This window comes from Pseudomonas sp. Fl4BN1 (assembly GCF_009908285.1).
Classification (GTDB): domain Bacteria; phylum Pseudomonadota; class Gammaproteobacteria; order Pseudomonadales; family Pseudomonadaceae; genus Aquipseudomonas.
On record NZ_JAAARM010000002.1, the window covers coordinates 57,672 to 112,629 of the forward strand.

Below are 54,958 nucleotides of genomic sequence, written 5' to 3' on the forward strand. Positions count from 1 at the left end.
GTTGGTGGTGCCCGCGGTGGTCACCACGTTCTTGCCCCGCAGGTCGGCGAAGCTCTTGATCCCGCTGTCCTTGGCGGTCAGCAACTGGCCTTTGACGTAGATGAAACCGTAGGAGAACGCCACCTGCTTCTGCCGCTCGGCGGTGACCCCGGTCGAGCCGCACTCCAGGTCCACGGTACCGTTCTGCACCAGGGGAATGCGGGTCTGGGAGGTCACCAGGTTGTACTTCAGCGCCAGCTTGGGCAGTTGCAACTGCTGCTGGATGCGCTCCACCACCTTGTTCGCCAATTCCACCGAATACCCCATGGGCTGGCCGCTGTTGTCACCCACATAGGAGAACGGCACCGAGGCATCGCGATAACCCAAGGTAATACTCGCGCTGTTGGCGATCTTCGCCAGGGTGCCGTCCAGGGGCGCCTCGTTGGCCTGTGATGTGGCACTGAACAACAGCCCCAGGGTGCAGCCGAGCAACGTGATCTTATGCATTGTTATTCTCCGTTGTGGGTAAAGGCGGTTCAGCGGCGAACGGCGATGACGCTGATTTCAACCAGGATTTGCGGACGTGCCAGGGCCGCTTGCAGGGTGGTGCGGGCCGGCGCCTGTCCGGGGGACAGCCAGGCCGACCAGACCTCGTTCATGGCGGCGAAATCCGCCTGGATGTCCTTGAGGTAGAGCGTCGCGCTGAGCAGTTGGTCCTTGTCGCTGCCGGCCTCGGCCAGCAAGGCGTCGATCTTCTCCAGGACTTCGCGGGTCTGGCCAGCGATATCGCTGCTGGAGCCCGGCACCTGGCCAGAAAGGAACACCAGTTCGGCAAAGGTCACGGCGCCGCTGAGGCGATTGTTGCTGTGGATACGCTGGATGGTCATCAAAAAGCTCCTGTTGCAAGGGAAGGCTCAGGCAGCACGGGGCGTCAGGCCCTGCATGTCGATACTGGTGGGACGCTGGCCGATCAGTTCGCCCAGCAACCGGCCGCTGCCACAGGCCAGGGTAAAACCCAGGGCGCCATGGCCGAGGTTGAGCCACAGGTTGCGATAGGCGGTGGCACCGATCAGCGGCACGCCGCTGGGGGTTGCCGGACGCATGCCGGCCCATTCCACGGCGGCTTCAAAGTCGCCTGCGCCGGCAAAGGTTTCGGCCGCCTGACGGCGCATCAGGGCCATCCGCCCAGGGTCCGGGGACGGGTCGAAGCCGACGATGTCGACCATGGCCGCCACCCGCAACTGCTGGCCGATCCGGGCGTAGACGATCTTGCGGTTGTAGTCGGTGATGCTGATATCCGGCGCACGGTGCTGTGGGCCGATAGGCACGCTGAGGCTGTAGCCCTTGAGCGGATACAGCGGCAACTTGAGCCCGGGCAGGCGCAGCTCGGCGCTGCGATGACCGGCCGCCAGCACCAGGTGCTCCACCGCTAGCTGCCGCTCCCCCAGATCGATGGCCTGCACCCGGTCGCCTTGGTGATGAATGGCCTGGACTCGCTGGCCCAGGAGAATCTCGCAACGCCCGGAAGCTTGCAGTCGCGCCGCCAATTGCTGACAGAAGGCATGACAGTCGGCCACTTCCTCGTCGGCGGTATGGATGCCGCCGACAAAGGGCGTGTCGCCCAGGGCCGGCTCCAGCGCCGCGCATTCGGCGGCCGACAGCACCTGCTGCTGGCGGCTGTCTGCGAGGTTGTGCCGGGCATGCTCGAAGCTGCCACGCTCACGAAAGGTCACCAGCTTGCCATTGCGCCGCCAGTCGAAGCCCTGCAGGCCATCCTCCTCGCGCCAGCTCTGCAAGGTGCTCTGGCTAAGCAGCGCCAGGCGCAGCAGATGAGCAGCATTGCGCTGGTTCACCGAGTGCCGGCAGGCCCCGAGAAAGCCCGCCAGCCAGCGCCATTGCGCCGGGTCCAGGCGTGGTCGCAGCTTGAGCGGCGAGTCACCCTTGAGCATCCAGCCCAGGGCCTGCCAGGGCACGCCGGCATCGGCCAGGGGCGCCACATAGCGATAGGACAACTGACCGCCATTGGCGAAGCTGGTCTGGCTGCCCAGGGACTCCTGGGCTTCCACCAGGGTCACCTCGAACCCCTGGCGAACCAGGGCGTAGGCACTGGCCAAGCCGATGACGCCGCCTCCGATGATGCAAACCCGCTGACTCATGACTGCCCCTGACCGGTTGTTGAACGGCCTCAGGTTAGGGGCAGGTGACAGGCATCGAACAATGAATAAAGATGGACCTCCCATAAACAAAGGTTATGGACTGCCCATGCGACTGCGTCACATCGAAATCTTCCAGGCCATCCGCCAGGCCGGTTCCATCAGCGGCGCCGCGCAGTTGCTGCACGTCTCGCAACCGGCGGTGACCAAGGTCCTGCAGCACGCCGAACTGCAGCTGGGCTTCCCGCTGTTCCTGCGGGTGCGGGGCAAGTTGCAGCCGACCCCGGAAGCCCTGGAACTGGAGCGGGAAGTGGACAAGGTCAGCGAGAGCCTGCAAGGGGTGCGACGCCTGGCCCAGAACCTACGCCGGGCTCCGGGCCAGAGCCTGCGCATCGGCGCCACCCCGGCTCTGGCCCTGGCCTTGCTGCCACCGGCCATCAGCGAGTGGACCCGACGTTACCCGGACAGCCTGTGCGAACTGTCCAGCGCCCATAGCCGCGAGTTGGTGCAGAACCTGCTGATGCGCGAGGTCGATGTGACCCTGACCCTGCAGCGCCCGGATCACCCCGGGTTGAACGCACAAGCCCTGGCCCAGGGCGTGCTGGTGGCCCTGGCCCCATTGGGCTATTGGCCGGAGGAAGCCCGGGGCCGACCGCTGGCACTGATGGAGTTGGCCGATGCGCCGCTGATCGGCCTGAGCAGCGCCGATCCGCTGTCGGCCAGGCTCGACAGCTACCTCAAGACGGTGGAGCCGCCACCACGGGTGAGCATCGCCGTGCAGACCTACTCCCTGGCCCGGGCCATGGTGGAATCCGGCGCCGGAGTGGCACTGATCGACCCGTTCACTGCCCTGGGCGCCTCAACGGCCAACACTGCCATCCGGCCCCTGAGCCCGGCGCTGCCGATCACCCTGTACGCCGTGACCCGTGCTGCCGAACCGCCGCCCCACACCCTGGCCAGCCTACTGGACATCTTCGCCCGCCAGGCCCAGGCCCAACTCGACCACCCCTTGTAGGAGCTGGCTTGCCAGCGAAAGCGTCCGAAAGCACGGCGCAATCTCCAAGGGACCCTTCGCCGGCAAGCCGGCTCCTACAACAGCCCGCAGCATCCCGCCCGTAGGAGCTGGCTTGCCAGCGAAAGCGTCCGAAAGCCCGGCGCAAATCCCCAAGGGACCCTTCGCCGGCAAGCCGGCTCCTACAACAACCCGCAGCATCCCGCCCCGTAGGAGCTGGCTTGCCAGCGAAAGCGTCCGAAAGCCCGGCGCAATCTCCAAGGGCCCCTTCGCCGGCAAGCCGGCTCCTACAACAACCCGCAGCATCCCGCCCCGTAGGAGCTGGCTTGCCAGCGAAAGCGTCCGAATGCCCAGCGCAAATCCCCAAGGGACCCTTCGCCGGCAAGCCGGCTCCTACAACAACCCGCAGCGTCCCGCCCGTAGGAGCTGGCTTGCCAGCGAAGGCGCCCGAAAGCACGGCGCAAATCCCTAAGGGACCCTTCGCCGGCAAGCCGGCTCCTACAACAACCCGCAGCGTCCCGCCCCGTAGGAGCTGGCTTGCCAGCGAAAGCGTCCGAATGCCCAGCGCAAATATCCAAGGGCCCCTTCGCCGGCAAGCCGGCTCCTACAGGACGTAGAACAGGATGGCGATGAAGTGCAGCAGGCTGCCGGCGATCACGAACAGGTGCCAGATGCCGTGGGCATGGCGCAGACGGCTATCGAGGGCAAAGAAGATGATGCCCACGGTGTACAACACTCCGCCCGAAGCCAGCCAGGCAAACCCGGCGGGGCCCAGGGCTGCCAGCAACGGTTTCACCGCCACCAGCACGATCCAGCCCATGACCGCGTAGATCACGATGGAGAGGATCCGCGCCTCGGAACGCGGCTTGATCTCCTGGAGGATGCCGATCAACGCCAGCCCCCAGACAATCCCGAACAGTGTCCAGCCCCAGGGGCCACGCAGGGTCACCAGGCAGAACGGCGTGTAACTGCCGGCAATCAGCAGGTAGATCGAAAAGTGATCGACCTTCTGCATGATGCTCTTCGCCCGCCCACGCACGCTGTGATAGACCGTGGACACGCTATAGAGCACCAGCAAAGTGAAAGAATAGATCGCCACGCTGACGATCTTCCACGCGCTGCCATCGAGGCTGGCCAGGACCACCAGCCAGATGCCGCCGATAAACGCCGCGATGGCCCCCAGCAGGTGGGTCCAGGCGTTGAATCTTTCTCCGTGATACATCTGTCGTCCGCTCTGAAAACATGAAAAAACACGCAAGGCTCGGGCCTGCAGCTTGAAAGCGCAATATGTCTATGGGGGCGCGGCCGACAAAAAACCAGCGGTCAGTCCTCGACTCATCGGGCATCATCAGCCCCTTCTCACCAGAGTCCGGACCATGCTCATCGACGAAGAGTTGACCCTGAAAAAGCTCGAAGTGTTTCTGGCGTTCATGCGTACCGGCAATCTGGCCCGCGCCGCCAGCGAGCTGCAGACCAGCAATGTCAGCGTGCACCGGGCCATCCATTCCCTGGAAAGCGCCCTGCGCTGCCCACTGTTCAAGCATGAAGGACGCAACCTGACACCGCTGGAAAGCGCCTTCGTGCTGGAGGAGCGGGCCCAGAAGCTGGTCCAGGACGTGGTCGAGAGCGTGCGCCTGACCCGCGAAGCCGCGGGCTTCTCGGCAGAACGTTTCAAACTCGGTGCGCTTTACTCATTGACGGTGAAAACCGTACCGCAGTTGATCATGGGCCTGAAGCTGCGCCGCAGCGAGCTGAACATCGACCTGATCCTGGGCTCCAACATCGACCTGCTGTACAAGCTCAAGAACATGGAAGTAGACGCCATCCTGATTTCCCTGGATGACCGGGTCAACGAACCGGACTGCGAGCAACTGCCGCTGTTTTCCGACGACATCTTCCTCGCCACTCCCGCCGACTCACCCTTCGCCCAGCAGAGCGAAGTCGACCTGGCCGACGTGCGTGACGCCACCTTCATTACCCTGACCCAGGGCTTTGCCACTCACCAGGATGGGGTGCGGGTGTTCAAGCAAGCGGGCTTCGAACCCAAGGTGGCGATGCAGGTCAACGATATCTTCACCTTGCTGAGCATGGTCAGCTCAGGGGTGGGTTACGCCTTGCTGCCGGGAAGGATCGCGGCGGTGTATGAGAACCGCGTGAAACTGATACCGCTGCAGGCGCGCTACCGCCTGCAGCAGCATATCGGCGTGGTCTTCCTCAAGGCCAAGGAGCGCGACCCGAACCTGCTGGCGCTGCTGGCCGAGTGTCGGATGTACGCCAACCGCCAAAGCACGTAGGAGCTGGCTTGCCAGCGAAAGCGCCCGCAAGACCTCAAGAACCTCTTCGCCGGCAAGCCGGCTCCTACACAGGTGTCGGGCTAGCCCACCAGGCCGCGGACGATGAAGAACAACAGCGACGGCCCCAACAGGCAACCCAGCCCGGTGTGGAAGGTCGCGGTCAAGGCGCCGTAAGGCACCAGCCGCCGGTCGGTGGCTGCCAGGCCTGCGGTCACGCCGCTGACGGTTCCGGCCAACCCGCCGAAGACCATCGCCGAACGCGGATTGTCCAGGCCCATCCAGCGCGCCGCCATGGGCGTACCCACCATCACCAGGATCGCCTTGATCAAGCCCGTGGCAATCGACAAGGCCACCACATCGGAACTGGCCCCGATGGCCGCACCGGTCACCGGACCCACGATGTAGGTCACAGCACCGGCGCCAATGGTGGTCATGCTCACTGCATCCCGATAACCAAAGGCCCAGGCAATGCTCGCACCGACCATGAACGGCAGCAGCGTCCCCAGGAGCAGGGCTACTGCGCCGATCATCCCGGCCTTGCGCGCCTCGGTGGCCTGCACTTCAAAGGCGGTGGCGACGATAGCAAAGTCGCGCAGCATGGCGCCGCCCATCAGGCCGATGCCGGAGAACAGCGCCAGGTCCGCCAGGCCCTTCTGCCCACCGGTCAAGGTACCGCCGACCCAGGCCAGCACCAGGCCGATGACGATAGCGATCGCCGAACCGTGGATCCGGCCAAACGTCAGGCGCTTGGACAACAGCACCGAGATCCACATGATCACCCCGACGAAAGCGAAGGCGGTGACCAGACCGTTGTGCTCCAGACCTTTCTCGATCAGATCCCACATCTCAGCGCCCTCCCGCCGGTGTCACTTGCGCAGCCGGCTCGGCCGGCAGAGGTTCGCCCTTGTGGGTCCGGCTGATCAGGGCAATGGTGCAACCACAGAGCAGCACCGAGCCTATCGCCGCCAGCACCGCCACCGGCCCGCCGTGCAGCGCCGTCACCACGTTCTGCTGGGCAGCCATGGCCACCACCACCGGAATGTACATGGCACCCCAGAAGCCGACGCCCATCTCGCAATCCTTGGTCATGCCCCCGTGCTTGTGCATCCACAAGCGGGCGCAGATCAGCAGGATCATGGCGATACCGACCCCGCCGACATTGGATTTCACGCCCAGTAACACACCGAGCATGTCACCGACAATCACGCCCGCCAGCGTACAGATCGCCAGCAATGCCACACCGTAGATAATCATTGTTGTTGTCCTCAAAGTGCATCGTCGAAGTTGTTGTTCTTGTGCTTCGTCAGCCTGAGTCGGTGCTCTATCGGTCGCGGCTTTCCTCCTCACGCAACAGCGCCTGCAAGGTGTCCAGGCGCGCACCGTCGAAGGCGATCACCGAACCCTGCTCGAATACTCGCCGCGCCAGCCCGGTCAGCACTGCGCCAGGCGGCAGTTCGATCTGCAGGCGCACCCCACGTTCGTAGGCGCTTTGCACGGTGCCGCGCCAGTCCACTACCCGGCACATGTTGAAGGCCAGGTCGTCGCGCAGTGGTTCCACCCCGCGAATCGGCCGCGCCCGGCTGCCGCTCAGGTAACCCAGCCTGGGCACCTGCAAGGTCACCCCGGCAAACGCTGCGGCCAGGGTCTGTGCCGGTTGCTCCAGCAGCGGACAGTGGGACGGCACACTGACCGCCAGGCGCCTGGCCACGCCGACGCCGGAACCTCGGGCCAATTCGGCCACGGCTTGCATGGCAGCGTCGCTGCCGGCAATCACCACCTGGTTGTCGGCATTGATATTGGCCAGGTACACCGGCATCCGCGGGCTGTGGACCTGGGCCAGGAGTCCTTCCACCGCCCCCAGGTCGAGGCCGATCAACGCGGTCATGCCGTAGCCCTGTGGATAAGCCTGCTGCATCAGTTCGCCGCGCAGGCTCACCAGCCGCAAGGCATCGGCAAACCCCAGGGCACCCGCCACCACCGCCGCTGGATAGGCACCGATGGACAGCCCCGCCACATAATTCACCGTGGCACCCGCTTGCAGCAGGGAACGGGCACAAGCCACCCCGGCAATCAGCAGGCACAGTTGCACCGCTCGCGTGGCTGCCAGGGCCTCGGCCGAGTCCAGCGTCAGCACGTCCTGGCCCAGCACCTCGCCGGCCTCCTGCAGGCAGGCCTGCACTTCGGGAGTCTGCGGCAAGCGCCGGAGCATCCCCGGCTGCTGCGCGCCCTGGCCCGGAAACACCAGCAAGCTGCTCACGCTGCCTGCTCCCGAGCACCCCAGGGATCACTCACCAGCCTTGCGCCACTGGCGCTCTTGAGCAGCACCCGTTGCGCCGGGCCGGCCCATTCACGCAGGGCCAGCGCGCCGCCTGGAACCTGCAACTGCATGTCCACCGGGCAACCAGCGCTGTCCAGCAGCGCCAGCAGCTCCCGCGCCTGCACCCGGGAAAAAAGCTCGGGAGTACGCAGGATCAGATCCAGATCGCTTTGTTGATGCAGCGCGGCAACCCCTGAGGCCAATTCGAATCCGGCACTGCCACTGACGCCCCAGACCAGCCCCAGAGCGTCCAGCTCGCCGCGCAATTGCTGCAACGCCTGGAGCGCCGGCCATGGCCGTCGCAACTGCACATGGCACAGTTGCTCGGGGCGCACTGCGCGCTGCACCGTGTCCAATGCCAGCAGCGCCGGATACCGCTGTTCCCGGGAAGAACCTCGCAGTCCTACGGCGATTTGTCCGGGCGCCGTCACTGCGCGACGCACCACCACCGGCTGCCCCGCCTCCAGTGCCGCAAAGGCCCAGTCCGGCGCATCGGCTACCAACTGCTCCGGGGTCATGCCCCAGAGCAAGTCGTGGGGCAGCCAGGGACCGAGCCCGTTCACCACTGCTCCCGCAGCAGTTGTCGAACCCGGCTCGACGCCACTCGGTTCGCGGCTCCAAGGCGACTGCCGAGGTCGACGCCCTTGGCTCGCACATCGCCAATCGCCTCCAGCAGGCATTCATTGACCCGTGCCAGGTCCTCCATTGTCGGCTGTTCGATCTGGCGCACCGAGAGGGTTTGCCAGAGCAGTCCCAGGCCGGCATAGCTGTCGATGTCATAGGCCATGGGCGGCACGCTGGCGGCCAAGGCCTCCAGTTCCTCGACGCTGCGCAGGGTGACCCGCGCCGCCGAAGCCTTGCCCATGGCATGCACCATCACCCCGGGGTCACGCAGGGCAATCAGGCGATTAGCCTGATAACCGTGAGCCAGAAAGGCTCCGGACATGGCCTTGCCCACCAGTAGCGCGATCACCGGATGCCCTGCCAGCCGCGCCCGGGCATAGCTGTCGGCGGCACCGGCCAGGGCCTGATGAATACCCAGGGCCTCTTCACGCCGGCCATAGGCCTGGCTCGGTACATCGACAATCGCAATCAGCGCACGCTTGTGGGCCTGCTCACGGTCGGCGCTGATCACTTCATCCACTGCCTTGGCCAGCCCCCAGCCTTCGAGCAAGCCGACTTCTCCGTTACGGGCACGGACAAAGCGGTTCTCGGGATCGACCACCACGGCAATAAAACGCGCCGGCTGGCCGCCCAACTCGCCGTCGGCGACCTTCAACGATGGTGGCAATCCGGCAACAGCCACCGCACCACCACTCAAGGCGTTGAACCAGTTCAGCCCTCTCAGGGAACAAGCACTCATGAGCGGTCTCCTTGATACAGATCGCGAACCGTTGCCGCATCGATCTGCGGCACTGTGTCCAGCCGGGCCAGGCGTTGCAGATAGAGATCGGCCTCGCGGCTGCGTTGCCGTTGCGGCAGGCCGAGGGCCAGTAGCTCGCGGACCTGGGCCTGGATCTGCGCCACATCGTCGGCCACATAACGGTCCACCAGGCCACTGGCGAAACGCTGCTCGCCACCGGTCAGGCTCCAGATGAAAGGCCGGTCCCGGGAGTCGTATTCCTCAAGCCCGGCTTCCTGCTCGATCACCTGCGGGCCGTTCAGGCCCAAGCGCGCTTCCTGGGTGACCAGGAGATAGCTGCACAGCCCGGCGGCAATCGACATACCGCCAAAACAGCCAACGCTGCCGGCCACCACGCCGATCACCGGCTGGTACTGGCGCAGATCGACAATCGCCGCGTGGATATCGGCAATCGCCGCCAGCCCCAGGTTGGCTTCCTGCAAGCGCACGCCACCGGTCTCCAGCAGCAACACGGCACGGGTAGCAATGCCGTTGCGGTTGTCCTCGGCGGCCAGCTCCAGGGCTCCGGCAATCTTCGCCCCGCCCACTTCTCCGAGGCTGCCGCCCTGGAAAGCGCCTTCGATGGCGGCGATCACCACCGGCAAACCGGCGATGCTGCCCTTGGCGATCACCACCCCGTCATCGGCCTGGGGCACCACGCCCTGACGCTCCAGCCAGGACGACATGACCCGCTGGAACGGGTCCAGCAGCTCACGAAAACTGCCGGCATCCAGCAGGGCCCGGGCCCGTTGCCGGGCGCCCAGTTCGACGAAGCTGTGTTTGTTCAACAAGCGTGCGCTATCAGTCATGGCCGATCTCCTCGAAACCCTGCTCCAGGCGCAGCCGCACTACCCCGGGGGTGGCGCCGAAATCATGGATGTCGATCAGCAGCGCCGGCGGCGTCTGGCCGTCGAACATGCGCTCGAACAGGTGCTGCCAGCGCGAGGCGCTGCCATTCACCGAGGTCTGTACCTGGATCATCAACTTGCCGGCCTGCCCCGGCTCCAGCAGCACTTCCAGGTCTCCGGAGCCGACACAGCCCACCAGGGCGCGGCCACGACCGGGCTGGCCGGCGGGGAATTCAAAATTCAAGGTTTCCATTACAGCGCTCCCTGGATAAAGGTCTCGGCGGATTCGATCCGGTCCAGCAGCAGGCACGCAGCCAACAGGTCCGCAGCGCCGCCGGGCGAGGCATTCAAGGTCAGTAGTTGCAGGTCCAGCTCATGCAAGCGGCGGCGGCCGGCCAGGCTCGCGCTGCCGCCGGCGTCGAGTACCGCCTGGGCGCCGCTCTGCATGGCCTGCAGGCCCTCTTCACCAGCGCGATAGAGCACGCAGGTGTCCGCCAGCCGGCTCATGATCGCCAGCAAGGCATCAAGCCGGGCGTTCTGCTCGCCATGGCCTTGAGCCCGACTGCGCTTGAGTTGTGGCAGCCCCAGTTGCAGCACCGCGGGAAAGCCCTGCTGCGCTTCTTCCCGAGCGCCGCGCACACCGTAGCGCAGCGCTACCTGGGCACCGTGACTCAGAGGCCGGGGGGCATGCCGGTCGTCCAGCAGCGCCAACCCGGCGGCTCGCAGCGCGACACTGCTGGCCTCTTTAGATTCGGGTTCCAGGGCGGCAGCGGCCACCAACAGGCCCAATGCCCAGATCGCCCCGCGATGGGTATTCACCCCGCCCGTGGTAGCGAGCATGGCCTGCTCGCCTTCACGGCCGATGCGCCCCAGGGCTTCACGCAGGGGCAGGCCAACCGCCCCCAACGCCAGCGCGGCCTCGGCCATTTGCTTGAAGGCCGGCCACAAGGCCAGGGCCGAGGCGTGCATCAGCCCCAAGTGCAAGTCGGTATGAGCGCCATTGCCGCGGCGGTCCACCAGTGCCGGCTTGGGCGACAGATCGGCTTCGTCGATCAATGCGTCCACCGCCAGGTCCGCCAGGTGCTCGGCCAGGCTCAGGGGCTGTGATTGCAGGTTGAATGCGTGCATTACCAGCTCCTGAATTTGGCGGGCGGGTTGTACAGGCCACCGGACCACTCCACCAGATCGGCGACGCTCTTCGCCGCCAGCAGTTCACGACTGGCGTCGGTACGGCGGATGCCGAGGTCTTCCGGCAGCGCGATCAGGCCTTCACGGCGCATGCGCGCGGTGTCCTTGGGGTTGTGCCGCAAGCCGATGGCGGTAACCCCGGCCACCGCGGCGATCATCGCCTGGCGCTCCTCCAGGGAGCGGGCCTTGTACAGGTAGGCGATGCCTTCCTCGGTCAGCAGATGGGTCACGTCGTCGCCGTAGATCATGATCGGCGCCAAGGGCATGCCGCTCTTGCGCGCCACTTCCACCGCATCGAGGGTTTCGACAAAGGTCGGCTTGCCGCCTTCCTGGAAGGTTTCGACCATCTGCACCACCAGTTTCCTGCCCCGTTCGAGCATCGCTTGGGGCGCGTCGCTCTGGTCCTGGCGCATGTCCAGCCAGGCCGGGGTGCCGTGACGACGGCCACGCGGGTCGTGGCCCATGTTCGGCGCCCCGCCGAAACCGGCCAGGCGGCCACGGGTCACGGTGGAGGAATGGCCATCCCCGTCGACCTGCAAAGTGGCGCCGATAAACAGGTCCACCGCGTACTGCCCGGCCAATTGGCAGAACATCCGGTTGGAGCGCAGGGAGCCATCGCGACCGGTAAAAAACACGTCCGGACGTGCGGCGATGTAGTTTTCCATGCCCAGTTCGGTGCCGAAGCAATGCACGCTTTCCACCCAACCGCTTTCAATCGCCGGGATCAGGGTTGGATGCGGGTTGAGGGTCCAGTTGCGGCAGATCTTGCCCCTGAGCCCCAGGGATTCACCGTAAGTCGGCAGGATCAGCTCGATCGCCGCAGTGTTGAAACCAATGCCGTGGTTCAACGACTGCACATTGTGCTTTTCGTAGATGCCGCGGATCGCCATCATCGCCATCAGCACGTGCACCGGCTTGATATGCCGCGGGTCACGGGTGAACAGCGGCTCGATGTAGAACGGCTTGTCGGCCACCACCACGAAGTCCACCCAGGACGCCGGGATATCCACCCGCGGCAGCTCGCTGACATCGTCCACCAACTGGTTGACCTGGACGATAACGATACCGTCGCTGAAAGCCGCCGGCTCGATCAGCGCGGGCGTGTCCTCAGTACTGGGGCCGGTGTAGATATTGCCGGCGCGGTCGGCCATGAAACCGGCCGAGAGCACCACATTGGGGATCAGGTCCACCACCAGCCGCGCATAGAGCTCGATGTAGGTATGGATCGCGCCGACTTCCAGTAGCCCGTCTTCCAGCAACTGGCTGATGCGCAGGCTCTGGGTACCGGCGAACGAGAAATCGAGCTTGCGGGCGATGCCGCGTTCGAACAGGTCCAGGTGCTCGGAGCGGCCGACGCTGGGCATGATCATGTGCAGGTCATGCAGCTTGGCCGGGTCGACCTTGGCCAGGGAGCGGGAGAGAAAATCCGCCTGCTTCTGGTTGTTGCCCTCCAGCACCACCCGGTCGCCGGGCAGGATCAGGGCTTCCAGCGCCGCGACAATCTTGTCGGTCGGCAACACCACGCCATCGGCGATGGCCCGCACCTGCTCGAGGCGCCGCTGCTTTTCGCTGCGCCGCCGCGACCAACGCGCGTCGGGGGATATTGTTGTTGTCATGCTCACTCCACGGGTTCGCTGTCGTGGCAGTCACCATAGGAGTGAAACCCAAGGGCATCAATCAAGCCCGATGCCGGATAGTTACGCTGAGCGTAACGATTGCCACCCCCATGGCTTCCTGCCTCGCTCTGGGTACACAATGCACGCCGGACCGGCCAATGAATGGCCCAAGCAGACAACGATGAGAGTCATCATGGACACACCGATTCGCTCAAACCAGGTACTGCTGGAGCAGATCAAGCACGGTCTGAAGCCCGACTACCTGATGTTCTGGGGGCACCAGCCGACTCGGGACGGACGCGTCAGCCAGAGCTGCTTCAGCCAGTGGTTCGCCACCGGCTTCGAGATCGAGGGTATTCACTACCCCAGCGCCGAGCACTTCATGATGGCCGGCAAGGCCCGGCTGTTCGACGACGAAGACACTCACGCCCGTATCCTCAAGGCCGTCACTCCCGCCGACGTCAAGCAACTGGGCCGGGAAGTACGCGGCTTCGATGACGCACGCTGGACCGAGGCGCGCTTCGACATCGTGGTACGCGGCAACCTGGCGAAGTTCAGCCAGCATCCGGCCCTTGGCGAGTACCTGCTGTCCACCCGCGACCAGGTGCTGGTGGAAGCCAGCCCGGTGGATCGGATCTGGGGCATTGGCCTGGCGGCCGACGATGCCAAGGCCAGCCGAGCGGAACAATGGCGCGGCCTCAACCTGCTGGGTTATGCGCTGATGGAAGTGCGCGACAGATTGCAAGACGCCTAACGCTTTCGCTGGCCAGCCAGCTCCTGCAGCAGCCTTTGCATGACCTGCAGGAGCTGGCTGGCCGGCGAAAGAGGCCTAGAGAACCAATCCCGCTTCCACCAGCAACTCTTCCAGCGCCAGCAGATCCGGCACCTTGGCCACTTGCTCGGCCACTTGCACCGCGGCTTTCTCCAGCGGCGCCAGGGGCACATCGACATAGCTCAACTGGCTGTCGAGCTTGCAGGAGCGGGGAATGCCCTGCACCAGCAAGGCCAGGAACTTCAACTCCGGGCGCCCGCCGAGGGCATTGAGCACGACGATCCGCGCACGCTCGCCAATCACTGTCTTGCCGCCACAGGCCGACTCGAAGCTGATCAGGGGAATCTGCCGCTCACGCCATAGCACCCGTCCCAGGTACCAGGGCGGCGAGTCCAGGTCGAAGGCGCCCTGTTGATAATCGATCAGCTCGGCCACCGCGACATTGGGCAGGATCAGGGTGCGGTCGGCCAGGGGCAGCAACAGCCCGGTCAGGCTGCTGGATCGGTGTTCAAGCATGGGTCTTGCTCCACAGGGCGATACTTTCCAGCAGCACCGACTCTTGATAGGGCTTGCCGAGGTAGTCGTTGACGCCAATGGCCATGGCCCGGTCGCGGTGTTTCTGACCGGTACGCGAGGTGATCATGATGATCGGCAAGTGCTGCAATCGAGGGTCGTTGCGTACCTGGATCGCCACTTCGAAACCGTCCATGCGCGGCATCTCGATGTCCAGCAGCATCAGGTCCGGGGTGTGCTCGGCCAGCAACGCCATGGCGTCGACCCCATCCTTGGCGGTGAGCACGTTCATCCCGTGGCGTTCCAGCAGGCGGCTGGTGACCTTGCGCACGGTGACCGAGTCGTCCACTACCAGCACCAGCATCGGCCGTGTCGGTTCTGCCTCGCCAACCACTTCCTCCCCGGCAACTCGCGGTACTGGCGTCAGTGCCTGCTGCGCGCGGATATGCGCCAGCAGGTCGAGAATCAGCACCACCCGGCCATCGCCGAGGATGGTCGCCCCGGACAAACCCTGGACCGCGGCGAATTGCGGCCCCAGGCTCTTGACCACAATCTCCCGGGTACCGAAGGTGGCATCCACCTGCACCGCAATCCGCTGCTCGTTGCAGTGCACCAGCAGCACCGGCAACGGCAATACCTGGCCCAGCAGTTTCGGCCGTGGCACGGTGTGCAGCAACTCCCCCAGATAGCACAGCTCGTAGCGCTGGCCGGCGTATTCATAGCGCGGCGGATCGAGCGGGTAATAAGCGTCCAGCTCTCCCGGCAAGACCCGGACAATGCCCTCCACGGTGTTCAACGGAATCGCGTACTGCTCGTCGGCGCATTGCACCATCAGCGCTCGGTTGACCGAGACGGTGAACGGCAAGCGGATGCGAAAATGCACGCCCTGCCCGGCAATCGAGTCGATGCTCATGCTGCCGCCCAGCTGGCGCACCTCTTCATGGACCACGTCCATGCCCACCCCGCGCCCGGAGATCTGGGTGATCTTCTCGGCCGTGGAAAACCCCGGCTGCATGATGAACTGCAGCACCTCACGATCACTGAGCTGTGCCTGTGGGTCCAGCAGGCCACGCTTGATGGCCTTGTTGCGCACGGCTTGCAGGGGCACCCCGGCGCCGTCGTCGCGCATGTCGAAAATCATGTCGCCGCCCTCCCGGGACAGGTCGAGGGTGATCCTCCCCTGCTCCGGCTTGCCCGCCGCACGGCGCACGTCGGCGGACTCCAGGCCGTGATCGACGGCATTGCGCAGCATGTGCTCCAGAGGCGCGACCATGCGCTCGAGGACGTTGCGATCCATTTCCCCTTCGGCATTGCCGACCACGAACTCCACCTTCTTGCCCAGCTCTTCGGCCACCTGGCGAACGATGCGCTTGAGCCGTGGCACCATGCGTTCGAAAGGCACCATGCGCGTGCGCATCAGGCCTTCCTGCAACTCGGTGTTGATCCGCCCCTGCTGCTGCAACAGGTTTTCGGCGTCGTGGTTGCGCCGATCGAGGGTCTCCTTGAGGTCCAACAAGTCCGAAGCCGATTCGAACAGCGCTCGGGACAGCTGCTGCAGTTGTGAATGCCGATCCATTTCCAGCGGGTCGAACTCTTCGTAGCCGAGGCGCTCGGCCTCCACCTGCTGGCGGCTGAGAATCCGCCCCTGGGTTTCGGTGTCCAGGCGGCGCAACTGGTCACGCATGCGCTCGATGGTGGTTTCCATCTCGCTCAGGGTGACCCGGGCATCGTTGACCTGCTGCTCGATACGACCACGGAAGATCGAAGTCTCCCCGGCCAGGTTCACCAGGTCATCCAGCAGCTCCGCCGATACCTTGACCATGTCCCCGGCAGCCGTGGCCTCCGGAGCAGGCGTGACAGGTTCAGGCTTGCTCGCCGGCAACGGCGTTTCCACATTGGAAGTCGACGGCACACGCGGGTGGCTGAGGTCGTGGATGGCATCGATGAGCTTCTGCGCCGGCTCGATAGGTTGTCCGGCCCGGGCAGCATCGAGCATCTGAGCCAGGCGATCGTGGCTCTTCTGCAATAGGGTGAACAGCGCCGGACTGGGTTGCAGCAAGCCGGCGGACAGGCCTTCAAAGAGGAACTCCAACTCATGGGCCAAATCGCCGATGGGGGCAATTTCCACCATCCGCGCGCCGCCCTTGAGGGTATGCAGGTCCCGTAGCAGGGTTTCCACTTCCTGTCGCGCCTGGGGCTCGGCTTGCCAACGGCTCAGCGCTGCGGCAGAACTGTCGATGATGTCGAAGCCTTCTTCGAGGAAGATCTCCAGCAGCTCCGGGTCCTGGGCCGAGCTGTCCTCCAGCGTCGCACTCTGGGGGAGCTCTACGGGGTTGCCGGTCTGTTGTCGATAAGCGCGAACCGCATCGACCTGGGCCCGGGAATCATCCAGGGAGCGCTGCCCCTGCAACTGCTCCAACAGCAGCGCCAACTGTTCATGGCTGCCGCGCAACAGCAGGCCCAGGTGCGGGCTGTGGTTGTAGCGCCGGTCCACCAATCCCTCGTAGAGCGACTCCAGCTCGTGGGCCAACTCGGCCACCGGAGCCACTTCGGCCATTCGTGCACCGCCCTTGAGGGTATGCATGTCTCGTTGCAGGGACGACAGCGGTGCGCCGTTTTCAGGATCCGCCAGCCAGCGCTGCAGGGCCTGGTCGGCGCTTTCAAGGATATCCACTGCCTCCTCGAGGAAGATCTCGACGATCTCCTCGTCCGCCCCCGGATGCTCAGGAGCCTGCTCCAGCCGCGCAGTGGCCGCTCCCAGTTCGGTGATGCTCAGGGTGCGACTGCCATCGCTCCTGATCAGGCCTGTGGCGGACGGATCAAGGCCTTCGCCCAGCAACTCGCGCAAGGCCTGGACCCGATCCGCGCGCGGGCTGACTTCCTGGCCCGCCGCCAGTTCGTCGAGCATGTTGATCAAGGCTTCATGGGCACTCTGGGCTTCATCGAAGAAGCGCTCGCTGACCGCCAGGCTGCTCTCCTCCACCGCGCCGTACAGGTCGAGCAAGGCTTCGCACAACGCGTCCACCGGGTGCAGGTCCGCCAGGTGCGCGCCTTCGCCAAGGGTGGTCAATTCGTCCAGCAGGGCGCTGAGTTCCTGGCGCTCGCCGGGATGCTGTTGCCAGCGCCGCAGCAGATTTTCAGCGTCCAGCAGGATGTCCATGCCCTGGGCCAGGAAGTTGTTGATCAGTTGTGGATCGCGCTTGGCCCGGGACGCACTGTCCGGGGCACTGAGCAGGGTATCCAGACGCTCGCCCAGCAGGGCCAGGGCGCGACCGGCCAAGGCGCGGGCGCCATCGATGGGCGCCAGCGGGTCGCTGTCCAGTTGGCGCAGGCCGCGACGCAGCAGGCCCTCGGCCTCCAGCAGCAATTCCACTTCGTCCAGATCCAGAGGGATCAGGTGCGCCCGGTATTCCCGCGCCAATTGGTCGAAGGGGCCGGCCAGCTCGGCGATCGGCAGCACCCCGGCCATGGAAGCACTGCCCTTGAGGGTGTGCAGGGCCCGTTGCAGCTCGTCGCTGGCTTGCAGCGGTACGTGCTCGGCAGCCTGGTCGAGAAAGCGGTTGATGCTGTCCAGGTGGGTCTGCGCTTCGCTGCGGAAGATCTCCAGCAGTTGCGGATCCAGGACCGCCTCCTCGGCGGGCACGCTTGCGGAGCCTTTAGCGTCATTGGCCAGGGCATGGGCACGCGCCGCCAGGCGGTCGACATCATCGCGCTGGCGCTGGGCCTGGGCGGCGAATTCGGCGATCAGCTCCGGCAGCAACGCCAGGGTATCGGCCACCAGTTGCTGGACTTCGTCACTGGGGGCCACGCTGTGCTCCAGTACCCGGTTGAGGAGGTTCTCCACCGCCCAGGCCAGCTCTCCAAGCACCAGCGCGCGCACCATGCGTCCGCTGCCCTTGAGGGTATGGAAGGCCCGGCGCAACTCGCTCAAGGCGGATTTGCCCTGGGGATCGGCGGCCCAGCGCGGCAGATACTCGCGGAGCATCTCCAGCACTTCCTCGGTTTCCTCGAGAAAGACCTCCCGCAGTTCCTCGTCCACCGGTTCCTCGTCCACCGGTGGCGGCAGCAGGCTGCCCGGAGTGATCAAGGCTGGCGGGTTAAGGGCCGACACCGGCACCGCCAGCACTTCTGCCAGGGATTGCTCTGCCTGAGGCTCATCCAGTGCCTGCGAATCCTGCATTACCTGGGCTGGGCTGGGGCTCAGGGCATGATCCAACTGCACCGGTGCCACCGGTACATAGCCGAGGGCAGCCAGACCGGCTTCAGCGACATCGAGAATCTTCTCTCCCGGCGCCTCGTGATCTTCGCTCAAGCGCTCCAGGTAGTACTCCAGGCTGGTGATCACGTCGGCCAGATGATCCAGTCGCTGCCAATCCGGGCGGCGTTGCTCCAGCAGCAGCTTCTCGATGATGAACTGATTGCAGGCCTCCATCAGGCTGGCCGCACGCGGCAGCGGAATCATCGCCAGGGCACCGCGCACCTGAGTCAGCAACTCCGGAACCGAAACCAACTGCTCGGGCTCCCAGTCGGCCTCGATGTACTCGACGATCAGGTCCTTGGCCTGCTGCAGGCAGACCCGCGCTTCCTTGATCACCAGTTGGTGGATCTGGGTCAGGTCGGTGGTAGGCAGGCGGCTGTCTTCACGGCTTTCCGGCTCCACGGTGCCGACCATCCCGGCCAGGGTCGCCTCGACATACAGCAAGGCCCCGGCTACATCCATCAGCACCGCATCGTCCGGCGCGCGCTGGCCCTGGGCCAGGCTCTGGACCACCGCCAACTGGTCGATGATCACCTTGCGCGGCTGGCCGAACCCCAGCACCGCCAGGGTGTCGGCGATCTGCCGCAGCGGCGACAGCAGGCCGTCCAGGTCGCTGGCGTGCTGGCGATCGCTGCGCACGAACAGGTCGAGGCGCTCCTTGACCCGCACCAGGCCATCGCACAGCGCCGCCAGCACCGAGCGCATGGCATCGCGGTCGGGGCCGGCCATGCGTGCCCGCTCCTCATCGACCACTGCGCTATCGGGCAACGCGTCATCCAGTCCGTAACGTTCTTTCATGGTCAGCATCAATGGGGTGGGATGGCGCGCTTTGGCGATATAGAACAACAGACTCTTGAGCAACTCGTCGGGGGCGGGCTGGTTGATGCCGGGCATGCCCTGCTCCAGCAGGCGCTTGAGTTCCTTGTCGGCGTCCTTGAGCAGGCTGCGCACCGCCGGGCTGTTGGCAACGACGTCCTGGCGCATGCCTTCCACCAGGGCCGAGGCGATATGCCACAAGGGTGCCAACGGCGCGTCCTGGCACAAGGCCTCCAGACGCTCGAAGACCTTGGCCATGTAGCCCAGGCTGGTTTCGTCGTCCTGCTCCCGCAACAGCTCTACCAAAGCGGTCTGCAGCATATGCCGCAGCTTGCGCAACTGGGTCGGGAACTCCAGGGGCTCCAAGGCCGCCAGGGCCTTGTCGGAGAGCGCCGGCAAGCGCGGCAGTTGCGGGCTGAACAGGCTGGTTTCCGAAAGCAGGCTTTCACCCCGGGCACTGCGCAGGTCATTGAGCAACGGCAGCACTACCAGCGGCAGGTCGCGCCGTGCGCTCTGCACCCGATCCAGGTACTGGGGTAGCTGGCTGATGGCTTGGCGCAGCAGGCGCAGGGCTTCGTCGCGCTGGGCTACCCGTTGTTCCTGCAGGGCCAGGGCGAGTTTTTCCATTTCCTCGGCCAGCAGCGCGGCGCCATAAAACTCCACCATCTGCAAGCTGCCATGGACCAAATGAATGCCCTCCAGGCACTGGCTGAGGGCATCCAGGGCCTGCGGGTCGTCCGCCAGATGCTCCAACGCCTGATGCGCCAGCTTCAGGGTTTCGGCAATTTCGCCCTTGACCCATTCCAGGGCCACATAGTCATGCCGATCAACCATAACCACTCCAGTCAAAACCTTATGTCAGGACCTGTTTACCGGTTCTCAGCGTCAACGGTTGTCATTCGGCGCGGGGCCCCGAGTGGCCGGCAAGGTGAAGCCGGATACCGAGCGGCGCAGTTGACTGGCCATTTTCGCCAAGTTACCGATGCTCTCGGCGGTCGCAGTCGAGCCAGACGAGGTTTGCGAGGTGATCTGCTGAATCACGTTCATGGTCAGGGAAATCTGTCCGGCCGAGGAGGTCTGCTGCTGGGCCGCGTTGGAAATGCTCTGGATCAGCGCCGCCAAGGTCTTGGATACACCCTCGATCTCTTCCAGGGCCACACCGGCGTCCTGGGCCAGTCGGGCTCCGCGCACCACTTCGGTGGTGGTCTGTTCCATGGAGATCACCGCCTCGTTGGTGTCGGTCTGGATCGCCCGCACCAGGGTCTCGATCTGCCGGGTGGCCGCCGAGGAACGTTCCGCCAGCCGTTGCACTTCGTCGGCCACCACGGCAAAGCCGCGCCCGGCGTCACCGGCCATGGAGGCCTGGATCGCCGCGTTCAGCGCGAGGATGTTGGTCTGGTCGGCAATATCGTCGATCAGGCTGACGATATCGCCGATTTCCTGGGAGGACTCGCCCAGGCGCTTGATGCGCTTGGCGGTGTCCTGGATCTGTTCACGGATGTTGTCCATGCCGTGGATGGTGTTGTGCACCACCTCGTTGCCCTTGTTGGCGATCTCCACCGAACGCTCGGCCACCGCCGAGGACTCCGCGGCGTTGGCCGACACCTGATCGATGGACTGGGCCATATCGTTGATCGCGGTGGAAGCTTCGGAAATCTGCTGGGCCTGGTGCTCCGAGGCTTCGGCCAGTTGCATCGCAGTGGCCTGGGTTTCCTGCACCGCGCCGGCCACCTGGCCGGCAGTGAGGTTGATCGTGGCCACCAGGTCGCGCAATTGGTCGACGGAGTAGTTGATGGAGTCGGCAATGGTCCCGGTGAAGTCCTCGGTGACCGAGGCCGTCACCGTCAGGTCGCCGTCCGCCAGGTCTTCGATCTCATCCAGCAGGCGCATGATCGCGTTCTGGTTACGCTCGTTCTTCTCGGCGGTTTCCTGCAGCTGGCGATTGGTCTCACGGACCATCACCAGGCCGATGAGGATAATCGAAGCCAGCGCCAGCAACCCCAGGACGTAGCCGCCAATGGTGTCCAGCTTGCGACTGCCGGCCAGGTTCTCGAAACCGCTGGCCAGCAGCGAGGCCTCGTCCAGCAGGGTCTGAGACAGGCTGAAGATATTGCTCGCCGATTCACGTACTTGAAACAGTTCGGGAGAGGTTTCCAGAATCTCGTCCACGGAACCGGAGACAAACTCGAACAGCTCGGAAATCTCCGCCAGGCGGGCCCGCGCGTCAGGGTCCTCGACCTGGCTGATCTTCAAGCCCGGATTGCCCTGCAACATGCCGTTAAGCACCTGGCCAAAGCGGGCGGCATCACGGCCGAAGGCGTCGGCGGCCTGCACCGCGGTTTCGTCGCCGGCCAGCACCGTGTTGACCGCCCCGAGAATTCGCTCGGCCAACAACGACTGGCGTTGGGCCATGGCCACCTGGGCCGCAGGCGCACCTCGCTGGAGCAGGATCTCGACCACCTTTTCGTACTCCACCTGCAACTGCGGCACGGTTTCCGCCAGGGTCGCCGCCACTTGATGCAGGGACAATACGGTCTGTTCGCTGGCGAGGATCGCGTCGGTGTTCTTCAGCAGTTTTTCCCAGTCCAGCTGCACCGCGCGCATTTCCTGGCGCAGGGCGATGGGCGCCCCTGGCAAACCGGTACTGGGGTCGCCCTTCTTCAGGTAGCTCCAGCGCTGGGCAAAGTCGTTGCGTGCATCCCCCAGCAACTTGAACGCCGCGGCCTTGCCCGCCGCCGCCTCGGTGGCATTCTTGGCGATGCGCTGGGACAGCACCCGCAGCTCGCCGGCATGGCCGATGTACTGCTTGTCATAGGTGGCTTGGGTGTTGAGGTAAGCGAAGTTGGCGAACAGCAGCATGATGAACACGATCAGTGCGATGAACAGCACGATGATCTGCGAGCGACTGCGGGAGCCTTCCAGGGGCTTGCCGGTTTGGGCTTTGGTCATCGATCAGGCCTGTGGCGAGCGGGTGGTTCCGCCGTAAGGGGCCCGGGGCGCACGCAACGCTCGGGCAGCATGGATTGATTCAGGGAGGCGCATGCTTCCCGTGGCACTGCAAACGGGCTGCCATGGCGCCTGGGCGCCCCTCACGCCGCCACCTCGAGAAACCCTGGTGAACGCGCCAGGGCAAAGGGGCTGAAGACCTGCCAGACCTGGTCACGACGGAACTGCCCCTGCAGGTAGGGATAGATCGCGGCGTCGGCAAAGTCGCTGAGACTAGGCTCCAGGCTGTCCTGGGCAAAATGTTGCAGGCCGGCCACTTCATCCACCAACAAACCGAAGAACAGCTCCTTGTACTCCACCACCAGCGCTCGCCGCTGCTTGCGCAGGGGCGACAACTCATGACCGAAGAAACCGCACAGGTCCATGATCGGCAGCAGGCGCCCGCGCAGGTTGGCCACGCCCTTGACCCAGGGCCGGACCCCGGGCAGCAGGGTGTAGCGCGGCTCGTGCAGGACCTCGCTGATCTCGCCCATGGCGGCGACGTACCAATGCTCCCCCAGGCGAAAACCGATACCGCTCCAGCTCTGCTGACGGGTTTCCTGGGACGGCAGGTCCGCGGCCAGCAGACGACAGCGCTGGTCGATCTCCAGCAGCAGTTCGAAGGCGGTCTGGGATTCGCTCATGGCCCGGGCGGTCAGCCGGCCAGGACGTTGTTCAGGGTCTTGATCAGGGTCTCTTCATCCACCGGCTTGGTCAGGTAGTCCTTGGCGCCCTGGCGGGTGCCCCAGACCTTGTCGGTTTCCTGATCCTTGGTGGTAATGATGATCACCGGGATATGGCTGGTCTCGGCATCCTTGGTCAACTGGCGGGTGGCCTGGAAACCATTGAGGCCGGGCATGACGATGTCCATCAACACTGCGTCGGGCTTTTCTTCCCGGGCCAGGGCCACGCCGTCGGCACCGTTCTCGGCCTTGAGCACTTCATGGCCGTGCTTTTCCAGCATGCCGGTAAGTTTGTACATTTCAGTCGGCGAGTCATCGACGATCAGGATACGAGCCATGGTCTTCCCCATACGATAGTGGCGCGCAGCCCGCTGGCCGCACGCCATTGTGCGTGTCTACTGTGGCGTAAGCGCAACAAAGTCCGGGACATGGGCCTTGATCGCGCTCAGCAGTTCTTCCTTGCTGAAGGGTTTGGTCAAAAACTGGTCGGAGCCGACGATGCGGCCCTTGGCCTTGTCGAACAGACCGTCCTTGGAGGACAGCATAATCACTGGAATGGACTTGAACGCGCTGTTGTTCTTCACCAGCGCACAGGTCTGATAGCCGTCGAGCCGCGGCATCATGATGTCGACGAAGATGATTCCGGGATGATGATCGACGATCTTCGACAGTGCTTCGAAACCGTCCACTGCGGTGATGACCTCGCAGCCGACGCTCTTCAACAGCATCTCGGCCGTGCGGCGAATCGTCTTCGAATCGTCGATCACCATCACCTTCAAGGCATTGGAATGCTGTTCCATGTCTGCTCTACCATCGCCCCAGCGAATCGATTTAATCCGGTACTGCTGGCCAACGCCCCAAACCCTTGAACTTCAAGGCCTCAGCCCGGCATGCGAGCCTTTTTAGCACACTCTCCCCCCTGCAATCTATGGACCACGCCAGGCAGTGGTTTTTCCTTGACCCAGGCCCCTGTCAGCGCCACTCTGACGCCACTTTTTCGCCTTGCGCCTACTCATTTTTTGAAGGAATCCACCCATGAGCGTTCGCCTCGGGATTGTCATGGACCCTATCGCCAGCATTTCCTACAAGAAGGACAGCTCGCTGGCCATGCTGCTGGCCGCCCAAGAGCGCGGCTGGACCCTCTTCTATATGGAACAGCGCGATCTTTACCAGGGCGCCGGAGTCGCCCGGGCGCGCATGCGTCCGCTGCAAGTCTTCGCCAATCCAGAGAAGTGGTTCGAGCTGGAGGCCGAGATCGACTGCCCCCTGAGCGATCTGGACGTGATCCTGATGCGCAAGGACCCGCCCTTCGACATGGAGTTCGTCTACTCCACCTACCTGCTGGAACAAGCCGAAAGCGCCGGCGTGCTAGTGGTCAACAAGCCTCAGAGCCTGCGCGACTGCAATGAAAAGCTGTTTGCCACCTTGTTTCCGCAGTGCACACCGGCCACCGTGGTCAGCCGCCGTGCCGACGTGCTGCGTGAATTCGCTGCTGCACATGGCGACGTCATCCTCAAGCCCCTGGATGGCATGGGCGGCACCTCGATCTTCCGCCACCGCGCTGGCGATCCGAACCTGTCGGTGATCCTGGAAACCCTGACTGCGCTCGGTAGCCAGCAGATCATGGCCCAGGCCTACCTGCCGGCGATCAAGGATGGCGACAAGCGCATCCTGATGATCGATGGCGAACCGGTCCCGTATTGCCTGGCGCGCATCCCCGCTGCCGGTGAAACCCGCGGCAACCTGGCGGCCGGCGGTCGCGGCGAAGCCCGTCCTTTGAGCGACAAGGATCGCTGGATCGCCGCCCAGGTCGGCCCGACCCTGCGGGCCAAGGGCCTGCTGTTCGTCGGCCTCGACGTGATCGGCGAGCACCTGACGGAAATCAACGTCACCAGCCCGACCTGCATCCGCGAAATCGACAACGCCTTCGGCACCAACATCGGCGCACTGCTGATGGATGCCATCGATCAGAAGCTCAAGGCCAAGTGATGTAGAACAACCAAGCACAAACCAACATTGCGTTATCATGCGCCGCCTGTGAAACCCGCGATGTTGGTTTTGTGATGCCTCCTGTGATGTCGAACCGCCGATGAGCCTCCCGTCCGATCTGCCACCCGAACTTGCCCATAGCGGCGTGCGTGCGGCCGATCGCCTGGGTTTTACCCTGTTCCTCGCAGCGCTCCTGCACCTGGCGCTGATCCTCGGCCTGGGCTTCTCCTTTGCCGAGCCCCAGCAGATCAGCAAGACCCTGGAAATCACCCTGGCCACCTTCAAGAGCGAAACCAAGCCGAAGAAGGCCGATTTCCTCGCCCAGGAAAACCAGCAAGGCAGTGGCACCCTGGACAAGAAGGCCATTCCCAAGACCACCGAAGTCGCGCCGTTCCAGGACAACTCGGTAAAAAAGGTCACGCCGCCGCCCTCGGTCAAACCGCAGGTCAATGAAGTCGCACCCAAGGCGGCAGTGGCCACCACCGCACCGAAGCCGAAAAAGACCGTGACCCAGCGCGAAGAGGTCAAGAAAGACCCGACGCCCAAGGCCGATACCCCGACATTCGACAGTTCGCAGCTGTCCAGCGAGATTTCCAGCCTGGAAGCCGAACTGGCCAACGAACAGCAGCTGTACGCCAAGCGTCCGCGCATCCACCGCATGAGTGCCGCCTCGACCATGCGTGACAAGGGTGCCTGGTACAAGGACGAATGGCGCAAGAAGGTCGAGCGCATCGGCAACCTCAACTACCCCGAAGAGGCCCGGCGCAAGCAGGTCTACGGCAACCTGCGGCTGATGGTCTCGATCAACCGCGACGGCTCCTTGTATGAAGTGCTGGTGCTGGAGTCCTCCGGCCAACCGCTGCTGGACCAGGCGGCCCAGCGCATCGTGCGCCTGGCAGCGCCGTTCGCCCCGTTCACCGGCGACCTGTCGGACATCGATCGCCTGGAAATCATCCGCACCTGGCGCTTCGCCCGGGGCGACAAGCTTTCCAGCAACTGACCCGCCCTCCCGTAGGAGCCGGCTTGCCGGCGAAGGGACCCGCAGGCCTGCGCAACCTTCGATGACGCCTTCGCTGGCAAGCCAGCTCCTACAACACCCCCCTCCCCCGTAGGAGCCGGCTTGCCGGCGAAGGGGCCCGCAAGGCCTGTGCAACCTTCGATGACGCCTTCGCTGGCAAGCCAGCTCCTGCAACAGGGTTGCGCTTGTCAGCCGGGCCCGCCAACGCCACACTAGTACTCATGAAAAATGTCAGCCCCAGCTACCTCAAGCATCACTTCCTGATCGCCATGCCGCATATGGCCGACCCGAACTTTGCGCAGACGTTGACCTACATCGTCGAGCACAACGCCAGTGGCGCCATGGGCCTGGTGATCAACCGGCCGCAGGACCTCAGCCTCGCCGACATCCTTGAACAACTGCGCCCCGACGAAGATCCGCCGATCCTCTGCCAGCATGTGCCGATCTTCAGCGGCGGCCCGGTGCAGACCGATCGCGGTTTCGTCCTGCACCCCAACGGCCCGGTCTACCAGGCCACGGTGGAGCTCGAAGGCCTGTCCCTGTCCACCTCCCAGGATGTGCTGTTCGCCATCGCCGAAGGTGTGGGACCGGCCAAGAGCCTGATCGCCCTGGGCTACGCCGGCTGGGAAGCCGGGCAACTGGAAGCCGAACTGGCGGACAACGCCTGGCTGACCTGCCCGTTTGACGCCGACATCCTGTTCAACACCAGCAGCGAACTGCGCCTGGAAGCCGCCGCGCGGCACCTGGGGGTCAACCTCAGCCTGCTCACCAGCCAGGCGGGCCACGCCTGATGGCCCTGCGACTGATCCTCGGCTTCGACTACGGCACCAAGCAGATCGGCGTCGCCGTGGGCCAGGCCATCACTGGCCAGGCCCGCGAGTTGTGCACCCTGAAGGCGCAGAATGGCGTGCCCGACTGGAATCAGGTGCAAGCCCTGATCAATGAGTGGAAGCCCGACGCCGTAGTGGTGGGCCTGCCCCTGAACATGGACGGCAGCCCCAGCGACATGTGCGTACGCGCCGAAAAATTCGCCCGGCGCCTGAACGGCCGCTTCAATGTGCCCTTCTATACCCACGACGAACGCCTGACCACCTTCGAGGCCAAGGGCGAACGCCTGGCCCGGGGCGGCCAGAAAGGCAGTTACCGCGACAACCCGGTGGACGCCATCGCTGCGGCCCTGCTGCTGCAGGGCTGGCTCGACGAAAACGCCACGCTGTTGAACACCTGAAGATCCCGAATCCTGAGGATGCGCGGCCCTGCGGCTGCGCGCCTCCTGGCCCAACACCCGCCGTAAGTCCCCGCGCCTTGCTGCCCGGCAACCAGACGCGAGCCCACGAAGGAGCCACCATGAGTCTGCCCAATCCCGCCGCCCTGATCAGCCAGATGGCCATTGATCTCAACGCCCACCTGGCCAAGCGCGCCATCAGCGAGCCGCGCTTCATCGGTATCCGTACCGGTGGCGTGTGGGTGGCCCAGGCCCTGTTGGAAGCCCTGGGCAGCAACTCGCCCCTGGGCACCCTGGATGTGTCCTTCTACCGCGACGACTTCAGCCAGAACGGCCTGCACCCTCAGGTACGCCCCTCGGAGCTGCCATTCGAGATCGAAGGCCAGCACCTGGTACTGATCGACGATGTGCTGATGAGTGGCCGGACTATCCGTGCCGCCCTCAACGAGCTGTTCGACTACGGCCGACCGGCCAGCGTGACCCTGGTCTGCCTGCTGGACCTGGATGCCGGTGAATTGCCGATTCGTCCGAATGTGGTGGGCGCGACCCTGTCGCTGGCCGCCCACGAGCGAGTAAAATTGTCCGGTCCTGCGCCGCTTCAACTCGAGCTCCAAGACCTCGCCCTCTAACTCGCCCTTTTAAGAGTCCATTGCGATGACGCCTCTAGACGCCAAGCGCCCGCTGCAGCTCAACGATCAGGGCCAGCTGCGCCATTTCCTGTCCCTCGACGGCCTGAACCGCGAGCTGCTGACGGAAATCCTCGACACCGCCGACTCGTTCCTCGAAGTCGGCGCCCGGGCAGTGAAGAAAGTCCCGCTGCTGCGCGGCAAGACCGTGTGCAACGTGTTTTTCGAGAACTCCACCCGCACCCGCACCACCTTCGAACTGGCGGCCCAACGGCTGTCGGCGGACGTGATCACCCTGAATGTCTCGACCTCTTCGGCGAGCAAGGGTGAAACCCTGCTGGACACCCTGCGCAACCTGGAAGCCATGGCCGCCGACATGTTCGTGGTACGCCACGGCGACTCCGGCGCTGCGCATTTCATCGCCGAACACGTGTGCCCGCAGGTGGCGATCATCAATGGCGGCGACGGCCGCCATGCCCACCCGACCCAAGGCATGCTCGACATGCTGACCATCCGCCGGCACAAGGGTGGCTTCGAGAACCTCTCGGTGGCCATCGTCGGCGACATCCTGCATTCGCGGGTCGCGCGCTCGAACATGCTGGCGCTGAAAGCCCTCGGCTGCCCGGACATCCGCGTGATCGCGCCGAAGACCCTGCTGCCCATCGGCATCGAGCAGTACGGGGTCAAGGTCTACACCGACATGACCGAAGGCCTGAAGGATGTAGATGTGGTGATCATGCTGCGCCTGCAGCGTGAGCGCATGCAGGGTGGCCTGCTGCCCAGCGAAGGCGAGTTCTACCGCCTGTTCGGCCTGACCACCGCACGCCTGGCCGGGGCCAAGCCCGACGCCATCGTCATGCACCCGGGCCCGATCAACCGTGGCGTGGAGATCGAATCGGCAGTGGCCGACGGTCCGCACTCGGTGATTCTCAACCAAGTGACCTACGGCATTGCAGTGCGCATGGCGGTACTGTCCATGGCCATGAGCGGGCAGACCGCCCAGCGACAATTCGAGCAGGAGAACGCCCAGTGAAGCTCAGCATTCTCGGCGCCCGCGTCATCGATCCAAGCAGCGGCCTGGATCAAACCACTGATCTGCACCTGGAAGCCGGCAAGATCGTCGCCATCGGCGCCGCTCCCAACGGTTTCAACGCCGTCACCAGCATCGACGCCAAGGGGCTGATAGCCGCCCCCGGCCTGGTGGACCTGAGCGTCGCCCTGCGCGAGCCGGGCTACAGCCGCAAAGGCAGCATCGCCAGCGAAACCCGCGCCGCCGCTGCCGGGGGCGTCACCAGCCTGTGCTGCCCACCGCACACCAAGCCGGTACTGGACACCTCGGCCGTGGCCGAACTGATCCTCGACCGCGCCCGGGAAGCCGGCAACAGCAAAGTCTTTCCGATCGGGGCCTTGAGCAAGGGCCTGGAAGGCGAGCAGCTTGCAGAGCTCATCGCGTTGCGCGACGCCGGTTGCGTGGCCTTCGGCAATGGCCTGGAAGGTTTCCGCAGTACCCGCACCCTGTGTCGTGCCCTGGAATATGCCGCGACGTTCGACCTGACGGTGATCTTCCACTCCCAGGACCGTGACCTGGCCGAAGGCGGTCTGGCCCACGAAGGTGCCACCGCGAGCTTCCTCGGCTTGCCGGGGATTCCCGAAAGCGCGGAAACCGTGGCCCTGGCCCGGGACCTGCTGCTGGTAGAGCAAAGCGGCGTGCGCGCGCACTTCAGCCAACTGACCAGTGCCCGAGGTGTAGAACTGATCGCCCAGGCACAGGCCCGTGGCCTGCCAGTGACCGCCGATGTAGCGCTGTACCAGCTGATTCTCACCGATGAGGCGCTGATCGACTTCTCCAGCCTGTATCACGTGCAGCCGCCGCTGCGCTCCCGAGCCGATCGTGACGCCTTGCGCGAAGCCGTGAAGTCCGGAGTGGTGCAAGCCATCTCCAGCCATCACCAGCCTCACGAGCGGGATGCCAAGCTGGCGCCGTTCGGTGCCACCGAGCCGGGTATCAGCAGCGTCGAGTTGCTACTGCCTCTGGCCCTGACCCTGGTGCAGGATGGCTTGCTCGACCTGCCGACCCTGTTGGCACGCCTGAGCGCTGGCCCGGCCGAGGCCCTGCGCCTGCCGGCGGGCAAACTGATGGCCGGCGGTGCGGCGGACCTGGTGCTGTTCGACCCAGCCAGCTCCACCGTGGCCGGCGAACGCTGGCTGTCCAAGGGCGAGAACTGCCCGTTCCTCGGCCATAGCCTGCCGGGGGCAGTGCGCTACACCCTGGTGGACGGGCATATCAGCTATCAGGGCTGAGGGCGCGACGCCCGCTTTCGCCGACACGCCGGCTCCCGCGAGGAGCTGGCGTGTCGGCGATGCCTGGTTCAGCGGCGCTTGGCGTTTTCCAGGGAGACCTGGTCGTTCAGGGTCCAGAAGTCGTACAGCACCCCGATGAAGAACAAGCCGCCGGTAAACAGGTAGAGCACACCACTCAACCATTTGCCCTGGTACATACGGTGCACGCCAAATACCCCGAGGAAGGTCAGGAGTATCCAGGCAACGCTGTATTCCACCGGCCCCGAGGTAAACCGCAGGTCCGCTTCCCGGTCCATGGCCGGGATCAGGAACAAGTCGATCAGCCAGCCGATCCCCAACAGACCGAAGGTGAAGAACCAGATCGTCCCGGTTACCGGCTTGCCGTAGTAGAAGCGGTGGGCACCGGTAAAACCGAAAATCCACAACAGGTAACCGATCACCTTGCTGTGGGTATCGTGGGTCGATGCATCCTGACGATAGGTATTCATTGAGAGCCTCTTTATAGGTGATAGATAAATATTCTTAAAAACTTTGTGACTTTTTTACAGGCGTTCGACGTGTTGCCAATGTTACCTTCTCTTCCGTCAAAGCCTTGTACTGCCTGACTTCTGACAGTTTTCTGCGTCAAGTTGCCACCTCTTTGCCGAAGTTGACCCCAAGGTTGAATCGACAAACGGCCTCGGAAGTGACCTGAAAGCTGTTATAAAGTTGCGCGCTAACCAAATAAGAGCCTTGCCTAATGCGTCCATTTTTCAAGACATGGCTAACCATTTGCCTATTAATGCCACTGGCCGCCCACGCCACCAACCGTGAGCAACGACTTCCCAACGTTAATGGCTACACCCCGAAATCCCATGTTTCGACGGTCACCGCCAAGAACAAAACCTCGATCAAGCACCCCACCCGCCTGAGCAAAGCCGACAGCAAACTGGTCGCCAACAATACCGGCCGACCTAGCACCACGGTCCTCAGCCGCGCGGTCAACGTTCTCGGTACTCCTTATCGTTGGGGCGGCAGCAGCCCAAGTAAAGGCTTCGACTGCAGCGGGCTAGTGCGCTACGCCTTCAATGACGTCGCCGCCGTGGACCTGCCACGTACCTCCAACGCCATGGCCAGTGGCCACGGCCAAAAGGTCGAACGCAAGGACCTGAAACCTGGCGACCTGCTGTTCTTCAACATCAAGAGCCGCAAGGTCAACCATGTTGCCATCTACCTGGGCGAAGACCGCTTTATCCACGCCCCTCGGCGCGGCAAGGCAGTGACCATCGACACCCTGAAAAAACCTTATTGGCAGAGCCACTATGTGGTTGCCAAGCGGGTCCTGCCTAAAGAGCACGCGCCCCTGCGGGTTGTGCAGCGCTAACACTCCGATTCGCCGGCAAGCCGGCTCCTACAACAACCTGTAGGAGCCGGCTTGCCGGCGAATGCATTTCCAGCCCCGTCAAAAGCTCTCCGGCATCCGCGCCTTCTCCCGCGCCTGTTCACGGCTGATCAACCCCTGCCCCAGCAATGCCTTCAGGCTCATGTCCAGCGTGCGCATGCCCTGCGAGCCTCCGGTCTGGATCGCTGAATACATCTGCGCCACCTTGTCCTCGCGGATCAGGTTACGGATCGCCGGGCTGCCCAGCATGATCTCGTGAGCCGCCACCCGGCCGCCGCCAACCTTCTTCACCAGCACCTGGGCAATCACCGCCTGCAGCGACTCGGCCAGCATCGAGCGCACCAGGGCCTTCTCCTCCCCCGGAAATACATCCACCAGCCGGTCGATGGTCTTGGCTGCCGATGAAGTGTGCAAGGTGGCGAACACCAGGTGCCCGGTTTCCGCGGCGGTCAGCGCCAGGCGAATGGTTTCCAGATCGCGCAACTCGCCCAACAGGATCACATCCGGGTCTTCCCGCAGGGCCGCGCGCAAGGCCGTGGCAAAGCTCTGGGTGTCACGCGGCACTTCGCGCTGGTGAACCAGGCAATTCTTCTGCGAATGAATGAACTCGATGGGGTCTTCGATGGTGAGGATGTGCTGCTGTCGTTGCTGGTTGAGATGGTCGATCATCGCCGCAAGCGTAGTGGACTTGCCGCTGCCGGTGGGCCCGGTAACCAGCACCAGCCCCCGCGGCACCTCGGTAATCTGCCGAAATACCTCCCCCAGCCCCAGCGCCTCCAGGCTCTGTACCCGTGACGGGATCAAGCGCAGCACCGCACCGGCGCCGCGAGCATGCTGGAAGGCATTGACCCGAAACCTGGCCACACCTGGCAGCTCATAAGCGAAGTCGAGATCCTGATGACTGGCGAACGCCTGCCTTTGCGACTCGCTCATCAAGCCATGAATCAAGGCCAACACCTGCTGCGCTTCCAGGGCCGGGCAATCCAGCGGACGAATATCGCCGTCAATGCGCAACATTGGCGCCAGCCCGGCGGAGAGATGCAGGTCGGAAGCGCCCTGGGAGACGCTCAAGAGCAAGAGTTCGCTGATGTCCATAGTGCCCCCCAATTCCAGTAGAATGCCGCGAGCTTCAGGCCCGCCCGTACCCGGCAGATTCAATTGCCCGGCCCGGGCCATGTCCGGCACAGTCCTTGAGCACTGCTCGGGCCGGTGGACAGAAAGGGTCTGGTGGATTCACGCGGCAAGGGGCGGCCAAGATCACCGGCACCCAGCCGCCGTTACTTTTGAGACGGAATCGAATGTCCACGATAGCAGACAACATTGCCCAGCTAGCCGAGCGCATCCGCAGCGCCTGCCAGGCCGTCCAGCGTGACGAACACAGCGTGCAATTGCTCGCTGTGAGCAAGACCAAACCTGCCGCGGCGCTACGCGAAGCCTATGCCGCCGGGCTGCGTGATTTTGGCGAGAACTATCTGCAAGAAGCCCTGGGCAAGCAGCAGGAACTGGCCGACCTGCCCTTGAGTTGGCACTTCATCGGCCCCATTCAGTCGAACAAGACTCGCGCTATTGCCGAGCACTTTGACTGGGTGCATTCCGTGGATCGCTTGAAAATCGCACAACGCCTGTCCGAGCAACGCCCCGCCGAGCTGCCCCCGCTGAACATCTGCATTCAGGTGAATGTCAGCGGCGAAGCCAGCAAGTCCGGCTGCGCTCCGGCCGACTTGCCGGCCCTGGCCAGTGCGATCAGCGCCTTGCCACACCTGCAACTGCGCGGATTGATGGCGATTCCCGAGCCCACCGAGGATCGCGCAGCCCAGGACGCCGCCTTCGCTGCGGTACAGACGCTGAACAACAGCCTGCGGGACAGCCTCAAGCTGCCCCTGGACAGCCTTTCCATGGGCATGAGCCACGACCTCGAAGCGGCCATTGCCCAAGGCGCCACCTGGGTGCGGATCGGTACCGCGCTGTTTGGTGCCCGCGACTACAGTCAGTCCTGATGCGACTGAACCCGACTTCATATAAGGACCTGTCATGAACACGACTCGTATCGCTTTTATCGGTGCCGGCAACATGGCCGCCAGCCTCATCGGCGGCCTGCGGGCCAAAGGTCTGGAGGCCGCGCAGATCCGCGCCAGCGACCCCGGCGAGGAAACCCGGGCCAAGGTCGCGGCTGAACACGGTATCCAGGTGTTCGCCGACAACGCCGAGGCCATCGACGGCGTCGACGTGATCGTCCTGGCGGTCAAGCCCCAGGCCATGAAAGCCGTGTGCGAAGCCCTGCGCCCGAGCCTGCAGCCACAACAACTGGTGGTGTCCATCGCCGCCGGCATCACCTGTTCCAGCATGAACAACTGGCTCGGCGAGCAGCCGATCGTGCGTTGCATGCCCAACACTCCGGCGCTGTTGCGCCAAGGCGTCAGCGGCTTGTACGCCACCACTCGGGTGAGTGCAGAGCAACGGCGCCAGGCCGAAGAGCTGCTGTCCGCCGTGGGCATCGCGCTGTGGCTGGAACAGGAGCAACAACTGGATGCCGTGACCGCGGTTTCCGGCAGTGGTCCGGCGTACTTCTTCCTGCTGATCGAGGCCATGACCGCCGCTGGCGAAAAACTCGGCCTGCCCCGGGAAACCGCCGCCCAACTGACCCTGCAAACGGCCCTGGGCGCGGCCCACATGGCCGTCTCCAGTGATGTCGATGCCGCCGAACTGCGCCGCCGCGTGACCTCGCCCGCCGGCACCACTGAGGCCGCGATCAAGTCGTTCCAGGCCGGTGGTTTTGAAGCACTGGTAGAAAAAGCTTTGGGTGCCGCCGCGCACCGCTCGGCCGAAATGGCTGAACAACTCGGTCGCTAACCCGCCCCTACAAAGGAATCGATAATGTTCGGACTCAACGACGCTGCCATTTTTGTCATTCAGACCCTCGGCAGTCTTTACCTGCTGGTGGTCCTGCTGCGCTTCATGCTGCAAGTGGTACGGGCGAACTTCTACAACCCGATCTGCCAATTCATCGTGCGCGCCACCCAGCCGCTGCTCAAGCCCATGCGCCGGCTGATCCCCAGCATGTTCGGGCTGGACATGTCATCGCTGATCCTGGCGCTGATCGTACAAATGGCTCTGTTCGCCATCATCCTTACCCTCAGCCACATCCCCTTCAATGCGCTGGGGCTATTGCTCTGGGCGCCGATCGGCATCTTCGCGCTGTTCCTGAAGATCTGGTTCTTCGCCATGATCATCAGTGTGATCCTGTCCTGGGTCGCTCCTGGCAGCCAGAGCCCGGGCGCGGAACTGGCCTACCAGATCAGCGAACCCTTTCTGGCCCCGTTCCGCCGGATCGTGCCCAACCTGGGCGGCCTGGACATCTCGCCGATCCTGGCCTTCATCGTGATTCAACTGCTGCAACAGTGGCTGATTCCGCAACTGGCGCTCTCCAGCTACATGCCTCCTGAGCTGTTCGGGCTGATCTGATGAGCTTTTTCCGCTGGGACGGTGACGATCTGATCCTGGATTGTCACCTGCAACCCAAGGCCAGCAGCGATGAGTTTGCGGGCCTGCACGGCGACCGATTGAAGATCCGCCTGACCGCTCCACCGGTCGAAGGCAAGGCCAATGCGCACCTGATGGCATTCCTGGCCAAGGCCTTCGGCATTCCCAAGAGCAATGTCAGCCTGATCAGCGGCGAACTGAACCGGCAGAAACGCGTGCGCCTGCGAGCGCCGAAGAAGCTGCCGGAGCTGCCGGGGCTGGCTCGCCCCGCCTGATTCGCCGGCAAGCCGGCTCCTACGCCCCGCGTCCGCTGTAGGAGCTGGCTTGCCAGCGAACCTCCCAGGTCATTTCCCGCAACGAACACAGCCCCGGGCTTTGCTTGCCGCTGGATGCAGCGGTCTTTAGACTTACGCCTCATTTGAATGAGAGCAGGGTCGATGCCAACTGCCTTTCCCGCCGATTCTGTTGGCCTGGTCACACCGCAAATAGAACACTTCAGCGACCCCCTGGCCCTGGCCTGCGGGCGCGCTCTGCCGGCCTACGACCTGATCTATGAAACCTACGGCCAGCTCAATGCCAGCGCCAGCAACGCGGTGCTGATCTGCCACGCCCTGTCCGGTCATCACCACGCCGCCGGCTACCACAGCCCCGACGACCGCAAGCCGGGTTGGTGGGACAGCTGCATCGGCCCCGGCAAGCCGATCGATACCAGCAGGTTCTTCGTGGTCAGCCTCAACAACCTCGGCGGTTGCAACGGTTCCACCGGCCCCAGCAGCATCAATCCGGAGACTGGCAAGCCGTTCGGCGCCGACTTCCCGGTGCTCACCGTGGAGGACTGGGTGCACAGCCAGGCGCGCCTGGCAGATCGCCTGGGCATTGACCAGTGGGCTGCGGTGATCGGCGGCAGCCTCGGTGGCATGCAGGCCCTGCAATGGACCATCACCTACCCGGATCGGGTACGGCACTGCCTGGCCATCGCCTCGGCGCCCAAGCTCTCGGCGCAGAACATCGCCTTCAACGAAGTGGCGCGCCAGGCGATTCTCACCGACCCGGAGTTCCACGGTGGCTCGTTCCAGGAACAAGGGGTGATCCCCAAGCGCGGGCTGATGCTGGCACGGATGGTGGGCCATATCACCTACCTGTCCGACGACTCCATGGGCGAGAAATTCGGTCGCGGCCTGAAGAGCGAAAAGCTCAACTACGACTTCCACAGCGTCGAGTTCCAGGTGGAAAGCTACCTGCGTTATCAGGGCGAGGAGTTCTCCGGGCGGTTTGACGCCAACACCTACCTGCTGATGACCAAGGCCCTGGACTATTTCGACCCGGCGGCAAACTGCGACGATGACCTGGCCAAGACCTTCGCCAACGCCACGGCCAAGTTCTGCGTGATGTCCTTCACCACCGACTGGCGCTTCTCCCCGGCCCGCTCCCGAGAGCTGGTGGATGCACTGATGGCCGCGCGCAAGGACGTCTGCTACCTGGAGATCGATGCACCACAGGGGCACGACGCTTTTCTGATTCCGATCCCGCGCTACCTGCAGGCTTTTAGTCACTACATGAACCGCATAACGCTGTGAGGGCACGATGAGAGCCGATCTGGAAATCATCCAGGAATGGATCCCCGCCGGCAGCCGCGTCCTCGACCTGGGCTGCGGTAATGGCGAGCTGCTGAGCTGGCTGCAAGAACACAAGCAAGTCACCGGCTACGGCCTGGAAAACGACGCTGACAACATCGCCGAGTGCGTGGCCAAGGGCATCAACGTGATCGAGCAGGACCTGGACAAGGGCCTGGGCAACTTTGCCAGCAACAGCTTCGATATCGTGGTCATGACCCAGGCCCTGCAGGCCGTGCATTATCCGGACAAGATTCTCGACGAAATGCTCCGGGTCGGCCGCCAGTGCATCATTACCTTCCCCAACTTCGGTCACTGGCGCTGCCGCTGGTACCTGGCCAGCAAGGGCCGGATGCCGGTGTCGGAGTTCCTGCCGTATACCTGGTACAACACGCCGAACATCCACTTCTGCACCTTCGGCGACTTCGAAGAACTGTGCCGTGAACGTGAAGCCCGAGTGATCGATCGCCTTGCCGTCGATCAACAACACCGGCATGGGTGGGCCAGTAAGCTATGGCCTAATCTCTTAGGAGAGATCGGCATCTACCGCGTCAGCAGTCCCGGTCTGCAAGAGCACAAAGTCGCGGTATAAACCACCTTGTACCAAGGAGAAACAATCATGGGACGCTTGATTACGCTGCTACTGACTGCCTGCCTGAGCCTGACGGCCCTGGCTGCTGATCCGATCAAGGGCGAACGCAAGGAAGTGTTCGGTGACGTTACCGTGCACTACAACACCTTCAACTCCACCTACCTGCAGCCGGACATTGCCAAGTCCGCGGAACTGATCCGCAGCAAGAACCAGGGTGTGATCAATATCTCGGTGATCAAGAACAATATGCCCGTGGTCGCCCAGGTCAGCGGTACGGTCAAGGACCTGACCAGCAAGAGCATTACCTTGAACTTCCGGCAAATCACCGAACAGGGCGCGATCTACTACATCGCCCAATTCCCGGTGGAACAGCAAGAAAACCGTACTTTCACCATCAATGTGCAAACTGGCAGCGATACCAATAGCTTCAGTTTCAACCAAGAGCTTTTCCCGGGCGAATAATGAACCTCACGCAACTCGTACTGGCCAGCCATAACGCCGGCAAACTCAAAGAACTCCAGGCCATGCTCGGCGCCTCGGTGCAACTGCGCTCGATCGGCGAGTTCAGCAGCGTCGAGCCGGAAGAAACCGGCCTGTCGTTCGTCGAGAACGCCATCCTCAAGGCGCGCAATGCCGCGCGTATCTCCGGCCTGCCGGCGCTGGCGGACGACTCTGGCCTGGCAGTGGACTTCCTCGGCGGCGCACCGGGCATCTACTCGGCGCGCTATGCCGATGGCCAGGGCGATGCAGCGAACAACGCCAAGCTGCTGGCAGCGCTGCAGGATGTTCCAGAAGAACAGCGTGGCGCGCAGTTCGTTTGCGTCCTGGCCCTGGTCCGGCATGCCGACGATCCGCTGCCGATCCTCTGTGAGGGCCTGTGGCACGGGCGCATCCTTACCGCCGCCAGCGGCGAACACGGCTTTGGCTACGACCCACTGTTCTGGGTTCCGGAGCGTGACTGCTCCAGCGCCGAACTCGGCCCCGTGGAGAAGAACCAGCTCAGCCACCGTGCCCGCGCCATGGGCATTCTGCGGCAACGCCTGGGCCTGCAATGAACACTGATTCGTCCGCGTCGCCGCTGATTCTCGGCGGCGCGCAAACGCCCCGCGCGGCCCTGCCCGACCTGCCGCCCCTGGCGTTGTACATCCACATCCCGTGGTGTGTACGCAAATGCCCCTATTGCGACTTCAACTCCCACGCCGCCAGCCCGACGCTGCCGGAGGAAGAGTATGTCGATGCCTTGCTGGCCGACCTCGACCAGGACCTGCACGCGGTGTACGGCCGCGAGCTGAGTTCGATCTTCTTCGGCGGCGGCACCCCGAGCCTGTTCAGCGCCCAGGCCCTGGGCCGGCTGCTCAAGGGCGTGGAACAACGCATTGCCTTCGCCAGCGACATCGAGATCACCCTGGAAGCCAACCCCGGGACCTTCGAGCAGGAGAAGTTCACCGCCTACCGCGCCCTGGGGATCAACCGCCTGTCCATCGGCATCCAGAGCTTCCAGGAGCAGAAGCTCAAGGCCCTGGGCCGCATCCATAACGGTGACGAGGCCATTCGCGCCGCCGGCATGGCGCGCCAGGCCGGGTTCGACAACTTCAACCTGGACCTGATGCACGGCTTGCCGGACCAGTCCCTGGACGACGCTCTGGGTGACCTGCGCCAGGCCATCGCGATGAAACCGACCCACCTGTCCTGGTACCAGCTGACCCTGGAGCCCAACACGGTGTTCTGGAACCAGCCACCAATCCTGCCGGAAGACGACACCCTGTGGGATATCCAGGAAGCCGGGCAGGCGCTGCTGGCCGAGCACGGTTATAGCCAGTACGAAGTCTCGGCCTATGCCCAGCCCGGCCGTGCGGCGCGGCACAACCTGAACTACTGGAGCTTTGGCGACTTCATTGGCATCGGCGCCGGCGCCCACGGCAAGCTCAGCCACCCGGACGGACGCATCCTGCGCACCTGGAAGACTCGTCTGCCCAAGGACTACCTGAACCCGGCCAAGCACTACCAGGCCGGCGAGAAGGCCCTGAGCAACGAGGAGCTGCCGTTCGAGTTCCTGATGAACGCCCTGCGCCTTACCGACGGCGTCGACGCGGCCCTATTCGCCCAACGTACCGGCCTCGATCCGCTGAGCCTCGCCGAAGGTCGGCGCCAGGCCGAACAAAGCGGCTTGTTGCAGGTCGAACCGTCACGCCTGGCGGCCACGGCCCGTGGGCAACTGTTCCTCAATGACCTGCTGCAATACTTTCTGATCTAAGGAAATCACATGGATCTGATACTCGATCTGCTTGCCACCGTGTCCCGCTGGAGCCGCAGCAATCTTTCGGAAATCGCCCTGGCGTTGGTGGGCTGCCTGCTGGTGCTGTTTGGCGCGGACATCAAGGGCTGGGTCGAGCAACGCCTGGGCGGCATGGCCGGCGCCCTGCGGGTGCCGCTGATGGCCCTGCTGTGCATGGTCGGCAGTGGCCTGGCGCTGATCTATGCCACACCGTGGATCGTGCGCGGCCTGAGCCAGTTCAACAACTACAGCCTGGCCCCAGTGTTGCTGGTGGTGCTGGTGCTGATTGGCGTAGTCGCTGATCGTCGCTGACCTTTAGCCCCGCTCCTACCCCCCGTAGGAGCCGGCTTGCCGGCGAACGCAATCTAACGCCCCCCCGTTATCAAGGATGAACATGAGCAAGAAACTCATCGAAGACACCAGCAAGTTCCTCAGCTACGTGCTGCGCCACGAGCCTCAGGCCATTGGTCTGGAACTGGACAGCGAAGGCTGGGGCGATATCGACGCGCTGATCAGCGGCGCGGTCAAGGACGGCCGGCAACTGAGCCGGGAACTGATCGCGCTGGTGGTCGAAGGTAACGACAAGAAGCGCTTCGCCCTTTGCGCTGACGGCCAGCGGATTCGTGCAGTCCAGGGGCATTCCAACAAGACCGTGCAATTGCAGCTTGAGGAAAAGCAACCGCCCGCCGTCCTCTATCACGGCACCGCCACACGGTTTATGGATTCAATCAACGAAAAGGGGCTGATTCCCGGTTCACGTCATCACGTGCACCTGTCCCAGGAAATCGACACCGCCAAGGCTGTGGGGCAGCGTTACGGCAAGGTGGTGATCCTGCAGATCGCCGCACAGGCCATGCAGGCCCAGGGCTTCAAGTTCTATCAGGCAGAGAATGGGGTGTGGCTGACCGACCAGGTGCCGGTCGGTTTCATCCAAGCCCTGTAGGAACCAGCTTGCTGGCGAAGGCGTCCTTGCGGGCCCCTTCGCTGGCAAGCGGAACGCCGCCCGGCCAGCTCCTACAACAGCGGGTTTGCGTGGCTCAGGCCAGCTTTTCGAACTTCAGGTCCCACACGCCATGGCCCAGGCGCTCGCCTCGACGCTCGAACTTGGTGATCGGGCGCTCGGCAGGGCGTGGCACGCACTTGCCGTCTTCAGCCAGGTTGCGATAGCCCGGAGCGACGTCCATCACTTCCAGCATGTACTCGGCATAGGGCTCCCAGTCGGTGGCCATATGCAGGACGCCACCGACCTTGAGCTTGCTGCGCACCAATTCGGCAAACGACGCCTGGACGATGCGACGCTTGTGGTGCCGGCTCTTGTGCCAAGGATCGGGGAAAAACAGCATCAGGCGATCCAGACTGTTGTCGGCGATGCAGCGGTTGAGCACTTCAATTGCATCGCAGTCGTAGACCCGAAGGTTGGTCAGGCCCTGGGTCAGCACGCCATTGAGCAGCGCGCCGACACCCGGACGGTGAACTTCTACACCGATGAAATCCTGTTCCGGGGCCGCCGCCGCCATCTCCAGCAGCGAGTGGCCCATGCCAAAGCCAATCTCCAGGGAGCGCGGCGCCGAACGGCCGAATACCTGGTCGTAATCCACCGGCGCGTCGGCCAGGGGCAGCACGTACAGTGGCGTCCCCTGGTCCAGGCCGCGTTGCTGGCCTTCGGTCATGCGCCCGGCACGCATCACGAAACTCTTGATCCGGCGGTGTTGGCGCTCGTCGCCGGTTTCCGGCTCGATTGGCGTGTCGTTTGATTCAGTCATCAATGGCTCTTACTTGATCAGACCATCCAGCGGCGAGGAGGCGCTGGCATAGAGTTTCTTCGGCATGCGACCGGCGAGGTACGCCAGGCGGCCCGCGACAATTGCGTGTTTCATGGCTTCGGCCATCATGATCGGCTGCTGCGCGTGGGCAATCGCCGAGTTCATCAGCACCGCTTCACAGCCCAGCTCCATGGCGATAGTGGCATCGGAGGCAGTACCGACACCGGCATCCACCAGCACCGGGACCTTGGCTTCTTCGAGGATGATCTGCAGGTTGTAGGGGTTGCAGATCCCTAGCCCGGTACCGATCAGACCGGCCAGAGGCATGACCGCGATGCAGCCCATTTCCGCCAGCTGACGAGCAATGATCGGGTCATCGCTGGTGTAGACCATCACGTCGAACCCTTCCTTGACCAGCACTTCGGCGGCCTTGAGGGTTTCCAGCACGTTGGGGAACAAGGTCTTCTGGTCGGCCAGTACTTCCAGCTTCACCAGGTTGTGGCCATCCAGCAGCTCACGGGCCAGACGGCAAGTGCGCACGGCTTCTACCGCGTCATAGCAACCGGCGGTATTGGGCAGGATGGTGTAGCGATCCGGCGGCAGGATATCCAGCAGGTTCGGTTCGCCCGGGTTCTGGCCGATATTGGTCCGGCGCACGGCGACGGTGACGATCTCGGCGCCCGAGGCCTCGATGGCCAGGCGGGTTTCTTCCATGTCGCGGTACTTGCCGGTGCCTACCAGCAAACGCGACTGGTACGTCCGACCGGCCAGGACGAAAGGCTTGTCACTACGAACGTTGCTCATCGGAAATCCTCTGTTGGGGTGAGGTTCTTGCAGAATTCTGTATCAGGCCCGGGGCGCTGGTGACCCTCGATCCGGGGCCGGTGAAAGCCTGTCGTCCATGAGTGGGCCCGGAATCGGGCCAGGGCGCTGCGCAGATAAGCAGCAGCGCGGTTGACGCCAGTGACTAGCCGCCACCGATGGCGTGAACCACTTCCACCTGGTCGCCCTCGTTGAGGGCGGTTTCGGCGTGCTGGCTGCGCGGAACGATATCCAGGTTGAGTTCCACCGCGATCCGCCGTCCGGTCAGTTCCAGATGGCTCAGCAGGGCCGCAACGGTCGAGCCGTCGGGCAGTTCAAGGGATTCACCGTTCAACTGAATGCGCATGCCAAGGCCGCCATCATTTTTAGGGGCCAGCATTCTAGCCCGATCATGACCTAAAGGTCAGCTACAAGCGTCAGCCGGCGACTTGCAGGCGCCAGGCGGCGAGCCCCAGCAGGAACCAGCCGACCAGGAAGGCAACGCCGCCGAAGGGGGTGATGATGCCCAGCTTGCTGATGCCGGTCAGGGTCAGCAGGTACAGGCTGCCGGAGAACAGCAGGATGCCCAGGGTGAAGGCTCCGCCGGCCCAGGTCACCAGGCGCCCGGGAATGTGCGCCGCCAGCAGGGCGACGCCGAACAGCGCCAGGGTATGCACCAGCTGATAGGTCACGCCGGTATGAAAAATAGCCAGGTATTCCGTGCTCAGGCGGTTTTTCAGGCCGTGGGCGGCGAAGGCCCCGAGGGCAACCCCGGTGAAACCGAAAAAGGCGGCCAGCATCAGGAAGCCACGCAACATGAGGAACTCCAGTCAGATTCAGCACAAAGGGTCTGTATAATGGCGCGCTCAACGGGTTCGGCCAAGCCATCTCTATGCTGCGTTATCTGTTTCGTCGCCTTGTAAAAGCCTTGATGTGGTTCGCCGTCGCCAGCGTCCTGCTGGTGCTGTTGTTCCGTGTAGTGCCACCACCGGGCACCGCGCTGATGGTCGAGCGCAAGATCGAATCCTGGATCGACGACGATCCCATCGACCTGCAACGCACCTGGAAACCCTGGGACGAAATCTCCGACGATCTCAAGGTTGCGGTGATTGCCGGTGAGGACCAGAAATTCCCCGAGCACTGGGGCTTCGATATCGACGCGATCCAGGCGGCCTTCGCCCACAACGAGCGTGGCGGTTCGATCCGTGGCGCCAGCACCCTGAGCCAGCAAGTGTCGAAGAACCTGTTCCTGTGGTCCGGCCGCAGCTACCTGCGCAAAGGCCTGGAAGCCTGGTTCACCGCACTGATCGAAGTGCTCTGGCCGAAACAGCGGATCCTTGAGGTCTACCTCAACAGCGCTGAATGGGACGAAGGCGTGTTTGGCGCCGAGGCCGCCGCGCGCCACCACTTCGGCGCCAGCGCCGCCAATCTGTCCCGACAACAGGCCAGCCTGCTGGCCGCAGTCCTGCCCAACCCACGAGTGTGGAGCGCCGCACGCCCGAGCACCTATGTCCAGCAACGAGCCGGCTGGATCCGCCGGCAGATGAGCCAGCTGGGTGGCGCCGACTACCTGAATCGCCTGAACCAGACACGCCAGCCCCCTTGGGCCCAGTAAACCAGAAGGTCCTGGTTTTCCGGGTCACCGCCTCGCGGCACCAAGCCCGGAAACAAAAACGCCCCGATCATCTCGGGGCGTTTTGCATGACGCTTAGTCGTTAAGCGGCGATGGACAGTTTCAGCTTGTTCATCGCGCTCTTTTCCAGCTGACGAATCCGCTCAGCCGAAACGTTGTACTTCTGCGCCAGGTCATGCAGCGTGGCTTTTTCCTCTGCCAGCCAACGCTGATAGAGGATGTCCCGACTGCGCTCATCCAGCACTTCCAGCGCTTCATGCAGGTTGCTGGTGGAGTTGTCAGTCCAGTCCGCGTCTTCCAGCTGCAACGCCGGATCGTAGCGATGGTCTTCCAAGTAGTTGGCCGGCGACTGGAAGGCGCTGTCGTCATCCGCTTCGGCAGCCGGATCGAAGGCCATGTCCTGACCGGTCAGGCGACTCTCCATCTCGCGCACTTCACGGGGTTCCACGCCAAGGCTTTCCGCCACGCGATGGACTTCCTCGTTGTTCAGCCAGGCCAGACGTTTCTTCTGGCTGCGCAGGTTGAAGAACAGCTTGCGCTGCGCCTTGGTGGTCGCAACCTTCACAATCCGCCAGTTACGCAGGATGAACTCGTGAATCTCCGCCTTGATCCAGTGCACCGCAAAGGACACCAGACGCACACCCATCTCGGGGTTGAAGCGCTTCACGGCTTTCATCAGGCCAACGTTGCCTTCCTGGATCAGGTCAGCCTGGGCCAACCCGTAGCCGGAATAGCTACGGGCGATATGTACGACAAAACGCAGGTGGGCGAGCACCATCTGCCGAGCCGCCTCAAGATCCTGCTCATAGTAGAGACTCTCGGCCAGTTCACGCTCCTGCTCCGGGGTCAGCAATGGAATGCTGTTTACCGTGTGTACATAAGCCTCCAGGTTTGCGCCTGGAACCAATGCGTAAGCAGGTTGCAAAGAAGTGGTCATACGAAAAAACCTCCGACTCACATAACTCGTGCCATTAGGCACTGCGAAAATTGACCGGAAACCGCGAAACAAGTTCCCATAAACACTGAAAGGTCAATACAAGCAAAAAGACACTACTTCGGTGCCAGCTCCCTCAGGTGGCGGGCCACCGCAATCCACGCACCGATATAACCCAACAGTACCGCCCCTAGCAAGAGCGACAGACCATCGGCAACCGGCACACCCGCAAGGGCAAAATCACTGCCGTACAAACCAGCCAGACCGATTACCGCATCGTTCAACCAGTTCAGGCCGAACGCCAACACGCCCCAGGACAGAATCCCCGCGCCAAAACCATACAGCGCGCCCATATAAAGGAAGGGCCGACGAACATAGCTGTCCGTGCCGCCGACGAGTTTAATCACTTCTATCTCTGTGCGGCGGTTTTCAATATGAAGACGAATGGTATTGCCTATCACCAAAAGTAATGCAGAAACCAGCAGCACGGTCAGACCGAAGACAAACCGGTCTCCCAGCTTGAGGATGGCCGCCAAGCGCTCGACCCATACCAGGTCCAACTGCGCCAGTTGCACCTTGGGCATTTCCGCCAGGCGCTGACGCAAGGCTTCAAGCGTCGCCTTGTCCACTTCGTTGGGCGTCACCAGCACCACGCCCGGCAGCGGGTTATGGGGCAACTCGCGCAATGCCTCGCCCAGCCCGGACTGCTGCTGGAACTCTTCCAGGGCCTTTTCCTTGCTGATGAACTCGGCATCCGCCACGCCGGGCAGGCCCTTGATCTCTTCGCTGAGCTTCTCGCCCTCGACACCAGAGGCGCCCAGGTCCAGGTACAGCGAGATCTGCGCCGCGCGCTGCCAGGAACCGCCCAGGCGCTCGACATTGTTCAGTAACAACGACAGGCCCATGGGCAGGCTCAGGGCCACCGCCATCACCAGGCAGGTAAAGAAGCTGCCGATGGGCTGCTTGCCCAGGCGCCGCAGGCTGTCCAGCAGACTGGCGCGGTGACTTTCCATCCACGCTCGCAGCAGAGTGCCAAAATCCGGGCCGTCGTCTTCGTCGCGTTTTTTCTTTGGCGGCGGTGCTTCGGACGCCTTGGGCGCTACGCGCTCCGCCACTTTTGGGGTACGTGTGGCACTCATACGCCGGCCTCCCCATCGCCGATCAAGCGACCGCGTTGCAGGGTCAGCATGCGGTGGCGCATGCGGGCGATCAGCGCCAGATCGTGACTGGCGATCAGCACGCTGGTCCCCAGGCGGTTGATATCTTCAAAGACGCCCATGATTTCCGCCGCAAGGCGCGGGTCGAGGTTACCGGTGGGTTCGTCTGCCAACAGCAGCGCCGGGCGATGCACGATGGCCCGGGCGATGCCGACGCGTTGTTGCTGGCCGGTGGACAGGTCGCCAGGGTAGAGATCGGTTTTATCCGACAGTGCTACACGCTCCAGGGCCGAGTCCACGCGCTTGGCGATTTCCGCCTTGGACAGGCCCAGGATCTGCAGCGGCAAGGCGATGTTGTTGAACACTGTGCGATCGAACAACAGTTGGTGATTCTGGAACACCACGCCGATCTGCCGGCGCAGGAACGGGATCTGCGCATTGCTGATCTGCCCAAGGTCCTGGCCAGCCAGCAACAATTTGCCAGTGGTCGGGCGCTCCATGGCCAACAGCAGGCGCAGCAAGGTGCTCTTGCCGGCGCCGGAATGGCCGGTGACAAACAGGAATTCGCCGCGACGGACGCGAAAGCTCAGCTCATGCAGGCCGACGTGGCCGTTGGGATAGCGCTTACCGACCTGTTCGAAACGAATCATGAACGCTCCCGCTCGGCAAACAGTGCCTGGACAAAGGGTTCTGCTTCAAAAGTGCGCAAGTCATCGATGCCTTCGCCAACGCCGATGTAGCGGATCGGCAGGCCGAATTGCTTGGCCAGGGCAAAGATCACCCCGCCCTTGGCGGTGCCGTCGAGCTTGGTCAGGGCCAGGCCAGTCAGGGCCACGGTCTGGTTGAATTGCTTGGCCTGGTTAATGGCGTTCTGGCCAGTACCGGCGTCGAGCACCAGCAGCACCTCGTGGGGCGCGTCGGCGTCGAGCTTGCCGATCACCCGGCGGACCTTCTTCAGCTCTTCCATCAGATTGTCTTTGGTGTGCAGGCGACCCGCAGTGTCGGCGATCAACACATCGATGTTGCGCGCCTTGGCTGCCTGCACCGCATCGAAGATCACCGAGGCCGAGTCGGCACCGGTGTGCTGCGCGATCACCGGGATCTTGTTGCGCTCGCCCCAGACCTGCAGTTGCTCCACAGCCGCGGCCCGGAAGGTGTCGCCGGCGGCGAGCATGACTTTCTTGCCTTCCAGCTGCAGCTTTTTCGCCAGTTTGCCGATGGTGGTGGTCTTGCCAGCACCGTTGACGCCCACCACCAGGATCACGAAGGGCTTGTTTTGCGCGACGATCTTCAGCGGCTGCTCTACCGGCTTGAGCATGCCGGTCAGTTCGGCCTGCAGCGAGGTGTACAGCGCATCCGAATCGGTAAGCTGCTTGCGGGCGACTTTCTGGGTCAGGTTCTGGATGATCACCGACGTGGCTTCAACCCCGACGTCAGCGGTCAGCAGGCGGGTTTCCAGGTCTTCCAGCAACTCGTCGTCGATGGCTTTCTTGCCGAGGAACAGGCTGGCCATGCCCTCGCCGATGCTACTACTGGTCTTGGACAGACCCTGCTTGAGACGGGCGAAGAAACCGACCTTGTTCTCCTCACTGCGTGCCGGCTCGGCAACTGGCTCGGGCTCTGGTGCCGACACCGCCGCCAGTTCAGCTACAGGAGCAGGAGCAGGAGCAGGAGCAGGAGCAGGAGCAGGAGCAGGAGCAGGAGCAGGAGCAGGAGCAGGAGCAGGAGCAGGAGCAACAGGCTCGGGGGCAACGAATGCGGGGGCTACTGGAGCTTGAACGTCTATCACCGGAGCCGCTGCAACCACAGGCTCCTGGACAACAACCTGCACAGGACTTGCCGTCACGGCCGGAATCGGCGGCGTCACATGCTCCAGTTGCACCTCTTCCACCAATGCCACCGGTTCTTCCGCCACCGGCAAGGTCAGCCAGGGCTTGTGCTCCGGGCTCGGGGTCAGCGGCAGTTCGGCCGCGAGCATCGGCGCCGGCTCTGGCTCGACTTGAGGTTGCAGCACAGGCTCGGCCAGCGGCAGTACCACCGGCTCGGCAGGTGCAATGCTCGGAGCAGGCTCGGCAACAGGTGCCGCGGCAGGCTCAACAAGAACTTGTGGTTGTTCGACAACGGCTTCCTGCGGTTTTTTACGCAGCCATCCGAACAGGCCTTTCTTCTCGCCAGCCGCGGCTGGGGTCTTTTTGTCGTCGTTGGAACCAAACATGGAGGACGGCTATCTCAAGGTAGCGATGCGCCAGTGGGCGCCTCGGCAAATAAATATTCGATGCAGAACAGACTACGATTAACCCAGCTTGTTCACGCGCAACATTTTGTCGAAGTGCTCAATAGCACCTCAAGGCTCGACTTTACTTAGGACTGGAACGGCAAAATCGGCGAAAGAGCGAAGTTTAGCGGATAAAACCGCGCCTCTTGCCGGTAACTCATACAACCTGCTCAAGCACATCCTGATCCGCGAAGACCTGATAGGCGTGGCCGCCAGTAAAACGGATCAGTATCCTAGCACCTCCTCGCCCGCCGACGCTAAGAACACGCGGGCAGCCCAACAGGTTTAAAAACGAATGAATGCTCTAGCCCGCCGCGCCGCAGGCCTGCTGCTCAGCACAGTTTGTCTGCCCCTTGCAGCCCTGGCTGCCGACCCGCAACCCACCCACGAATTCCCCCTCGACAACGGCCTCAAGGTCATCGTCCGTGAAGATCATCGCGCCCCCGTGGTGGTCTCCCAGGTCTGGTACAAGGTCGGTTCCAGCTACGAAACCCCGGGCCAGACCGGTTTGTCCCACGCCCTGGAACACATGATGTTCAAGGGCAGCGAGAAAGTCGGCCCCGGCGAAGCCTCGTTGATCCTGCGGGACCTGGGTGCCGAAGAGAACGCCTTCACCAGTGACGACTTCACCGCTTATTACCAGGTACTGGCCCGCGACCGCCTGGGCGTGGCCCTGGAACTGGAAGCCGATCGCATGGCCAGCCTGCGCCTGCCGGCCGACGAGTTCAGCCGCGAGATCGAAGTGATCAAGGAAGAACGTCGCCTGCGCACTGACGACAAGCCGATGTCCAAGGCCTATGAACGCTTCAAGGCAATGGCCTACCCGGCCAGCGGCTACCACACCCCGACCATCGGCTGGATGGCCGACCTGAACCGGATGAAGGTCGAGGAACTGCGCCACTGGTACCAGGCCTGGTACGTACCGAACAACGCCACCCTGGTGGTGGTCGGCGACGTCACCCCGGACGAGGTGAAAACCCTGGCCCAGCGCTATTTCGGTGCGATCCCCAAGCGTGACGTGCCGCCGGCGAAGATCCCCATGGAACTGGCCGAGCCCGGCGAGCGCCTGATCACCCTGCACGTGAAGACCCAACTGCCGAGCCTGATGCTGGCCTTCAACGTACCCAGCATCGCCACTGCCGAGGACAAGCGCTCGGTGAATGCCCTGCGCCTGGCGGCGGCCCTGCTGGACGGTGGCTACAGCGCTCGTATCCCGACTCAGCTGGAGCGCGGCGAAGAGCTGCTGTCCGGCGGCTCCACCGGTTACGACGCCTACACCCGCGGCGACAGCCTGTTCATGCTTTCGGCCACCCCCAACAGCCAGAAGAAGAAAACCATCGCCCAGGCCGAAGCCGGGCTGTGGCGCTTGCTGGACCAGTTGAAAACCACCCCGCCCTCCGCCGAAGAACTGGAGCGAGTACGGGCCCAGGTCATCGCCGGGCTGGTCTACGAGCGTGACTCGATCACCAGCCAGGCCACTGCCATCGGCCAGCTGGAAACCGTCGGCCTGTCGTGGAAACTGATGGACACCGAGCTGGCGGAACTGCAAGGCGTGACCCCGGAAGACATCCAGAAGGCCGCCCGCACTTATTTCACTCGGGAGCGTATGAGCGTGGCCCATGTACTGCCTGAGGAGTCCGCTCATGAGTAAGCGCAAGAATGCTTCACCGATCCTGCTGGGCCTGGCCCTGGTGGCCCTGCTCACTGCCGGTGGCCTGTACCTGTCGCGCTCCGGCGAATCCAATGCCAGCCAGGCCCTGGACAACGCCAAGTCCAGCCAGAAGCTGCAATCCCTGGCCGAGCTGGATGGCAAGGCCCCCAGCCATCGCGACCTCAATGTGCAAACCTGGAACACCGCCGAAGGCGCCAAGGTGCTGTTCGTCGAGGCCCGCGAGCTGCCGATGTTCGACATGCGCCTGATCTTCGCCGCTGGCAGCAGCCAGGATGGCAACACCTCCGGCCTGGCCCTGCTGACCAACGCCATGCTCAACGAAGGCGTGGCCGGCAAGGACGTTGGCGCCATCGCCCGGGGCTTTGAAAGCCTGGGCGCGGATATCGGCAACGGCGCCTACAAGGACATGGCCGTGGTCTCGCTGCGCAGTCTCAGCGCTGTGGATAAACGCCAGCCGGCGCTGAAACTGTTCGCCGAAGTGGTGGGCAAGCCGACCTTCCCCGCCGACTCCCTGGCACGAATCAAGAACCAGTTGCTCGCCGGCTTCGAGTACCAGAAGCAGAACCCCGGCAAACTGGCCAGCCTGGAACTGATGCAGCGCCTGTACGGCAACCATCCCTATGCTCATCCCAGCGAAGGCAATGCCAAGAGCGTTCCGGGCATCACCCTGGCGCAGTTGCAGGCCTTTCATGCCAAGGCCTATGCCGCCGGCAACGTGGTGATCGCGCTGGTGGGCGACCTCTCGCGCAGCGACGCCGAGGCGATTGCCGCGCAGGTTTCCGCTGCACTGCCCAAGGGCCCGGCCCTGGCGAAGATCGAGCAACCCGTTGAACCCAAGGCCAGCGTCGGCCATATCGAGTTCCCGTCAAGCCAGACCAACCTGATGCTGGCGCAACTGGGGATCGACCGTGACGATCCGGATTACGCCGCAGTGTCCCTGGGCAACCAGATCCTCGGCGGTGGCGGTTTCGGCACCCGACTGATGAGCGAAGTCCGCGAGAAGCGCGGCCTCACCTACGGCGTCTACTCCGGCTTTACCCCGATGCAGGCCCGCGGCCCGTTCATGATCAACCTGCAGACCCGTGCAGAAATGAGTGAGGGCACCTTGAAGCTGGTGCAGGACGTGTTCGCCGACTACCTGAAGAACGGCCCGACCCAGAAGGAACTGGACGACGCCAAGCGTGAACTGGCCGGCAGCTTCCCACTGTCCACCGCCAGCAACGCCGATATCGTCGGCCAGCTGGGGGCCATGGGTTTCTACAATCTGCCGTTGAGCTACCTGGAAGACTTCATGCGTCAATCCCAGGAGCTGACGGTGGAACAGGTCAAGGCCGCCATGAACAAACACCTGAGCGTCGACAAGATGGTCATTGTCAGCGCCGGTCCTACCGTCGCGCAAAAGCCGTTGCCGCCCCCCACTGACAAACCCACCGAGCAGCCGCTCGGGGTTCCGGAGCACTAATGGCCCGTCCAGCCCGTCCCAGCAAGAAACCCGTCCACAACCAGCACAACGGTGTGGGCCAGCTGCGCATCATCGGCGGCGAATGGCGCAGCCGTAAGCTGAGCTTCCCCGACCTGCCGGGGCTGCGGCCGACTCCGGACCGGGTGCGCGAAACCCTGTTCAACTGGCTCGCGCCTCATGTCGCCGGAGCCAAGGTCATCGACCTGTTCGCCGGCAGCGGCGCGGTATTCCTCGAAGCCCTGTCCCGTGGCGCCGCCACGGGCCTGGCCCTGGACAGCAACAACGTCGCGATCTCCAGCCTGCGCGAGCACCTGGGCACCCTGCACTGCACCGTAGGCCAGGCGCAGACCGCCGACGCCCTGCGCTACCTGGAAACCCAACCGGCGACGCCCTACGACCTGGCATTCCTCGACCCGCCGTTCAACCAGAACCTGCTGCCCGCGGCCTGCGCCCTGCTGGAAGAGCGCGGCTGGCTGGCGGAAGACGCCTGGATCTACACCGAAAGCGAAACCCCGCCGTCAACCCTGGGCCTGCCCGGGCGCTGGCGCCTGCACCGTGAACAAAAATCCGGGCAGGTGTATTACTCGTTGTGGCAACGTATGGCTGAGAGCGCCGCTTAGAACCCGTTGAGGCTCTAGCGAGCGACGCTCAGGCAAGGCAAAAATGGCCGAGAAAGCGCAGTTCAAGGGCAAGAGTGGGTATATCGAAGGCATTTTTGATGCCCCGTGAGCCAAGCGCAGCAGATCCTGAACCGGTTCTTTACCTCGGCCGTAACAGATGCGTAGCCCGCCCGGGCTGCGCACCGCCGCATCGAGACCCTTCCCGTGGCTGATTCGCCTGATCGCTTTATCCCTGCCTTCGGCCTGGGCAACCCGCACCTGCAAACCCTGTGGGGCCCGCTGTGGCGCCCGACTACTCACCTTGAGCGCCAGCGCGAGCGCCTGTGGCTGGAAGACGGCGACTTTCTCGATCTTGACTGGCACGGGCCCCATAGCGCCGAGGCGCCGCTGGTACTGGTGCTGCATGGCCTGACCGGCTCCTCCAACTCGCCTTATGTCGCCGGCCTGCAAAAGACCTTGGCGGCCCAGGGCTGGGCCAGTGCAGCACTGAACTGGCGCGGCTGCTCCGGCGAACCCAATCTGCTGCCCCGCAGCTATCACTCCGGCGCCAGCGAAGACCTGGCCTCGGCCATCGCCCACCTGCGAGCCAAGCGTCCCCAAGCGCCGCTGTACGCGGTGGGTTATTCCCTGGGGGGCAATGTGCTGCTCAAGTACCTGGGGGAAAGCGGCAGCAACAGCCCGTTGCAAGGGGCCGCGGCGGTGTCGGTGCCGTTTCGCCTGGATCAATGCGCGGACCGCATCGGCCAGGGCTTTTCCAAGGTCTATCAGGCGCACTTCATGCGCGAGATGCTGGCCTACATCAAGGACAAGCAGCGCCAGTTCCAGCACGACGGTCGCCACGAAGGCCTGGCGACCCTGGCGCAGCTCGGCTCGCTGGAAAAGATGCGGACCTTCTGGGACTTCGATGGCCGGGTCACCGCGCCACTGCATGGGTTCGCTGATGCCCAGGACTATTACCGTCGCGCTTCCAGCCGCTATTTCCTCGGCGAGATCCGCACCCCGACCCTGATCATTCAGGCGGCGGACGATCCGTTCGTATTTCCTCACAGCCTGCCCGAAGCCGCCGAGCTGTCCGCCAGTACCCAATTCGAACTTCAGGCCCGGGGCGGCCACGTGGGTTTTGTCGAAGGCACGCTGAAACGCCCCAGCTACTACCTGGAACGGCGCATTCCGCAATGGCTGTCAGAGCTGGGCCGCCATGGATAAGTCCGCCCGGGAGTCGATCCGTTTCTGGCAGGCCGCGCCCCTGGCGGGGGTAGAACTTCTGGCTGCGCGGTATATCGAACAGCGCTTCGTGCCCCATGTGCATGACGGCTATGTGATCGGCATGATCATGGCCGGGGCCCAGCGCTACCGTTATCGCGGCGCCGAGCACCTGGCAGGCAGCGGCACCCTGGTGCTGATCAATCCGGATGAGCTGCACACCGGGGCCAAAGGCGCCGAAGACGGCTGGCTGTATCGGGCCTTCTACCCCGACAACCAACAGATTCTCGGTTTACTGGAGGAGTTGGAACTGCCCAGCGGCAGCCTGCCGACCTTTGGGGCGACGCTGTACCGCGATGCGGATCTGGTCAGCGGCTTCGCCCGTTTGCACCATCTGCTGGAAAGCCCGGCCACAGCCCTGCAACAGCAGACCCAGTGGCGGGAAATGCTGCTTCTGCTGTTGCAGCGACACGCTGCGGTCAAGGCACCGGGTGAACCTGGGCAGGAACACCGGGCGATTGTGCAAGCCAAGGAGTTGCTGCGGGCGCAATTGGCGGCACCGCCGTCACTGGAGGAATTGGCCGCAGCCGTGAATCTGTCACCGTTCCACTTTGCCCGAGTGTTCCGCCGGGCCACGGGGATTCCGCCCCATACCTGGCTGATGCAGCAACGCATCGCCAAGGCCCGAGCCTTGTTGCGCGACGGTTGCCTGCCGCTGGAAGTCGCGACTCAGTTGGGGTTTGCCGACCAGAGTCACCTCAGTCGGCAGTTCAAGCAGGTTTACGGCGTAGCGCCAGCGGCCTACCGCAGTGCACTGCAGGCCACCTGACGCGGCAACGGCCGTGGCGCGGGCACTTGTTCCTTCGCGCCCCCAACCACATCGGGTTCAGTCGCCGGTGGCAACAGCCCGCTGCGGATCGGTGATCCATTCGCTCCAGGAACCGGCGTACAGGCTGCCCAAGGGGTATCCGGCCAGACACAGGGCAAACAGGTTGTGGCAGGCGGTCACGCCAGAACCGCAGTAGGCCACCAATTGCTCCGGGGAGCGGCCCGCGAGCTTCTCGGCAAAACGCTGCTTGAGCTGCTCAGGTGGCAGGAAACGCCCGTCGCTGCCCAGGTTGTCGGTGAAGGCTGCGCATTGCGCCCCGGGAATATGCCCGGCCACCGGGTCGATAGGCTCCACTTCACCACGAAAGCGCGGCAAGCCGCGGGCATCCAGCAGGGTCAGGTCAGGCTGACCCAGGCGCCGTTGCAGGTGCTCGGCATCCAGCAACAGGCTGTTGTCCGGCTGGCCGCTGAACTGCCCCGGCAGCGTTTCCGGTGGATCCAGGCTCAGAGGCAGGCCGGCGGCGTGCCAGGCTTTCAAGCCGCCATCAAGAATGAACACTCCATCACGCTTGCCGAGCCAGGCCAGCAACCACCAGGCACGGGCAGCAAAAGCCCCGGGGCCATCGTCGTACAACACGATCTCGCTCTGGTTGTCGATGCCCCAGGCCTGCAAGCGCGTCACCAGTTGCGTCGGCGTCGGCAAGGGATGCCGACCGGTCACGCCCTTGCTCACCGGCCCACTGAGGTCGCGCTCCAGATCGGCAAAATGCGCCCCGGCAATATGCCCTTCGGCATAGCTGCGCTGTCCGTAATCCGGGTCCTCCAGGGCAAAGCGACAATCCAGAATCACCAGGCCGGGTTGCTGTTTCTTCTGGTCCAGGGCTAGCGGGCTGATCAACTGCGCGAGGGGCATGGCGGGCTCCTGTGAATAAGTTGGAGGTTGATCCTACTGCACTTCTTCCAGGGCTTGGGCCAGGGGCACGTAAAACTCTTCGAACAGGCCATTGACTGCCTCCCGGGCCTGATCGGTAACAAACCCGGCCTCCAGCACCAACACCTGATAGACGCCGCGCTTGATCGCTTCCTCGCTCAAGTGCGTGGAGCTTTCCCGAGTGGTGCACAGAAAGCGCACCCAGGATGTGAGGATGATCCAGGCGTTGAGGGTCAGGGATTCGATCTGCACCTTGTCCATGGCAACGATCCCGGCCTCGACGAAGCGCCCGTAGATGGCCATGCCCTGGATCAGGCAGCGCTGGGAAAAGCGCCGATAGCGC

The 54,958-nt window shown here is 63.7% G+C and carries 59 protein-coding genes (2 of these 59 only partly in view); 28 read left to right on the top strand and 31 right to left on the bottom strand.

Annotated features, from left to right (window positions below):
- The 3 genes in view from GV818_RS02455 to GV818_RS02465 are tightly spaced (at most 29 nt apart) and all read right to left on the bottom strand, a layout consistent with a single transcriptional unit that may run on beyond the window.
- A protein-coding gene (locus GV818_RS02455) for a transporter substrate-binding domain-containing protein (RefSeq protein ID WP_161758591.1) crosses the window boundary here: on the bottom strand, positions 1–486 show its 5' portion. 417 nt of this gene lie to the left of the window's left edge; only the first 486 of its 903 coding nucleotides appear in the window; it begins with the start codon at positions 484–486; its stop codon lies off the left edge, out of view.
- Between the two features lie 29 nt (positions 487–515).
- Positions 516–866: a RidA family protein gene (locus GV818_RS02460; protein WP_161758592.1), complete on the bottom strand. Its 351-nt coding sequence runs from the start codon at positions 864–866 to the stop codon at positions 516–518.
- 27 nt (positions 867–893) lie between these two features.
- Positions 894–2,135, bottom strand: a complete 1,242-nt coding sequence (locus GV818_RS02465; protein WP_161775748.1) for a D-amino acid dehydrogenase — start codon at positions 2,133–2,135, stop codon at positions 894–896.
- A gap of 106 nt (positions 2,136–2,241) precedes the next feature.
- Between GV818_RS02465 and GV818_RS02470 the strand changes: the two genes are divergently transcribed.
- Positions 2,242–3,147 carry a LysR family transcriptional regulator gene (locus tag GV818_RS02470; protein ID WP_161775749.1) on the top strand — a complete coding sequence of 302 codons (906 nt, stop codon included), beginning with the start codon at positions 2,242–2,244 and terminating at the stop codon, positions 3,145–3,147.
- A 601-nt stretch (positions 3,148–3,748) separates the two neighbouring features.
- Here the strand turns inward: GV818_RS02470 and trhA are convergent.
- Entirely contained in the window at positions 3,749–4,366 is a 618-nt protein-coding gene (gene trhA / locus GV818_RS02475) for a PAQR family membrane homeostasis protein TrhA (protein WP_161775750.1), read from the bottom strand.
- A 154-nt stretch (positions 4,367–4,520) separates the two neighbouring features.
- On the opposite strand from trhA, the gene GV818_RS02480 reads away from it, so the two are divergent.
- Positions 4,521–5,438, top strand: a complete 918-nt coding sequence (locus GV818_RS02480) for a LysR family transcriptional regulator (protein WP_161775751.1) — start codon at positions 4,521–4,523, stop codon at positions 5,436–5,438.
- An 80-nt stretch (positions 5,439–5,518) separates the two neighbouring features.
- Here GV818_RS02480 and madM read toward each other — a convergent pair whose 3' ends face one another.
- From madM to mdcA, 9 genes are all read right to left on the bottom strand, one after another.
- Positions 5,519–6,283, bottom strand: coding sequence for a malonate transporter subunit MadM (gene madM, locus GV818_RS02485; protein WP_161758597.1), 765 nt, complete (start codon positions 6,281–6,283; stop codon positions 5,519–5,521).
- A 1-nt stretch (position 6,284) separates the two neighbouring features.
- Positions 6,285–6,692: a malonate transporter subunit MadL gene (gene madL / locus GV818_RS02490; protein ID WP_161775752.1), complete on the bottom strand. Its 408-nt coding sequence runs from the start codon at positions 6,690–6,692 to the stop codon at positions 6,285–6,287.
- 67 nt (positions 6,693–6,759) lie between these two features.
- Positions 6,760–7,695 carry a malonate decarboxylase subunit epsilon gene (gene mdcH / locus GV818_RS02495; RefSeq protein WP_161775753.1) on the bottom strand — a complete coding sequence of 312 codons (936 nt, stop codon included), beginning with the start codon at positions 7,693–7,695 and terminating at the stop codon, positions 6,760–6,762.
- Positions 7,692–8,318: a malonate decarboxylase holo-ACP synthase gene (locus tag GV818_RS02500; protein WP_161758600.1), complete on the bottom strand. Its 627-nt coding sequence runs from the start codon at positions 8,316–8,318 to the stop codon at positions 7,692–7,694. The genes mdcH and GV818_RS02500 overlap by 4 nt, the downstream gene beginning before the upstream one ends.
- Positions 8,315–9,118, bottom strand: coding sequence for a biotin-independent malonate decarboxylase subunit gamma (gene mdcE, locus GV818_RS02505; protein ID WP_161758601.1), 804 nt, complete (start codon positions 9,116–9,118; stop codon positions 8,315–8,317). Before mdcE ends, GV818_RS02500 begins: the two co-directional genes overlap by 4 nt.
- Complete coding sequence (locus GV818_RS02510) at positions 9,115–9,966, bottom strand: biotin-independent malonate decarboxylase subunit beta (RefSeq protein WP_161775754.1); 852 nt, start codon at positions 9,964–9,966, stop codon at positions 9,115–9,117. Before GV818_RS02510 ends, mdcE begins: the two co-directional genes overlap by 4 nt.
- Positions 9,959–10,258 carry a malonate decarboxylase subunit delta gene (locus GV818_RS02515; RefSeq protein WP_161758603.1) on the bottom strand — a complete coding sequence of 100 codons (300 nt, stop codon included), beginning with the start codon at positions 10,256–10,258 and terminating at the stop codon, positions 9,959–9,961. The genes GV818_RS02510 and GV818_RS02515 overlap by 8 nt, the downstream gene beginning before the upstream one ends.
- The gene (locus GV818_RS02520) at positions 10,258–11,133 is read right to left on the bottom strand and encodes a triphosphoribosyl-dephospho-CoA synthase (protein WP_161775755.1); all 876 of its coding nucleotides are present in this window, start codon (positions 11,131–11,133) and stop codon (positions 10,258–10,260) included. Before GV818_RS02520 ends, GV818_RS02515 begins: the two co-directional genes overlap by 1 nt.
- A complete protein-coding gene (mdcA, locus tag GV818_RS02525; protein WP_161758605.1) occupies positions 11,133–12,809 on the bottom strand; it encodes a malonate decarboxylase subunit alpha in 1,677 nt (558 codons plus the stop codon). Before mdcA ends, GV818_RS02520 begins: the two co-directional genes overlap by 1 nt.
- Before the next feature lie 193 nt (positions 12,810–13,002).
- Between mdcA and GV818_RS02530 the strand changes: the two genes are divergently transcribed.
- Positions 13,003–13,563 carry an NADAR family protein gene (locus tag GV818_RS02530; protein ID WP_161775756.1) on the top strand — a complete coding sequence of 187 codons (561 nt, stop codon included), beginning with the start codon at positions 13,003–13,005 and terminating at the stop codon, positions 13,561–13,563.
- A 75-nt stretch (positions 13,564–13,638) separates the two neighbouring features.
- Here GV818_RS02530 and GV818_RS02535 read toward each other — a convergent pair whose 3' ends face one another.
- From GV818_RS02535 to pilG, 6 genes are all read right to left on the bottom strand, one after another.
- Positions 13,639–14,097, bottom strand: a complete 459-nt coding sequence (locus tag GV818_RS02535) for a chemotaxis protein CheW (RefSeq protein ID WP_161775757.1) — start codon at positions 14,095–14,097, stop codon at positions 13,639–13,641.
- A complete protein-coding gene (locus GV818_RS02540) occupies positions 14,090–20,002 on the bottom strand; it encodes an Hpt domain-containing protein (protein ID WP_161775758.1) in 5,913 nt (1,970 codons plus the stop codon). The genes GV818_RS02535 and GV818_RS02540 overlap by 8 nt, the downstream gene beginning before the upstream one ends.
- A gap of 51 nt (positions 20,003–20,053) precedes the next feature.
- The gene (locus GV818_RS02545) at positions 20,054–22,117 is read right to left on the bottom strand and encodes a methyl-accepting chemotaxis protein (protein WP_161758610.1); all 2,064 of its coding nucleotides are present in this window, start codon (positions 22,115–22,117) and stop codon (positions 20,054–20,056) included.
- A 140-nt stretch (positions 22,118–22,257) separates the two neighbouring features.
- Positions 22,258–22,797, bottom strand: a complete 540-nt coding sequence (locus GV818_RS02550) for a chemotaxis protein CheW (protein ID WP_161758611.1) — start codon at positions 22,795–22,797, stop codon at positions 22,258–22,260.
- An 11-nt stretch (positions 22,798–22,808) separates the two neighbouring features.
- Positions 22,809–23,174, bottom strand: a complete 366-nt coding sequence (pilH, locus tag GV818_RS02555) for a twitching motility response regulator PilH (RefSeq protein WP_011064000.1) — start codon at positions 23,172–23,174, stop codon at positions 22,809–22,811.
- Positions 23,175–23,231: 57 nt separating this feature from the next.
- Complete coding sequence (pilG, locus tag GV818_RS02560; protein WP_161758612.1) at positions 23,232–23,636, bottom strand: twitching motility response regulator PilG; 405 nt, start codon at positions 23,634–23,636, stop codon at positions 23,232–23,234.
- Positions 23,637–23,871: 235 nt separating this feature from the next.
- On the opposite strand from pilG, the gene gshB reads away from it, so the two are divergent.
- The 7 genes from gshB (at position 23,872) to GV818_RS02595 (ending at position 29,995) form a co-directional block, all read left to right on the top strand.
- Positions 23,872–24,825, top strand: coding sequence for a glutathione synthase (gene gshB, locus GV818_RS02565; RefSeq protein ID WP_161758613.1), 954 nt, complete (start codon positions 23,872–23,874; stop codon positions 24,823–24,825).
- Positions 24,826–24,925: 100 nt separating this feature from the next.
- Positions 24,926–25,825 carry an energy transducer TonB gene (locus tag GV818_RS02570; protein WP_161758614.1) on the top strand — a complete coding sequence of 300 codons (900 nt, stop codon included), beginning with the start codon at positions 24,926–24,928 and terminating at the stop codon, positions 25,823–25,825.
- 239 nt (positions 25,826–26,064) lie between these two features.
- The gene (locus tag GV818_RS02575) at positions 26,065–26,634 is read left to right on the top strand and encodes a YqgE/AlgH family protein (RefSeq protein WP_161758615.1); all 570 of its coding nucleotides are present in this window, start codon (positions 26,065–26,067) and stop codon (positions 26,632–26,634) included.
- Complete coding sequence (gene ruvX, locus GV818_RS02580; RefSeq protein ID WP_161758616.1) at positions 26,634–27,071, top strand: Holliday junction resolvase RuvX; 438 nt, start codon at positions 26,634–26,636, stop codon at positions 27,069–27,071. The genes GV818_RS02575 and ruvX overlap by 1 nt, the downstream gene beginning before the upstream one ends.
- A 119-nt stretch (positions 27,072–27,190) precedes the next feature.
- The gene (pyrR, locus tag GV818_RS02585; protein ID WP_161775759.1) at positions 27,191–27,697 is read left to right on the top strand and encodes a bifunctional pyr operon transcriptional regulator/uracil phosphoribosyltransferase PyrR; all 507 of its coding nucleotides are present in this window, start codon (positions 27,191–27,193) and stop codon (positions 27,695–27,697) included.
- Between the two features lie 25 nt (positions 27,698–27,722).
- Positions 27,723–28,727, top strand: coding sequence for an aspartate carbamoyltransferase catalytic subunit (locus tag GV818_RS02590; RefSeq protein WP_159889569.1), 1,005 nt, complete (start codon positions 27,723–27,725; stop codon positions 28,725–28,727).
- Positions 28,724–29,995 (top strand): dihydroorotase, encoded by a 1,272-nt coding sequence (locus GV818_RS02595; RefSeq protein WP_161758618.1) that lies wholly within the window; start codon positions 28,724–28,726, stop codon positions 29,993–29,995. The genes GV818_RS02590 and GV818_RS02595 overlap by 4 nt, the downstream gene beginning before the upstream one ends.
- 68 nt (positions 29,996–30,063) lie before the next feature.
- On the opposite strand, the gene GV818_RS02600 is transcribed toward GV818_RS02595, so the two are convergent.
- Positions 30,064–30,483 carry an NINE protein gene (locus GV818_RS02600; RefSeq protein ID WP_161775760.1) on the bottom strand — a complete coding sequence of 140 codons (420 nt, stop codon included), beginning with the start codon at positions 30,481–30,483 and terminating at the stop codon, positions 30,064–30,066.
- 251 nt (positions 30,484–30,734) lie between these two features.
- On the opposite strand from GV818_RS02600, the gene GV818_RS02605 reads away from it, so the two are divergent.
- Positions 30,735–31,358, top strand: coding sequence for a C40 family peptidase (locus GV818_RS02605; protein WP_161758620.1), 624 nt, complete (start codon positions 30,735–30,737; stop codon positions 31,356–31,358).
- Positions 31,359–31,436: 78 nt separating this feature from the next.
- On the opposite strand, the gene GV818_RS02610 is transcribed toward GV818_RS02605, so the two are convergent.
- Positions 31,437–32,471 carry a type IV pilus twitching motility protein PilT gene (locus GV818_RS02610; RefSeq protein WP_161758621.1) on the bottom strand — a complete coding sequence of 345 codons (1,035 nt, stop codon included), beginning with the start codon at positions 32,469–32,471 and terminating at the stop codon, positions 31,437–31,439.
- Positions 32,472–32,674: 203 nt separating this feature from the next.
- Between GV818_RS02610 and GV818_RS02615 the strand changes: the two genes are divergently transcribed.
- From GV818_RS02615 to GV818_RS02665, 11 genes are all read left to right on the top strand, one after another.
- The gene (locus tag GV818_RS02615) at positions 32,675–33,373 is read left to right on the top strand and encodes a YggS family pyridoxal phosphate-dependent enzyme (protein WP_161758622.1); all 699 of its coding nucleotides are present in this window, start codon (positions 32,675–32,677) and stop codon (positions 33,371–33,373) included.
- A gap of 34 nt (positions 33,374–33,407) precedes the next feature.
- Positions 33,408–34,226, top strand: coding sequence for a pyrroline-5-carboxylate reductase (gene proC, locus GV818_RS02620; RefSeq protein ID WP_161775761.1), 819 nt, complete (start codon positions 33,408–33,410; stop codon positions 34,224–34,226).
- Between the two features lie 24 nt (positions 34,227–34,250).
- Complete coding sequence (locus GV818_RS02625; protein ID WP_161758624.1) at positions 34,251–34,838, top strand: YggT family protein; 588 nt, start codon at positions 34,251–34,253, stop codon at positions 34,836–34,838.
- The gene (locus tag GV818_RS02630; RefSeq protein WP_161775762.1) at positions 34,838–35,131 is read left to right on the top strand and encodes a DUF167 domain-containing protein; all 294 of its coding nucleotides are present in this window, start codon (positions 34,838–34,840) and stop codon (positions 35,129–35,131) included. Before GV818_RS02625 ends, GV818_RS02630 begins: the two co-directional genes overlap by 1 nt.
- A gap of 162 nt (positions 35,132–35,293) precedes the next feature.
- Positions 35,294–36,433 (top strand): homoserine O-succinyltransferase MetX, encoded by a 1,140-nt coding sequence (metX, locus tag GV818_RS02635; RefSeq protein WP_161758626.1) that lies wholly within the window; start codon positions 35,294–35,296, stop codon positions 36,431–36,433.
- A 7-nt stretch (positions 36,434–36,440) separates the two neighbouring features.
- On the top strand, positions 36,441–37,061 hold the full coding sequence (gene metW / locus GV818_RS02640) for a methionine biosynthesis protein MetW (RefSeq protein WP_161758627.1): 621 nt from the start codon (positions 36,441–36,443) through the stop codon (positions 37,059–37,061).
- 27 nt (positions 37,062–37,088) lie between these two features.
- Entirely contained in the window at positions 37,089–37,523 is a 435-nt protein-coding gene (locus tag GV818_RS02645; RefSeq protein WP_161758628.1) for a DUF4426 domain-containing protein, read from the top strand.
- Positions 37,520–38,116, top strand: coding sequence for an RdgB/HAM1 family non-canonical purine NTP pyrophosphatase (gene rdgB / locus GV818_RS02650; protein ID WP_372242043.1), 597 nt, complete (start codon positions 37,520–37,522; stop codon positions 38,114–38,116). The genes GV818_RS02645 and rdgB overlap by 4 nt, the downstream gene beginning before the upstream one ends.
- Positions 38,113–39,315: a radical SAM family heme chaperone HemW gene (gene hemW / locus GV818_RS02655; protein ID WP_161775764.1), complete on the top strand. Its 1,203-nt coding sequence runs from the start codon at positions 38,113–38,115 to the stop codon at positions 39,313–39,315. Before rdgB ends, hemW begins: the two co-directional genes overlap by 4 nt.
- A 9-nt stretch (positions 39,316–39,324) precedes the next feature.
- Positions 39,325–39,648: a DUF3392 domain-containing protein gene (locus GV818_RS02660; protein WP_161758631.1), complete on the top strand. Its 324-nt coding sequence runs from the start codon at positions 39,325–39,327 to the stop codon at positions 39,646–39,648.
- An 82-nt stretch (positions 39,649–39,730) separates the two neighbouring features.
- Entirely contained in the window at positions 39,731–40,279 is a 549-nt protein-coding gene (locus tag GV818_RS02665) for an RNA 2'-phosphotransferase (protein ID WP_161758632.1), read from the top strand.
- A 94-nt stretch (positions 40,280–40,373) separates the two neighbouring features.
- Here the strand turns inward: GV818_RS02665 and trmB are convergent, their stop codons facing one another.
- The 4 genes from trmB to GV818_RS02685 all read right to left on the bottom strand — a co-directional run bounded on the left by trmB (position 40,374) and on the right by GV818_RS02685 (position 42,718).
- On the bottom strand, positions 40,374–41,099 hold the full coding sequence (gene trmB, locus GV818_RS02670) for a tRNA (guanosine(46)-N7)-methyltransferase TrmB (RefSeq protein ID WP_161758633.1): 726 nt from the start codon (positions 41,097–41,099) through the stop codon (positions 40,374–40,376).
- Between the two features lie 9 nt (positions 41,100–41,108).
- Positions 41,109–41,903: a thiazole synthase gene (locus GV818_RS02675; RefSeq protein ID WP_161758634.1), complete on the bottom strand. Its 795-nt coding sequence runs from the start codon at positions 41,901–41,903 to the stop codon at positions 41,109–41,111.
- Between the two features lie 163 nt (positions 41,904–42,066).
- Positions 42,067–42,267, bottom strand: a complete 201-nt coding sequence (thiS, locus tag GV818_RS02680) for a sulfur carrier protein ThiS (protein WP_161758635.1) — start codon at positions 42,265–42,267, stop codon at positions 42,067–42,069.
- A gap of 70 nt (positions 42,268–42,337) precedes the next feature.
- Positions 42,338–42,718 carry a DUF423 domain-containing protein gene (locus GV818_RS02685; protein ID WP_161758636.1) on the bottom strand — a complete coding sequence of 127 codons (381 nt, stop codon included), beginning with the start codon at positions 42,716–42,718 and terminating at the stop codon, positions 42,338–42,340.
- A 74-nt stretch (positions 42,719–42,792) separates the two neighbouring features.
- Between GV818_RS02685 and mtgA the strand changes: the two genes are divergently transcribed.
- On the top strand, positions 42,793–43,515 hold the full coding sequence (gene mtgA, locus GV818_RS02690) for a monofunctional biosynthetic peptidoglycan transglycosylase (RefSeq protein ID WP_161758637.1): 723 nt from the start codon (positions 42,793–42,795) through the stop codon (positions 43,513–43,515).
- A 100-nt stretch (positions 43,516–43,615) separates the two neighbouring features.
- Here mtgA and rpoH read toward each other — a convergent pair whose 3' ends face one another.
- The 4 genes from rpoH to ftsY all read right to left on the bottom strand — a co-directional run bounded on the left by rpoH (position 43,616) and on the right by ftsY (position 47,839).
- On the bottom strand, positions 43,616–44,470 hold the full coding sequence (gene rpoH, locus GV818_RS02695; protein ID WP_161758638.1) for an RNA polymerase sigma factor RpoH: 855 nt from the start codon (positions 44,468–44,470) through the stop codon (positions 43,616–43,618).
- A 113-nt stretch (positions 44,471–44,583) separates the two neighbouring features.
- Positions 44,584–45,606, bottom strand: a complete 1,023-nt coding sequence (gene ftsX, locus GV818_RS02700; RefSeq protein WP_161758639.1) for a permease-like cell division protein FtsX — start codon at positions 45,604–45,606, stop codon at positions 44,584–44,586.
- The gene (gene ftsE / locus GV818_RS02705; RefSeq protein ID WP_161758640.1) at positions 45,603–46,274 is read right to left on the bottom strand and encodes a cell division ATP-binding protein FtsE; all 672 of its coding nucleotides are present in this window, start codon (positions 46,272–46,274) and stop codon (positions 45,603–45,605) included. Before ftsE ends, ftsX begins: the two co-directional genes overlap by 4 nt.
- Positions 46,271–47,839, bottom strand: a complete 1,569-nt coding sequence (ftsY, locus tag GV818_RS02710; RefSeq protein WP_161775765.1) for a signal recognition particle-docking protein FtsY — start codon at positions 47,837–47,839, stop codon at positions 46,271–46,273. Before ftsY ends, ftsE begins: the two co-directional genes overlap by 4 nt.
- A gap of 355 nt (positions 47,840–48,194) precedes the next feature.
- On the opposite strand from ftsY, the gene GV818_RS02715 reads away from it, so the two are divergent.
- The 5 genes from GV818_RS02715 to GV818_RS02735 all read left to right on the top strand — a co-directional run bounded on the left by GV818_RS02715 (position 48,195) and on the right by GV818_RS02735 (position 53,685).
- Complete coding sequence (locus tag GV818_RS02715; protein WP_161775766.1) at positions 48,195–49,550, top strand: M16 family metallopeptidase; 1,356 nt, start codon at positions 48,195–48,197, stop codon at positions 49,548–49,550.
- Entirely contained in the window at positions 49,543–51,033 is a 1,491-nt protein-coding gene (locus GV818_RS02720) for a M16 family metallopeptidase (RefSeq protein WP_161758643.1), read from the top strand. Before GV818_RS02715 ends, GV818_RS02720 begins: the two co-directional genes overlap by 8 nt.
- Entirely contained in the window at positions 51,033–51,653 is a 621-nt protein-coding gene (gene rsmD / locus GV818_RS02725) for a 16S rRNA (guanine(966)-N(2))-methyltransferase RsmD (RefSeq protein ID WP_161758644.1), read from the top strand. The genes GV818_RS02720 and rsmD overlap by 1 nt, the downstream gene beginning before the upstream one ends.
- 204 nt (positions 51,654–51,857) lie before the next feature.
- Positions 51,858–52,859 (top strand): hydrolase, encoded by a 1,002-nt coding sequence (locus GV818_RS02730; protein ID WP_161758645.1) that lies wholly within the window; start codon positions 51,858–51,860, stop codon positions 52,857–52,859.
- A complete protein-coding gene (locus tag GV818_RS02735) occupies positions 52,852–53,685 on the top strand; it encodes an AraC family transcriptional regulator (RefSeq protein ID WP_161758646.1) in 834 nt (277 codons plus the stop codon). Before GV818_RS02730 ends, GV818_RS02735 begins: the two co-directional genes overlap by 8 nt.
- 57 nt (positions 53,686–53,742) lie before the next feature.
- Here the strand turns inward: GV818_RS02735 and GV818_RS02740 are convergent, their stop codons facing one another.
- On the bottom strand, positions 53,743–54,597 hold the full coding sequence (locus tag GV818_RS02740) for a sulfurtransferase (RefSeq protein WP_161775767.1): 855 nt from the start codon (positions 54,595–54,597) through the stop codon (positions 53,743–53,745).
- Between the two features lie 33 nt (positions 54,598–54,630).
- Positions 54,631–54,958, bottom strand: partial view of a TetR/AcrR family transcriptional regulator gene (locus GV818_RS02745; RefSeq protein WP_161758648.1) — the 3' end only. Its footprint extends 344 nt past the window's final position; only the last 328 of its 672 coding nucleotides appear in the window; the start codon falls outside the window, past its right edge — the gene reads right to left on this strand; the stop codon is at positions 54,631–54,633.

Bases quoted from the DNA above. Each gene is read 5' to 3' on its own strand.
- GV818_RS02460 (WP_161758592.1), bottom strand. From the start codon at position 866: ATGACCATCCAGCGTATCCACAGCAACAATCGCCTCAGCGGCGCCGTG.
- GV818_RS02465 (WP_161775748.1), bottom strand. From the start codon at position 2,135: ATGAGTCAGCGGGTTTGCATCATCGGAGGCGGCGTCATCGGCTTGGCC.
- GV818_RS02470 (WP_161775749.1), top strand. From the start codon at position 2,242: ATGCGACTGCGTCACATCGAAATCTTCCAGGCCATCCGCCAGGCCGGT.
- trhA (WP_161775750.1), bottom strand. From the start codon at position 4,366: ATGTATCACGGAGAAAGATTCAACGCCTGGACCCACCTGCTGGGGGCC.
- GV818_RS02480 (WP_161775751.1), top strand. From the start codon at position 4,521: ATGCTCATCGACGAAGAGTTGACCCTGAAAAAGCTCGAAGTGTTTCTG.
- madM (WP_161758597.1), bottom strand. From the start codon at position 6,283: ATGTGGGATCTGATCGAGAAAGGTCTGGAGCACAACGGTCTGGTCACC.
- madL (WP_161775752.1), bottom strand. From the start codon at position 6,692: ATGATTATCTACGGTGTGGCATTGCTGGCGATCTGTACGCTGGCGGGC.
- mdcE (WP_161758601.1), bottom strand. From the start codon at position 9,118: ATGAGTGCTTGTTCCCTGAGAGGGCTGAACTGGTTCAACGCCTTGAGT.
- GV818_RS02510 (WP_161775754.1), bottom strand. From the start codon at position 9,966: ATGACTGATAGCGCACGCTTGTTGAACAAACACAGCTTCGTCGAACTG.
- GV818_RS02515 (WP_161758603.1), bottom strand. From the start codon at position 10,258: ATGGAAACCTTGAATTTTGAATTCCCCGCCGGCCAGCCCGGTCGTGGC.
- GV818_RS02520 (WP_161775755.1), bottom strand. From the start codon at position 11,133: ATGCACGCATTCAACCTGCAATCACAGCCCCTGAGCCTGGCCGAGCAC.
- mdcA (WP_161758605.1), bottom strand. From the start codon at position 12,809: ATGACAACAACAATATCCCCCGACGCGCGTTGGTCGCGGCGGCGCAGC.
- GV818_RS02530 (WP_161775756.1), top strand. From the start codon at position 13,003: ATGGACACACCGATTCGCTCAAACCAGGTACTGCTGGAGCAGATCAAG.
- GV818_RS02535 (WP_161775757.1), bottom strand. From the start codon at position 14,097: ATGCTTGAACACCGATCCAGCAGCCTGACCGGGCTGTTGCTGCCCCTG.
- GV818_RS02540 (WP_161775758.1), bottom strand. From the start codon at position 20,002: ATGGTTGATCGGCATGACTATGTGGCCCTGGAATGGGTCAAGGGCGAA.
- GV818_RS02545 (WP_161758610.1), bottom strand. From the start codon at position 22,117: ATGACCAAAGCCCAAACCGGCAAGCCCCTGGAAGGCTCCCGCAGTCGC.
- GV818_RS02550 (WP_161758611.1), bottom strand. From the start codon at position 22,797: ATGAGCGAATCCCAGACCGCCTTCGAACTGCTGCTGGAGATCGACCAG.
- pilH (WP_011064000.1), bottom strand. From the start codon at position 23,174: ATGGCTCGTATCCTGATCGTCGATGACTCGCCGACTGAAATGTACAAA.
- pilG (WP_161758612.1), bottom strand. From the start codon at position 23,636: ATGGAACAGCATTCCAATGCCTTGAAGGTGATGGTGATCGACGATTCG.
- gshB (WP_161758613.1), top strand. From the start codon at position 23,872: ATGAGCGTTCGCCTCGGGATTGTCATGGACCCTATCGCCAGCATTTCC.
- GV818_RS02570 (WP_161758614.1), top strand. From the start codon at position 24,926: ATGAGCCTCCCGTCCGATCTGCCACCCGAACTTGCCCATAGCGGCGTG.
- GV818_RS02575 (WP_161758615.1), top strand. From the start codon at position 26,065: ATGAAAAATGTCAGCCCCAGCTACCTCAAGCATCACTTCCTGATCGCC.
- ruvX (WP_161758616.1), top strand. From the start codon at position 26,634: ATGGCCCTGCGACTGATCCTCGGCTTCGACTACGGCACCAAGCAGATC.
- pyrR (WP_161775759.1), top strand. From the start codon at position 27,191: ATGAGTCTGCCCAATCCCGCCGCCCTGATCAGCCAGATGGCCATTGAT.
- GV818_RS02590 (WP_159889569.1), top strand. From the start codon at position 27,723: ATGACGCCTCTAGACGCCAAGCGCCCGCTGCAGCTCAACGATCAGGGC.
- GV818_RS02600 (WP_161775760.1), bottom strand. From the start codon at position 30,483: ATGAATACCTATCGTCAGGATGCATCGACCCACGATACCCACAGCAAG.
- GV818_RS02605 (WP_161758620.1), top strand. From the start codon at position 30,735: ATGCGTCCATTTTTCAAGACATGGCTAACCATTTGCCTATTAATGCCA.
- GV818_RS02610 (WP_161758621.1), bottom strand. From the start codon at position 32,471: ATGGACATCAGCGAACTCTTGCTCTTGAGCGTCTCCCAGGGCGCTTCC.
- GV818_RS02615 (WP_161758622.1), top strand. From the start codon at position 32,675: ATGTCCACGATAGCAGACAACATTGCCCAGCTAGCCGAGCGCATCCGC.
- proC (WP_161775761.1), top strand. From the start codon at position 33,408: ATGAACACGACTCGTATCGCTTTTATCGGTGCCGGCAACATGGCCGCC.
- GV818_RS02625 (WP_161758624.1), top strand. From the start codon at position 34,251: ATGTTCGGACTCAACGACGCTGCCATTTTTGTCATTCAGACCCTCGGC.
- GV818_RS02630 (WP_161775762.1), top strand. From the start codon at position 34,838: ATGAGCTTTTTCCGCTGGGACGGTGACGATCTGATCCTGGATTGTCAC.
- metX (WP_161758626.1), top strand. From the start codon at position 35,294: ATGCCAACTGCCTTTCCCGCCGATTCTGTTGGCCTGGTCACACCGCAA.
- metW (WP_161758627.1), top strand. From the start codon at position 36,441: ATGAGAGCCGATCTGGAAATCATCCAGGAATGGATCCCCGCCGGCAGC.
- GV818_RS02645 (WP_161758628.1), top strand. From the start codon at position 37,089: ATGGGACGCTTGATTACGCTGCTACTGACTGCCTGCCTGAGCCTGACG.
- hemW (WP_161775764.1), top strand. From the start codon at position 38,113: ATGAACACTGATTCGTCCGCGTCGCCGCTGATTCTCGGCGGCGCGCAA.
- GV818_RS02660 (WP_161758631.1), top strand. From the start codon at position 39,325: ATGGATCTGATACTCGATCTGCTTGCCACCGTGTCCCGCTGGAGCCGC.
- GV818_RS02665 (WP_161758632.1), top strand. From the start codon at position 39,731: ATGAGCAAGAAACTCATCGAAGACACCAGCAAGTTCCTCAGCTACGTG.
- trmB (WP_161758633.1), bottom strand. From the start codon at position 41,099: ATGACTGAATCAAACGACACGCCAATCGAGCCGGAAACCGGCGACGAG.
- GV818_RS02675 (WP_161758634.1), bottom strand. From the start codon at position 41,903: ATGAGCAACGTTCGTAGTGACAAGCCTTTCGTCCTGGCCGGTCGGACG.
- thiS (WP_161758635.1), bottom strand. From the start codon at position 42,267: ATGCGCATTCAGTTGAACGGTGAATCCCTTGAACTGCCCGACGGCTCG.
- GV818_RS02685 (WP_161758636.1), bottom strand. From the start codon at position 42,718: ATGTTGCGTGGCTTCCTGATGCTGGCCGCCTTTTTCGGTTTCACCGGG.
- mtgA (WP_161758637.1), top strand. From the start codon at position 42,793: ATGCTGCGTTATCTGTTTCGTCGCCTTGTAAAAGCCTTGATGTGGTTC.
- rpoH (WP_161758638.1), bottom strand. From the start codon at position 44,470: ATGACCACTTCTTTGCAACCTGCTTACGCATTGGTTCCAGGCGCAAAC.
- ftsX (WP_161758639.1), bottom strand. From the start codon at position 45,606: ATGAGTGCCACACGTACCCCAAAAGTGGCGGAGCGCGTAGCGCCCAAG.
- ftsE (WP_161758640.1), bottom strand. From the start codon at position 46,274: ATGATTCGTTTCGAACAGGTCGGTAAGCGCTATCCCAACGGCCACGTC.
- ftsY (WP_161775765.1), bottom strand. From the start codon at position 47,839: ATGTTTGGTTCCAACGACGACAAAAAGACCCCAGCCGCGGCTGGCGAG.
- GV818_RS02715 (WP_161775766.1), top strand. From the start codon at position 48,195: ATGAATGCTCTAGCCCGCCGCGCCGCAGGCCTGCTGCTCAGCACAGTT.
- GV818_RS02720 (WP_161758643.1), top strand. From the start codon at position 49,543: ATGAGTAAGCGCAAGAATGCTTCACCGATCCTGCTGGGCCTGGCCCTG.
- rsmD (WP_161758644.1), top strand. From the start codon at position 51,033: ATGGCCCGTCCAGCCCGTCCCAGCAAGAAACCCGTCCACAACCAGCAC.
- GV818_RS02735 (WP_161758646.1), top strand. From the start codon at position 52,852: ATGGATAAGTCCGCCCGGGAGTCGATCCGTTTCTGGCAGGCCGCGCCC.
- GV818_RS02740 (WP_161775767.1), bottom strand. From the start codon at position 54,597: ATGCCCCTCGCGCAGTTGATCAGCCCGCTAGCCCTGGACCAGAAGAAA.